Source organism: Actinomadura geliboluensis (assembly GCF_043197915.1).
In the GTDB taxonomy this organism is placed as follows: domain Bacteria; phylum Actinomycetota; class Actinomycetes; order Streptosporangiales; family Streptosporangiaceae; genus Spirillospora; species Spirillospora geliboluensis.
Genome location: NZ_JBICUA010000004.1, coordinates 637,164 through 694,268, shown reverse-complemented (window position 1 = coordinate 694,268; position 57,105 = coordinate 637,164). Strand labels below are relative to the sequence as shown.

The following is a 57,105-nucleotide window of genomic DNA, read 5'->3' as shown; positions in this document are numbered from 1 at the left end:
GCCGCTGTCGGAGCTGCTCGGCGAGTACACCCGCTACGTCGCGTCCGGCGAGATCAACAGCGAGGTCGCCGACCAGGACGCCGCCGCGGCGAAGGTCAAGGACGCCTTCGCCGGCCGCCCCGGCGTCGCGATCGACGAGCTGGACGGGCTCACCGTGGCCGACGAGTCCGCCGGCTGGTGGTTCAACCTGCGGCCGTCCAACACCGAGCCGCTGCTGCGCCTGAACGCGGAGGCCGGCGACGAGGCGACCATGGCGGCGATCCGCGACGAGGTCCTGGCGCTGGTCAGGGACGAGAAGTGACGACCGGGCCCACCGACTGCAAGGAGAAGTGACGCTGCCATGACGATGAAGCTGGACTCCTGGCTCCTGGAGATCCTCGCCTGCCCGAACTGCGGCGGCGACCTGCGCGCCGACGAGGGCGCCGACGAGCTGGTCTGCACCGGTTCGTGCGGCTACGCCTACCCGGTGCGCGACGACATCCCCGTGCTGCTGGTCGACGAGGCCAGGACCCCCGCCCCGTGAGCCTCCGGGCGGTGGCGCGGCGATGAGCGCGGCGCTCGACCCTTCCCGGCTGGAGGACGCCGAGGCGGTCGAGGCCGCCGACCCGGGCGGGATGCTGCGGCAGGTCGCCTCGTCGGCGGCGCAGGTGCGGGAGGCGCAGCGGGCGGCGGCCGAGGCGGGCGTCGCGGCGCTGGCCGAGGACGGCCGGCCGCGCGCGGTCGTGGTCGCCGGGGTCGGCGGGTCCGGCATCGCGGGCGACGTGCTCGCGGCGGTGTGCGGAGCGGGCTGCGCGGTCCCGGTGTTCACGGTCCGGGGCCACCGGCTGCCCGGCTGGGTCGGCGCGGCCGACCTCGTCATCGCGGTGTCGTGCTCCGGGACCACGGCGGAGACCCTGGACGTCGCCGCTGAGGCGGCCCGGCGGGGCTGCAGGCTGATGTTCGTCGGCGCCCCGGAGTCGCCGCTCGCCGACCTCGCCGACCGGAGTCGCGCGCTGTTCGTCCCCGTGCGGTCGGCGGGGCAGCCGCGTTCCACACTGTGGGGCTTGACCGTCCCCCTGGTCGTCGCCGCGCGCACACTGCGGCTCGTGGACGTCCCCGACGCGGTGCTGGAGTCGACGGCGACGCTGCTGGAGGACGTGGCGCACCGGTGCCGTCCGTCCAGCGAGCCGTTCGTGAACCCGGCGAAGCGGATCGCGCTCGACCTCGCGGGCGACGTGCCGCTGGTGTGGGGGACGTCCGCGATCGCGGCGACGGCGGCGTACCGCACGGCCTGCCAGCTCAACGAGAACGCCAAGTACCCGGCGGTGTTCGGCGAGATGCCGGAGGCCGGCCACAACCAGGTGGCGGCCTTCGACGGCTTCTTCGCACGTGGCGGCTCCCCGGCCGACCCCGGCGCGTCCGACGACGACCATTTCTTCCGCGACCGCGCCGAAGACCCCGAGCACGGCCTGCACCTGCTCCTTCTGCGGGACGTGGACGAGCATCCCCGGGTGCGCGCGCGGGCCGAGGCGGCCGCCGCGCTGGCCCGCGACCGGGGCGTGGTGGTCACCGAGATCCGCGCCGAGGGCGAGCATCCGCTGGAGAGAATCGCGTCACTCATCGCGTCGGCGGACTATGTCACGGTTTACTTGGCTATCGCGCTGGGCGTGGATCCGACGCCGGTGCCTGCCATTGATGAGCTCAAAGCGAGGATTACCTAGATGAGTGCTGAGGGTGGAACAAAGGCCATCGTCGCCGCGCTGGCCGCCAACCTCGGGATCGCGGCGTCCAAGGCCGTCGCGTTCGCGTTCACCGGTTCGTCGTCGATGCTGGCGGAGTCGATCCACTCGGTGGCCGACTCGGGCAACCAGGGTCTGCTGCTCCTCGGCCGCAAGCGGTCCGAGCGCGACCGGACGCCCGAGCACCCCTTCGGCTACGGCCGCGAACGCTACTTCTACGCGTTCGTCGTCGCGGTCGTCCTGTTCACGGTCGGCTCGGCGTTCTCGCTGTACGAGGGCTACCACAAGATCTCCCACCCCGAGGACGTCAAGGCCCCGGCCTGGGCGTTCGGGGTGCTGATCATCGCGATCATCCTGGAGACGTTCTCCTTCCGCACCGCGATCAAGGAGTCGAACCTGGTCCGCGGCGGCCAGTCCTGGTGGTCGTTCATCCGCCGCGCGAAGGCCCCCGAGCTCCCGGTCGTCCTGCTGGAGGACCTCGCCGCCCTCGTCGGCCTGTTCCTCGCGCTGTTCGGCGTCACGATGGCCGTGGTCACCGAGGACGGCGTGTGGGACGGCGTCGGCACCGTCGCGATCGGCGTGCTGCTCGGCGCGGTCGCCACGATCCTCGCGATCGAGACCAAGAGCCTGCTGATCGGCGAGGGCGTCGACCCCGACACCGAGCGGCAGATCGTCACGGCGCTGGAGTCGGTGGAGGAGGTCGCCCGCCTGATCCACATCCGCACCGAGTACCTCGGCCCGGACGCGCTGCTGATCGCCGCGAAGATCGCCGTGCACCACGACGACACGGCGGCGGAGGTGGCGCGGGGCATCGACGCGGCCGAGGCCAAGATCCGGGCGCAGTTCCCGGTGGCGAAGCTGATCTACCTGGAGCCCGCGCTGGACGAGGCGTCCCGTACCGGGGTGCCGGACGCGGAGGCGGCTCCGGAGGCGCCCGCGTCGTCCTGACGTCCGTGGGGCGTCCTCAGGGCGCCCCACGCGTTCGTCGCGGGCCTTCCATCACGGGGCTTCATCACGGGCCTTCATGATGGGCAAGGGACCCCTCGCCGGGCGGCCGCCGCACTGCCGGCCGTACCCCAGCCCAGGCGAGACCGGCGGACGCCTCCGCGAAAGCGGATCGCGGCCGTCCGGCGAGGTGCTTCCCTTGCCTCCCCGCCCGGACCCCTGAAACCGGGCGGTTCTGGTGTGACCGCGGCGGCCCCGCCGAACCCCCTACGTCGGCGATGCCACCGTCGCGGTCACGGTTAAGACATTACGTTCGCGGGCCGTGCCGGGACGTCCCCCTCAAGGAGGGAACCCGCGTGGTACTCCAGGTGGAGCCCTCTCCTCCCTATACATCCGCTCGGTGAGGTGGCCACCCCCCGCAGCGGTCAGTATGGAGGGGTGACCTCCGATGACAAGGCCCGGACCGGACCCGACCCCGCGGGGTTCGGCCCAGCCGTCGCGCACCACGCGTGGCGGCTGTCCGGCCGGATCGTGGCGGGCGTCGGCCAACTGCTCCTGTGGATCCTCACCGGGATCGGCACCCTGCTGCGGCCGCTCGCGGCGCGGCTCGGCGCCCGGCTGAACGGCGGCGCCGCACCCGCCCCCGGCGCGCCGGGCGCCCCGGGCGCGCCCGCCGGTGCGACGGCGCCGCTGCCCCGCTGGATCAACGCCTGGCGGGAGGTAGCGGGCTCCTGGTACTTCGCCCCGCTGACCGGGCTCGCGCTGACGATCGCGGCGCTGGCCGAGCTGGCGCCCCAGGTCGACTCGCCGCTCAGCCTCGCCGGCGGGTTCGCCGTCGCGGCGACGCTGCCGCTCGTGTGGCGCCGGGAGAACCTGCGCCCGGTCGCCGCCGTCGTGCTCAGCGCGGTCGCGGCGAGCCTCCTCACCGGCCAGATCCTGCTCATCACCACCGGCTTCGCCGCCCTCTACACGCTGTACGCGCTGGGCCGGCAGCTGCCCCGCCAGTCGACCGGCGTCCTCGCGCTCGGCAGCGTCGCCACCGTCGCCGTCGTCTACCTCGCCACCGGCACGCTCGACGACGTCCCGTGGCCCGCGACGGTCGTGGCCGTCCTCGCCGCCATCGGGCTCGGCGACGCGCGGCGGGTCGTGGAGTCCGCCGGGCGGACGGAGGCCGCCGCCGCCGAGCGCAACAACGAGACCCTCACCCGGCTCACCGCCGTCCAGCGGGAGCAGGCCGTCATGCGGGAGCGCGCCCGCATCGCCCGCGAGCTGCACGACGTCGTCGCGCACTCCGTCTCCATGATCGCCGTGCAGGCGGAGACGGCCCCGTACACGATGGACGACCTGTCGCCCGAGGCCCGCGCCGGCTACACCGAGATCGCCAAGACGGCCCGCGAGGCGCTGGTGGAGATGCGGCGGCTGCTCAGCGTGCTGCGCGCCGACGCCAAGCCCGAACCGGACGCGGCGAACTCCCCGCAGCCGCGGCTGGACCGGCTGCCCGACCTGATCGAGCAGCACCGCGGCGCCGGCGGCCGGGTCGACCTCGCCGTGCACGGCGACGCGCGGACGCTGTCCACCACGGTCGAGCTGTCGGCGTACCGGATCGTCCAGGAGGCGCTGACCAACGCGCGGCGGCACGCGCCCGGCTCGGGCGTGCACGTCGACCTTATGTTCCTCGCCGACCGGCTCGCGGTCCGCGTCCGCGACGACGGCGCGTCCGCGCCGACGCGGGTACTGAACCGGGACGCCGTCAATCCCCGTACCGCCGTATTGGACCCCGCGGGCCCGACCTCCGTGGACGGACGCACCGGACCGCCGCCGCCGGAGTCCGGTGGCGGACACGGGCTCGTCGGGATGCGGGAACGTGCGACCATGCTGGGCGGACGGTTCTCCGCCGGGCCGGCCGCCGAGGGCGGGTTCCTGGTGGAGGCCGAGCTTCCGCTGACGAGGGAGGGGAATTCCACCCGTGGACACGGCTCGCAGGCGCCGCCCGGCCACCACCCCTGACGCGCCCGCCGCACGTCCCGAGGGGCGGCGGCCGTGATCAACGTGCTGATCGTCGACGACCAGACGATCGTCCGGGCCGGGTTCGCCGCCCTGCTCGCCGCGCAGGACGACATCACCGTCATCGGCGAGGCGGGCGACGGCCGCGAGGCGGTCCGGATCGCCGAGCGCACCCGTCCCGACGTCGTCGTCATGGACATCCGGATGCCCGGCATGGACGGTATCGAGGCGACCCGCCGCATCCTCGCCCTGCCGGGCGCCGAGAGCGTCCGGGTGCTGGTCCTGACGACGTTCGACGTGGACGAGTACGTCTACGACGCGCTCGCCGTCGGCGCCAGCGGCTTCCTGCTGAAGGACGCGACCGCCGACGAGCTGGTCTCCGCCGTCCGGGTGGTGGCGCGCGGCGACTCGCTGCTGGCGCCGCAGGTGACCGGGCGCCTCATCCGCGAGTTCACCAAGCAGCGCCGCAACCGCCCGCAGGCGCCGGCGGCCCTGGAGACGCTGACCGCGCGGGAGACCGAGGTGCTGGTGCTGATCGCGGGCGGCCTGTCGAACGGGGAGATCGCGCAGCGCCTCGTCGTCAGCGAGCACACGGTGAAGACGCACGTGGCGCGCGTCTTCACCAAGCTGGGCCTGCGCGACCGCGCGCAGGCCGTGATGCTCGCCTACGAGTCCGGCGTGGTGGTGCCGGGGGAGAACGCCCCGAACTAGCCGCGGTAGGGCGGGTGGGGGACCGGTCAGCGCCGGCGCAGCAGGCGCATCGCCTTCTCCTTCTCGAAGTCGAGCGCGCGGGTCGGCGGGGCGGAGAGCCGTCCGATCCGCTCGCCCAGTTCCCGGACGTGCGCCTGCACCTGCGGCTCGGCCAGGACGCGCAGCCCGAACGCCAGCTCCGCCGGGCCGATGTCGTAGCGCTTCTCCAGCGCGAGGGCGAGCGCCACGGCGCGCAGCTCGGCCTCGCCGAACCGCCGGTGGCCGCCGCCGCGCCGGGCCGCCGACGCCTCCCGGGTGGCGGGCAGCAGCCCGAGGGCCTCCCGGTAGCGGAGCATGCGGGGCGAGGTGCCGAGCCGCCGGGCGGCCTCCGTGATGCGCATGGGCCGATTCTGACAAATCCGTGTCAGAAAGTCGCGTCCGGCCGTGCCTTCCGGCGCCGCCCGCCCGTAGACTCGCGGCGTTGACCGGGTCCCACGGGCCCGTCAAGCCCTCGCGTACCGGCCCGCACACGCGGACGGCGCCGCCACCACCAAGGGAGCAACGAAAGCATGGACTACAAGGTCGCCGACCTGTCGCTGGCCGACTTCGGGCGCCGGGAGATCCGGCTCGCCGAGCACGAGATGCCGGGCCTGATGGCGGTGCGCGAGGAGTACTCCGCCGCCAAGCCGCTGCGCGGCGCGAAGATCATGGGCTCGCTGCACATGACGATCCAGACGGCCGTGCTGATCGAGACGCTGGTGGAGCTCGGCGCCGACGTCCGCTGGGTGTCCTGCAACATCTTCTCCACCCAGGACCACGCCGCCGCCGCGATCGTCGTCGGCAAGGACGGCACCGCCGAGGACCCGAAGGGCGTCCCGGTGTTCGCCTGGAAGGGCGAAACGCTCGAAGAGTACTGGTGGTGCACCGACCAGGCCCTGCAGTGGCCGGACGGCACCGGCCCGAACATGATCCTGGACGACGGCGGCGACGCGACCCTCCTCGTCCACAAGGGCGCCGAGTACGAGAAGGCGGGCGCCGTGCCGGCCGCGACCGAGGACGACCCCGAGGAGTGGGGCATCATCCTCGACACCCTGCGCCGCACCATCGCCGAGAAGCCCGGCCGCTGGACCGAGACCGCCGCCGGCATCAAGGGCGTCACCGAGGAGACCACCACCGGCGTCCACCGCCTCTACGAGATGGCGAAGGCCGGCACGCTCGCGTTCCCGGCGATCAACGTCAACGACTCGGTCACCAAGTCGAAGTTCGACAACAAGTACGGCTGCCGCCACTCGGTCATCGACGGCCTGAACCGCGCCACCGACGTGCTGATCGGCGGCAAGGTCGCCGTGGTCTGCGGCTACGGCGACGTGGGCAAGGGCTGCGCGGAGGCGCTGAAGGGCCAGGGCGCCCGCGTCATCGTCACCGAGATCGACCCGATCTGCGCGCTGCAGGCCGCGATGGACGGCTTCCAGGTCACCACCCTGGACGACATCGTCGACCAGGCCGACATCTTCGTGACGACCACCGGCAACTTCAACATCATCACGGCCGCCCACATGGCCCGGATGAAGCACCAGGCGATCGTCTCCAACATCGGCCACTTCGACAACGAGATCGACATGGCCGGCCTCGCCAAGACCGAGGGCATCGAGAAGATCGAGATCAAGCCGCAGGTGCACGAGTGGCGCTTCCCCGACGGCCACTCGATCATCGTCCTGGCCGAGGGCCGGCTGATGAACCTCGGCTGCGCCACCGGCCACCCGTCGTTCGTGATGTCCAACTCCTTCACGAACCAGGTCATCGCGCAGATCGAGCTGTTCACCAAGACCGACGAGTACCCGATCGGCGTGTACGTCCTGCCCAAGCACCTGGACGAGAAGGTGGCCCGCCTCCACCTCGACGCCCTCGGCGTCAAGCTCACCACCCTCACCAAGGAGCAGGCCGCCTACATCGGCGTCCACGTGGAGGGCCCGTACAAGCCGGACCACTACCGGTATTGAGCCGATAGGGAAATATGACTGCCGGGCGGGGAACTTCCCCGCCCGGCGGCCGTGTCTGCGGGGAGTTCATGAGCGATATCGCGGATGGTTCGCTGGCCTATGAAGGGGTCAAGCGGATCGGGTGGGCCGAGCGGAGCATGCCCGTGCTGCGGCAGATCCGGGAGCGGTTCGCCGAGGAGCGGCCGCTGGAGGGGTTCAAGGTCGCGGCGTGCATGCACGTGACGACCGAGACCGCCGGGCTCATCCGCACGCTCCAGGCGGGCGGGGCGAGTGTTGCATTGGCGGCGTCCAATCCGCTCTCTACGCAGGACGACACGGCGGCGGCGCTCGTCCACGAGTACGGGGTGGAGGTCTTCGCGCGTGCGGGGACCGACCGTGAGGGGTACTACGCCCACATCCACCAGGCGCTGGAGACCGGGCCTGACTTCGTGCTGGACGACGGCTGCGACCTCGTCAATACGCTGCACATCGACCGCACGGACCTGCTCGGCACGGTGAAGGCGGGGTGCGAGCAGACGACGACCGGTGTCATCAGGCTGCACCAGATGGCGCGTGAGGGCGCGCTGAAGTTCCCCATGGTCGCGGTCAACGACACCGACACCAAGCACATGTTCGACAACCGCTATGGAACGGGCCAGTCCACGCTGGACGGGATCGTGCGCGCGACGAACACGCTGCTGGCCGGCAAGACCGTCGTCATCGCGGGCTTCGGGTACTGCGGGCGCGGCCTGGCCGAGCGTGCCCGGGGCCTGGGCGCGCGTGTGGTCGTCACCGAGATCGACCCCGTCAAGGCGCTGGACGCGGCGTTGCAGGGTTTCGCCGTCCAGCCCATGGCGCAGGCCGCGCCGGACGGCGACGTCTTCATCACCGTCACCGGGAACCGCGACGTCGTGAACGGCGACCACCTCGCGGTGATGAAGGACGGCGCCATCCTCGCGAACTCGGGGCACTTCGACGTCGAGATCGATGTGCGGGCGCTGAGCGAGATGGCGGTCGAGGTGCACCGCGGGATCCGGCCGCAGACGGACGAGTACGTGCTGGCGGACGGCCGGCGTCTCGTCCTGCTCGCCGAGGGCCGCCTGGTGAACCTGGCCGCCGCCGAGGGGCATCCGGCGGCCGTGATGGACATGTCGTTCGCCGACCAGGCGCTCACGTGCGCGTGGCTGGCGGAGTCCCACGCGACGCTGGCCCCGGCCGTCCACGAGGTGCCGAAGGAGATCGACACGGAGGTGGCCCGGCTCAAGCTCGCGTCGATGTCGATCTCCATCGACCTGCTGACCCCGGACCAGGAGGACTACCTGCACTCCTGGCGCATCGGCTCCTGATGCCCGCCGGGACGTACCTGCATCTCGACGGGGGGCTCGCGGAGCGCTTCCAGTGCGCGCCGGGCCCCGGCGGGTGGCGCTACACGTCCCGGCGGGACGACGGCGTCCGCGTCGACCTGGTCGTGGACGCGCGGTGGCGGCAGATCCGCGTCGAGTTCGTCACGCCCGGCTGGTGGCTGCGCGGCGGGCTGACCGGGCCCGAGCTGGCGTGGGTGCGCGCGGCCGGCGAGGAGGGCGCCGAGCACGCCGAGCGCGCGGCCGGGTTCATCTCCGACTCGCCGGGCTTCCTGGTCGCGGTCGCCCGCTCGCTGGACCTGGACGACGGCGGACGGGCCGACGTGCCGCTCGTCCGGGTGAGCGGGCCGTCCCTCGCGGCGCTGACCGGGAGGTGGCGCTGGCACCGGGCCGGGACGACCGCGCACGAGACCGACACCGGGCCGCTGCCCGTCTCGGAGTACGAGATCACCGACCTGGCCACGGGCGAGGTCGAGACCGTCCACCTGGCCGGGGACGTCGTCCTCGCCGCGCCCGGCGTGGAGCTGGTGGACCTGGAGTCCCCGCCCAACCTCCTCGCGTGACCGGGCCGGGTTGCGTCGCACCGGGTGGCCGGGTGGGCCCGCGCGTTGCGATATCTTCCTAGCCCGTCCATCAAGATCGTGTTTTTGGAGGAGTGCCGGACATGCACGGACAGGCGCCGGAAGGCCCGGGGCAGCAGCCGCCGACCCCGCCGCCCGTCCCGCCGGGCCAGCCGCCGTTCCCGCCGCCGGGGCAGCAGTTCCCGCCGCCGGGGCAGCCGTTCGCGGGGCCGCCCGCCAAGAAGCCGTCGCCGCTCGTGTGGGTGGGCGTCGCCGCCGCGGCCGTCCTCATCGTGGGCTCCCTCGGCTTCATGCTCGTCAAGGGCACCGGGGCGCCGAGCGGTCCGGTGAAGGCGGGCGACTGCGTCGACACCGGGTTCGGGGCGGACGACGGGAACCGCATCCCGGCGAGCCTGCGGGTGCGGTGCGAGGGCTCGGACGCCAAGGCGAAGGTCCTCAAGATCACCGATGAGGGCAAGGCGACCGGCCTGCGCGTCACCTCGCGGTCCGAGCCGGACTGCCCGGCCGGGACGGACGGCGTCACCAACGTCCGCGGCGAGAAGACCGACGAGAACTACTTCGAGGCGTGCGTCCGCAACGTCAAGGGCCCGCACCCCGGCGACCCCGGCGCGGGCGGCGCGTTCCTGTCGGTGGGCGACTGCGTGAGCAGCGGTTCGATCGGCTTCGGCAAGGAGCAGGCGTGCGCGAAGCCGGGCTGGTACGGCAAGATCATCGCGCGGGTCGACGCGGAGAGGTCGTGCCCGGCGCAGACGCTCGAAGTGATGAAGATGCGGTCGTTCAGCGGCTCCCTCGCCAAGCCGGTGCTGTGCCTCGGCCCCGGCGGCGGTGTGCTGTCCCCCGGCGAGTGCATCGGTGACCCCTCCTTCAAGGTCGGTGACCTGGACAAGGCCGACTGCGGGTCCAGCCAGGCCGTCGCCAAGGTCGTCGGACGCGTCGCGACGCAGCAGGAGTGCCCCGCTGAGGCGACGCACTTCATGACCAGTGAGGGCGCCTACCGTCCGGTGCTCTGCCTGAAGAAGATGCGTCCGACCCTGACCGAGAAGCTTCGCTCCCTGCCGGGCTAAGGCCGCACGGTGACGGTGTGGGACGGCGTACCAGGGTCGGCCCACACCGAGAGGACGCGGCGGGCGGGGTCCCACTGCGTCCGCCATGTTCCGTCAGGGTCGGACGAGGTGACCTTGGGGGCGGCCGGGAACCAGAACTCCGTGGGCCCGGTCACGCCGGTCTTGTTGCGCCAGGTGACGGTGAGCGCGTCCGAGGTCTGGGAGATGCCGGTCAGCGTGCCCGCGACGGCGCGCGGGTAGGGGCGGGCGAGGAGCTTGGAGAAGAGGGTCGGCGCCCCCTTGCCGTCGATGACGCCGGACGAGCCCGGGTCGTTCGACCAGTACGCCCAGCCGATGCCGAGGTCGTCCGCCATGGAGAGCCAGTCGCCGGTGAAGGCGGCCGCGCCCGGGGCGTCCTGGCCCATGCCGCCGACCTCGCCGAGCCACATCGGGGTGCCGAGGCGGCGCGCGGCGGCGGGCATGTTCCGCTTCCAGAGCGCGAACTGCGCCTGCACGAGCATCTTCGCCAGTCCGTCGTAGGAACCGCCGAGGTCGACCCCGCCGGGGTAGAAGTGCGGCGCCAGGACGATGCGCGGGCCGCCCGGCCTGGGGTCGCGGATGGCGCCGAGTGACGTTTCCGCCCCTTCGTTGGGGCCGAGGGCCTGCGGCTCCACGAACACCCAGTTGTCGCCGTCCACCTCACGGATCGCGTTGACGATGCCCTGGTAGAAGGGCGTCAGGATGGGGCCTTCGAAGAAGCCGAACTGCCTCGTGCCGCCGAACGGCTCGTTCATGAGGTCGTAGCCCAAGACGGCGGGGTCGTCCGCGAAGCGCTGTGCGACGTGCTTCCACATCGCGGTGTAGCGCTGCATCAGTTCGGGATGCTTGCCGGTGTTGTTCCAGAAGTTGTCGTAGGCGCGCAGTACGGCCGGTTGCAGGTACGTCAGCACCCAGGGGTCCTGCGGGGTGCAGGGCAGGCCGTCGGTGTAGGTGGCCCAGGCCGGGGCGCCGTTCCCCGAGCCCTTGCAGGCGGCGGGGCCGTAAATGTCCTGGTGCATGTCGAGGATGACGTGCATCCCCTGCTCGCGGTACCAGGCCACGCGTTCGGCGACGTCGTCCAGATACGCGTCGTCGTACCGGCCGGGCTCGGGTTCGACGTTCTTCCACTGGATCAGGTAGCGGACGGAGTTCGTCCCGAGGTCGCGCGCCTCGCGGGCGATGTCGTCCCGGGTCACCCAGGGCAGCCCGTTCGGGCCCTTGGCGCTGCTCGCCGTGTTGAGCCCGTGCAGGATCAGCGTCCGGCCCTGGTCGTCGGTGATGGCAGGGAGCGGTGCCGTGTCCGCGCGCGCGGGGGCCGCCGTGAAGACGGCGGGGGTCAGCGTGAGGACGGACGCCAGGGCGATCCGGCCGAGGGCAGTACGGACGCGCATCCCGCCTCCTAAAACACGAAAGTTATTCGGATATTAGAAGGCGGCCACGGCCCGGGATAGGCACACAAGTCCACAACGAACGGCTCTGGAGACGGCCGTGATTGACAAACCGCGGCCGGTCAGCGCCCGGCCGGGTACTGCCCCGTCGGGTACTGGCCGGTGGGGTACTGGCCGGTCGGGTAGGGCCCCGCGGGCGGCTGGCCGGGAGCGTTCAGGACCTGCTGGTACGGCCCAGCGCCGTAGTTGGGCGGCGGCAGGAACTGCGGCTGCCCCGGCAGCGGCGGGCGGAACGGCGGCGGCACCGGCGGCCCCGGCCGGACGGGACCCGCCACCGGCGGCCCGGCCATCGCCATCACCGGCACCGGGCCCTGCACCGGTCCCGGGCCCCACACGGGCAGGCCGAGGCGGCGCATCCGGCGGGCGCGGCGCTCGGCGAGCCGCATCTCCTCGCGGTGCCGGCGCTCGGCGAGCACCGCCGACAGCAGGATCTCCGGCCGCACCCCCGGCGGCGGGGGCGGGCTGATCACCGCGACGACCTGCCCGGCGATGCGCTCGCCCAGCGAGTCCCGCACCTCGGGCAGCAGCTCCCAGAACCGGGACAGGTACTGCCGGGCCGTCATCGCCAGCTCGTCCGACAGCATCGAGATCTCCAGCGACCGGGCCCACCAGGCGAGCTGCGGCGGCATCACCGCGACCGGGCCGAACAGGGCCGCCGCGGGGGCGCGCTCCTTGATCACGATCGTGCCCGCGAACAGGTCGCCGAGCCGCTTGCCGCGCCGGTTGCAGAACGAGGTGATCAGCGCGGGGGAGCCGTAGAACGTCCAGAACTCGATCACGCCGGCCAGCGCCCGGACCAGCGCCTGCCGGAACCGGATCGGCCCGCCGTCGTCGGCGACCACGCGGAGGCCCACGCCCATCTTGCCCAGCGTCCGCCCGCGCAGCAGCGTCTCGGACAGGCACGGGTAGCCGACCAGGACGGCGACGGTGCCGAGCAGCGTCAGCCCGACCGTCCACGCGTCGTCCGCGACGAGCGAGGTCATCGCGGTCACGTAGACGACGAGGTAGAGCATCACCGTCTGGAAGATCAGGTCGAGCAGGAAGGCGCAGCCACGGCTGGCCAGCCGCGCGACGCGGATGTCGAGCGCGACGGCCTCGCCGGTGACGAGTTCGGCCATGTCCTGCTCCTCCAATGCCGGGGATGCGTTCATTTTGCCGGTTCGGTAATGCGACACGTTAGTCTCGCCGGGTGGACGTCGACGCCTATGTGGCCGCGCACAACGCCGACTGGCTGCGCCTGGAGCACCTCATCAACCGGGGACGCAGGCTCAGCGGCGCCGAAGTGGACGAACTGGTCGAGCTCTACCAGCGCACAGCCACGCACCTGTCCGTCGTCCGCTCCAGCTCGCCCGACCCCCAGCTGGTGGGCCGGCTCTCGTCGCTCGTGGCGCGCGGCAGGGCCGCGGTGGCGGGCGCCCAGGCGCCGCTCTGGCGGGACGTCACCCGCTTCGCGACGGTGTCGTTCCCGGCCGCCGCCTACCGGATGAAGTGGTGGTGGCTCGGCGCCGCCGTCCTCGGCAACCTGCTCTCGCTCGCCCTCGCGATCTGGATCGTCCACAGCCCGGACGTGCAGGCGACCATCGGGACGCCGGACGAGATCCGCGAACTCGTCGACCACGACTTCGCGAACTACTACACGGAGCACTCGGCGGCGTCCTTCGCCTTCAAGGTCTGGGTGAACAACGCCTGGGTGTCGGCGGTCGCGCTCATCTTCGGGATCCTGCTCGGCATCCCCACCGTGTACGTGCTGCTGATGAACCAGCTCAACCTCGGGCTGACCGCCGGGCTGATGTTCGCCTACGGCAAGGGCGACATCTTCTTCGGCCTGATCCTGCCGCACGGCCTGCTGGAGCTCACCGCCGTGTACCTCGCCTGCGCGGGCGGCATGCGGCTCGGCTGGACGATCATCGACCCGGGCCCGCGCCGCCGCGGCCAGGCCCTCGCCGAGGAGGGCCGCGCCGCCGTCAGCATCGCCATCGGCCTCGTCGCGGTACTGCTGGTGTCCGGCCTCATCGAGGGCTTCGTGACCGGCTGGGTGCACGTCACCTGGCTGCGCATCGGGATCGGCGTGGTCGCGGAGGTCGCCTTCCTCAGCTACGTGCTCGTCCTCGGCCGCCGCGCCACCCGCGCGGGAGAGACCGGCGACGCCGACCTCCGCCCCGACGTGGCCCCCGTCTCCGGCTGACCCGCGCGTCAAAGGCGTCCGGCGGACTTCAGCGCCAGGTAGGCGTCGGCGAGCGCCGGGGCGATCTCGTCCGGCGGGGCGTCCACCACCTCGACGCCGTGGCCGCGCAGCTCGGCGGTGAGGCGGCGGCGCTCGGCGCGGGCGCGCTCGGCCGCCGCCGCGTCGTACACGGCGGCGAGGTCGCCGCGGGACGCGGCCATCTCACCGACCCGCGGATCGGACACCGCGGCGATCATCACCAGGTGCCGCGCGGTGAGCTGCGGCAGCAGCGGCAGCAGCCCCTCCTCGATCGCGGCCGTGTTCAGCTCGGTCAGCAGCACGACCAGGCACCGCTGCCGCACCCGCGCCATCAGCGTCGACACCATCCCGGCGGCGTCGCATTCGAGCAGCTCCGGCTCCAGCGGCGCCAGCGCGTGCACCATCGCGGGCAGCAGGTCGGTGCGGGACGCGCCCTCCACGCGGGCGCGGACGCGCCGGTCGTAGGCGAGCAGGTCGACCCGGTCCCCGGCCCGGGACGCGAGCGCGCCGAGCAGCATCGCCGCGTCCATCGAGCAGTCCAGCCGGGGGATGTCGCCGACGCGGCCCGCCGACGTCCGGCCGGTGTCGAGCACCAGGTAGATGCGCCGGTCGCGCTCGGGCCGCCACGTCCGGACGACGACGTCGCCGCGCCGCGCGGTGGCCCGCCAGTCGATGGACCGGACGTCGTCGCCGTCCACGTACTCGCGCAGCGAGTCGAACTCGGTGCCCTGCCCGCGGATCAGCGCCACGTGCGCGCCGGTCAGCTCCCGCAGCCGCGCCAGCTTGGCGGGCAGGTGGCGGCGGGACGGGAACGCCGGCAGCGCCCGCACCGTCCACGGCGCGGAGCGCGACAGCTGCCGCGCGGCCAGCCCGAGCGGCCCGGCGGAGCGGACGACGACGGTGACGGCCTTGCGGTCCCCGCGCCGGGTCGGCGTCAGCGCCATCTCGACGCGGCGGCGCTCACCGGCCGGGACGTCCACCTTGACCGTGCGGGGCGCGGCGCCCGCGCTCGGCGGCCACACGTCCCGCAGGCGGGCCTTCAGCCGCCGCCGGCCCTGGTTCTCGACGATCAGCGCCACCCGGGCGGTCTCGCCGAGCCGCACGTTGGTGTCGCCGTCCCGGTGGAAGCGCAGGGCCCGCACGTTCCCGGCGAGCGCCAGGTCGGCGAGCACGCCGAGCAGCAGGACGCCCCACACCGCGAACAGCGCCCACCAGCTCGGCACGAGCAGCGGGACGAGCGCGCCGAGCAGGGCCAGCAGCCCCAGGCGCCCGGTCAGCGCCATCAGCGCGGCGCGGGGACGTGGGCGAGGATGCCCTCCAGCACGCCGTCGGCGGTCGCGCCCTCCAGCTCCGCCTCGGGACGGAGCTGGACGCGGTGCCGGAGCGTCGGCCTGGCCAGCGCCTTCACGTCGTCCGGGGTCACGTAGTCGCGGCCCGACAGCCACGCCCAGGCGCGGGACGTCGCCAGCAGCGCCGTCGCACCGCGCGGCGAGACGCCGAGCTGCAGCGACGGGGACTGCCGCGTCGCGCGGCACAGGTCCACGACGTAGGCGGCGACCTTGGGGTCGAGGTGGACGGTCCTGACGGCGGCGCGTCCCGCGGCGAGTTCGTCCGCGCCCGCGACCGCCTTCACCTCCGACAGGTCGCGCGGGTCGAACCCGCCCGCGTGCCGCTGCAGCATGGCGATCTCTTCGTCCCGGGTGGGGACGGGCACGGTCAGCTTGACGAGGAACCGGTCGAGCTGGGCCTCGGGCAGGGGGTAGGTGCCCTCGTACTCGATCGGGTTCTGGGTCGCGCAGACCACGAACGGGTCGGGCAGAGCGCGCGCGGAGCCCTCCACCGAGACCTGGCGCTCCTCCATGGCCTCCAGGAGGGACGCCTGGGTCTTCGGCGGCGTCCGGTTGATCTCGTCCGCGAGCAGGAGGTTGGTGAAGACCGGACCCTCGCGGAACTCGAACTCCGCCGTCCGGTTGTCGTACACCAGCGAACCGGTGACGTCACCGGGCATCAGGTCGGGGGTGAACTGGACGCGCTTGAAGTCCAGGTCGAGGGCCCGCGACAGCGTCTTGATGAGCAGCGTCTTGGCGGTGCCCGGGACGCCTTCGAGCAGCACGTGGCCGCGGCACAGCAGCGCGATGACGAGCCCGGTCACCACGGAGTCCTGGCCGACGACCGTCTTGGCGACCTCGCCGCGCAGCGCCGTCAGCGCGGCGCGCGCCGTTTCGGCCTGCCGCCGGGCCTCCTCGGACAGCGCGCCCGGCCCCGTGCTGCCGCCGGGCACGTCGTCCTTCCCGAGCTCTACAGGGGTGTTCAAGACTGCCGTACCTGCCTTTCCAGGTCGTCGAGGACGTCCGTGAGCGCGATGAGCCCGGCGTCGTCCAAGGGTTCGGGACCGTACAGGGCCGCCCCGACGTACGTCTCGTCGTAGGGCGTGCGGCGGGCCACCGCCGTGATGATCTCCTGCGCGGCGGACGGGTCCTGCGCGCTGCCGCGCGGCAGCCCGAGCAGCGGGACGAGCCGCTCCCGGGCGCCGGAGCGCAGCGCGTCCGAGGCGCGGTCGCGGGCGCGCCCGGCCCGGTACAGGCGGGCGCGGCCCTCCACCGTCTCCGCCGACCGGACCACGACCGGCAGGGCCTCCGCCACCACCGGGCCGAGCCGCCGGCCCCGCCACAGCGCCACCAGCAGCACCGCGACCAGGAGTTCGAGGAAGAACAGCTTGACGCCGAACGGGAGCAGGTCGCCGAGCGACTGCTGCCCCGCGGCCTCGCCCGACTTCGGGAGGTCGGGGTAGAGCCACACCGTCGAGGAGCCCGGCGCCGCCAGGTTCATGGCGAGCGCGGCGTTGCCCTCCTCGGTGAGCCGCTGGTTCGTCAGCGGCGCGGCCGACCCCAGCACGGTCACCGTGTGCGCGTTCTCCTGCACCTGGACGACCCTGGCGCCGCCGTACTCGGCCGGGTAGCACGCCGTCCCCTGGCCGTTGATCTCGTAGGTGTCCGACTCGTGGAAGGCGACCTTCCCGGCGAGGGACGCGGCGGGCAGCGCGCAGCCCGGCGCCGCGGTCTCCTCGAAGCTCGGGCCGACCCGCCGCACCTGGGGGGCCAGGACGTCCAGCGCCGCCGCCGTCGGCCGGACGAGCAGGACGTTCACCTGCGTACCGGCCAGCATCCGCAGGTCGTCCTCGGTGAGCCGCTCGGTGCGGGTCACCACGAGCGTGTCGCGGGGCTGGGCCGCGAGCAGGGCCTCCGGCATGTTCCGCCTGATGGTCACGGCAGTGCCGTGCTGGTGCAGGATCTCCGCGAGCGCGCGCGAGCCGTCCCGCTTCGGCGACTCCGGGTCGAGCGCGCCCGCCGACGTCGACGGGCGCAGCGCCGCCAGGATCACCGCGATCACGACCAGCGCCAGCAGCACCGCGAGCACGCCGCGCGCCGACCGCCAGCGGCGGCCCGCGACCTGCCGCGCGGACGGCTCCGCGGCGCCGGAGGCCGCGGCTCCGGGCGGGGCCTGGGTCACCATCGCGGGCCCCCTTCGTCGCCGGCGCCCACCGGGGTGAGGTCGTCGGCCTCCAGCGGCTTCGGCTTCGTCGCGCGCAGCCGCTCGTCCAGCGCCTTCATGCGCGCGTACCCTTCGGCCGTGCCGGGACGGTCGCCGTACCAGACGTCGTCGAAGATCCGGACGCCGGCGGCCAGCTCGCCGGCCAGCTCCGGCACGGCCTCGCCCGCCTCCGCCGCCAGCTCGTCCGCCGTGCGGCCCGGCCGCGCCGCGAGCACGGCCCGCTCCTCCAGGTCGCGCGCGATCGCGCGGAGCCGCTCCCGGATCGCCTCGGCCCATTCCCCGGCGGCCGCGTGCCGCTCGGCGGCCTGCCGGTGGTCGAGCGCCGTGGACGGCGCGTCCTCCAGCAGGGCCTTGTCGCGGGAGCGCAGGTTGCGGCGGCCCCGCATCAGCCAGGCGATCAGCGCGATGGCGATCGCCAGCACGAGCACGATGATCAGGACGGACACCCAGCCGCCGCCGGTGCCCTGCGCCTCCGGGTTCGGCGCCCGGTCGAACAGGCTGGCCAGCCACTCGGAGAAGTCGGCCCAGACGCGCTCCAGCCAGGACGGCTTGTCGCGCTGGTACACCTGCTTCTCCAGCTCGCGGCGCGCCAGCTCGCGGGCCTCGTCGCGGCCGATCGGGTCGAGGATCACGGGTTCGCTCCCGTCCACGGCCGGGCGGGCACCGGATCGGTCCGCCAGAGATCGATGAACCCGTCCTCGCCCGTGGGCTCGTGCGCGGGCTCGGCTGCGGGCTCGTGCGGGGGCCCGCCCGCGATCACCGCCGCGGCGGAGCGGCCCCGGCTGCGCAGCTCCAGGTCGAAGCCCTCGCGGCGCATCCGCCGGTCCATGTACAGCAGCGCGATCACCCCCGCGTCGAACGGCAGCACCACCGACCAGCTCACGATCCGGCCGAGCGTGTCTACCGCGAGCGCGCCCATCGTCGCCCCGTCGCCCGAGGCGTCGCCGAAGAAGACCAGCTGCACGAACAGGAACGGGATGCGCAGTGCGAAGAAGCCCATGAACACGGTCACGAGCAGCGCCAGCAGCAGCGTCCCGCACGTGTGGAACCACCGGCCCTTGGACAGCGTGACCGCCCGGCGCAGCGCGCCCGTGACCGTCCGCCGCTCCAGGACGACCGCCGGGACCGCCTGGACGAGCAGGATGTAGAGCCACACCATCAGGCCGATCCCGAGCGGGAACCCGAGCAGCCCCGCGATCACCCCGAAGGCCGGGTGCGCGTCGGCCGCGATCAGCGCGAAGAACGGCAGCACCGCCAGCGCCAGCGCGCCCAGCGAGGCGCCCATGACGGCCGCGGCGGTGCCGGCCAGCCGGCCGAGCCGGGGCCGCGCGTCCCGCCACGCCTGCCGGGGCGCGATCGGCATCCCCACCAGCTCGCGGCCGAGGATCGGCGCCATCAGCCCCGCCATCAGCAGGATCCCGCACGCCGACAGGACCAGCCCCAGCACCGTCAGCGTGAGCTGCGCGCCGAGCGACTCCAGCAGCACGTCCGGGGTGACCTCGTCGCGGGCCTCGTTGCCGATGAAGAAGTACGCGGCGACCGAGCTCGTCACCTGGATCACCGTGCTGATCGCCACCGACAGGCCCAGCGTGGTGCGGGGGCGGCGCCGGATCCCGGCGATCGCGCCGTCCAGCAGCTCCGAGATGGACATGGGTCGGAACGGGACGCCCCGCACCACGTCGGTGGCGCCGGCGTCGTCGTCCCAGCCGTCCGGTCCCGGCATTCTCGGCTCCCTGCGGTCCCTGGTTCCCTGCGGTCTGCGTGCGGGGGTCGCGGCGCTTCCGGGCGGGCCCGCCGGGCCCCGCGGCGATCGCCGGTCAGGTCATCCTGTCACGGGCGAGATGTCAACCTTGCGCCGCTTTCGGGAGTCACCTCTACAATCCGAGCCGCCCACCCGATGCGGGGGAGCCATGTACGGCGCAAACGCGGGTAACCTTGCACGCCAAGGTATATCTCTCCCTGGCAAGGTGGCGCCGGAGCATCGCGCACCACTCCACCGAACCCCGACTTTGCGACGATGAGGGCCATGAGAGGACGTGTACTGGTCGTCGACGACGACCTCGCGCTCGCCGAAATGCTCGGCATCGTGCTGAGGGGCGAGGGTTTCGAGCCCTCGTTCGTGCACGACGGCGACAAGGCGCTCGAGGCGTTCCGGGAGACCCGGCCCGACCTCGTGCTGCTCGACCTGATGCTGCCGGGGGCCGACGGCATCGACGTGTGCCGGCAGATCCGCGCCGAGTCGGGCGTGCCGATCGTCATGCTGACCGCCAAGAGCGACACCGTGGACGTCGTGCTCGGCCTGGAGTCCGGCGCCGACGACTACATCGTCAAGCCGTTCAAGCCCAAGGAGCTGGTGGCGCGGGTGCGCGCCCGCCTGCGCCGCACCGACGAGCCCGCCCCCGAGACCCTGCAGATCGGCGACATCGCCATCGACGTCGCCGGCCACTCGGTCAAGCGCGGCGACCGGCACATCCCGCTGACGCCGCTGGAGTTCGACCTGCTCGTCGCCCTCGCCCGCAAGCCCCGCCAGGTCTTCACCCGCGAGGTGCTGCTGGAGCAGGTGTGGGGCTACCGGCACGCCGCCGACACCCGGCTCGTCAACGTGCACGTCCAGCGGCTCCGCGCCAAGATCGAGAAGGACCCCGAACGCCCCGAGATCGTCGTCACCGTGCGCGGTGTCGGCTACAAGGCCGGGCCGGCCTGAGACGGCCGCCCCGCCCGCGGGCCCGCGGCACCGGCCCTCGCACGGCTCCCCGAGGCGGCGCCCCCGCCCGTCCCATCGCAGCGCTCCGTCACAGCGCCCCGTCCCCCGTGACACGCCGATGACCGTCCAGTACCAGCGCGGCCCCGTGCCCCGCCTCGCGGACCCCTCATGAAAGCGGACATGAGGCGGGCGAAGAGGTACGTCCGTCGTGCCCTGGGCAAGGCGCGGCGGCTGCTGAGCGGCGCCATCGGCGCCGCCTACCTGCGCTGGCGCCGGTCGATCCAGGTCCGGGTCGTCACGTCCACGCTGTTCATCTCCGCGATCGTGGTGGCGATCCTGGGCGCGTTCCTGATGCAGCAGGTCTCGTCAGCGCTCATGGACGGCAAGGTGAAGGCGGCCCGGCTCCAGTTGGACGAAGGTCTGGCCCAGGTCCAGCGCGACCTGGGCAACTCCGCCGGGGACGGCAGCAGGCTCAACACGACCATCGACCGCCTGAAGTCGCGCAGCGGACCGTCCGGCCTCTACGAGGTCTACATCCGCGACACCAACGAGCAGTACTTCGACGGGTACACGACCAACGAACTGCGGCCCGAGAGCGTCCCGAAGCGGCTCCGCGAAGAGCTGAAGACCGCGCCCGCCGGATCGCGCGCCTACACCTACGGCAAGCTGTCCTACCTCGGGGGCAGGGCGGACGAACGCGGCCTCATCGTCGGCGGCCGCACCGGCCAGTTCGAGCTGTACTACCTGTTCCCGCTTACGCAGGAGCAGCAGACCCTCACCAACGTGAGCCGCTCCCTGTCCGGAGTGGGCATCGTCCTGGTGCTGCTCTTGGCCGCGATCGCCTCACTGGTCACCCGGCAGGTCGTCATACCGGTGCGCTTGGCCGCGCAAGGCGCGCAGCGGCTCGCCGCAGGGCGCCTGGAAGAGCGCATGAGGGTCCGCGGTGAGGACGACCTGGCGCGCCTCGCCCGCTCCTTCAACGAGATGGCCGCGAACCTCCAGGAGAAGATCGGCGAACTGGAGGACCTGTCGCAGGTGCAGCGCCAGTTCGTGTCCGACGTCTCCCACGAGCTCCGCACGCCCCTGACCACCATCAGGATCGCCGCGGACATGCTCTACGAGTACCGCGACACCTTCGACGACCCCGCCGTCGGACGGTCCGCCGAGCTGCTGCAGAGCCAGCTCGAACGGTTCGAGTCCCTGCTCGCCGACCTCCTGGAGATCAGCCGCCACGACGCCGGCGCCGCGACCCTCGACGCCGAGTCCCTCGACATGCGCGACCTCGTGCTGCGCGTCGTCGGCGACATCCAGGGCCTCGCCGAGCGCAAGGGCAGCAAGGTCGTCCTGCAGCTGCCCGGCGAACCCTGCATGGCGGAGGTCGACCGGCGCCGCGTCGAGCGCATCCTGCGCAACCTCGTCGTCAACGCCGTCGAGCACGGCGAGGGGGAGGACATCATCATCTCCGTCGCCGCCGACCGCGACGCCGTCGCCGTCGCCGTCCGCGACCACGGCGTCGGCCTCAAACCCGGGGAAGGGCAGATGGTCTTCGACCGCTTCTGGCGCGCCGACCCGGCCCGCGCCCGCACCACCGGCGGCACCGGGCTCGGCCTGTCGATCTCCCGCGAGGACGCGCAGCTGCACGGCGGCTGGCTGCAGGCGTGGGGCGAGCCCGGCGCGGGCTCCCAGTTCCGCCTGTCGCTGCCCCGCGTCGCCGGGGCCGAGCTGCGCGGCTCGCCGCTCCCGCTCGTCCCGCCCGGCGCCGGCGACGCCCGCCCTCTGTTCGCGGAGCTGGAGGCGGGCGAATGAGCGCGTGCACCGGGCGCATCACCAGCCTGCTGACCCTCGCCGTGCTCGTCCTCGGCGGCGCCGGCTGCGCGAACGTGCCGAGCGGCGGGCAGGTCGTCAGCGGCAGGCCCGCCGAGCGCGCCGAGCGCGTCGACGACCCCTACGTCCGGCTCATCCCGGTCAAACCGCGGCCCGACTGGGGTCCCGCCGAGATCGTCTCGGGGTTCCTCGCCGCGTCCGCCAGCTTCGACGACGGCCACAAGGTCGCCAAGATGTACCTCGGCGGCCGGACGTCCTGGAGCCCCGGGCTGCGCCCCTCGGTGACCGTCCTCGCGAGCCGCGTCACCGACCCGCACGTGGTCAAGTCGGCGGAGAACCAGGCCACCGTGCGGGTCACCGGCGAGGAGCTCGGCACCATCACCGCCGACGGCCAGTACACGGCGTCCCCGAAGGAGTTCGAGGCCGTCTTCCAGCTCACCAAGACCTCGCAGGGCGTCTGGCGCATCACCGGCCTGCCCGGCGACGAGAAGTCCGGCCTCCTGCTCACCAAGGACGACGTCGAGCGCGCCATGCGCACCGTCAACCTGTTCTTCTTCGCGCCCGACCGGCACACCCTCGTGCCCAACGGCGTCTTCCTGCCGGTCGCGAACCGGCAGGCGCTGCCGACCCAGCTCGTCCAGGCCCTGCTCGCCGGGCCCACCTCCTGGCTCGCCGGCGCCGTCGACAGCGCCTTCCCGGAGGGCACCCGGCTGCGCCGCGGCGTCCAGATCGAGAAGGAGGTCGCGACCGTCGACCTCACGAAGGAGGCCCGCGGCGGCGATGTCGAGCGCATGTCCGCCCAGCTCAGCTGGACGATGCGGCAGCTCTCGGAGATCAAGCAGTGGCGCCTGCAGATCGACGGGAGGACCGTCGCCCCCGGCGACATGGACGCCACCCAGCCCATGAACGGCTGGCAGGAGAACTCGCCCGACGGCGCCGCCTCGCAGGACGGCGCCCACCAGAACGCCTACGTCGTCGGCCCGTCCGGCTTCATCGGCACCCTGGAAGGCGACCGCGCCCAGCCCCTCGTGACCGGCGCCGCCGGGTACCTCACCCACCCCGCCGTAGCCCCCGGCTACCAGGAGTTCGCCGGTCTCAGCGCCGACGGCACGCAGCTGCTGCTCGCCGCCCCCGTCACCGGTGCGCCCAGCCCCCGCGTCCTGCTCAATGCCCACCGCGGCGCGCGCTTCACGGCGCCGTCCTGGAGCGGCGACGGCACCCTGTGGGCCGTGGAGAGCACGAAGGACGCGTCCTGGCTGTGGGTGCGCCGCCCAGGCAAACCGCCCGTCCGCGCCGCCCACTGGGGCCTCGGCGGCCGCCAGGTCCTGGCCTTCCACGTCGCCCGCGACGGCGTCCGGGCCGCCGTCATAGCCCGCATCGACGGCCGCCCCCAGGTCCAGCTGGGCCGCATCGCCCACGACCCGGACGGCTCCCTGGACGTCGGCTCGTTCCTCCCGGTGAGCTCCGAACTCCAGGACGCCGTCGACCTGTCCTGGCGCGACTACAACACCCTGGCCGTCCTCGGCCGCGCCAAGCGGGACTCCCAGACCCTGCCGTTCCTGATGCCGATCAGCGGCAGCGCCATCATCCCCCTGGGCGTCGGCTCCCTGGGCGAGCCCCGCACCATCGCCGCCGCCCCGGGCGCCCCGATCCTGATCGGCACCCGCTCGTCCGGCAAGGACCAGATCTGCCGCCAGAGCGCCCCGAGCAACTCCTACAGCCCCTGGCTCTGCCCGACCCCCGCCAAGGACCCCAGCTACCCCCGCTAGAACAACCAGCTTCTGGTCCATCCCCGGGCTGCCGCATCTGACGTAGGGACGGCCTGCTTCGCATGTCTAAGGACCGGGGTCACCGGAGTTATCCACAGTTGCGGGAGCGCGGGACGCCCGGCGGCGCGGAGCGGCACTGTCGATCGCATGAGATTTCTGCGCGACCTGATCGATCTCCTGCTGCCGGAGCAGTGCGCGGGCTGCGGGCAGGAGCCCGTCCTGCTGTGCGACACCTGCGCAAGACCCCTACGCGCCTCTGCACGGCCCGTCAGAGCCGCGACGGCCGGCATTCCGCCCCCTTGGACCGTCGCCGCCTACGAAGGCCCCCTGCGCACGATCCTGGCCGCCTACAAGGAACGCGGCCGCACCGCCCTGGCCGTCCCCTTAGGCGAGGCCCTGGCAACAGCAGTCCAAGCAGCCCTACCCCCACCACCCGCGCCGGAGCCGACCAACCCCCGACCAGCGACCACGGCCCAATCACGCCATGCCCAACCACATGACGCCTGGGCGGGCGATGCGGAGGCGGGTGCTGTGGGTGCGGGTGATGTTCGAGGGGGGCCGGTGTTGGTGTGGGTGCCTTCGGGGCGGAGGGCGGTGCGGCGGCGGGGGCATGATCCGCTGCGCGGGGTGGTCGAGGTGGCGGTGCGGCGGCTGTGGGCGGACGGCGTGCCGGTGTCCATGATGGACGCGCTGCGGCAGCGCGGCCGGGTCGCCGACCAGGCCGGGCTCACGGCGCGGCAGCGGGCCGCCAACCTGCAAGGGGCCGTAGAGGCGCGGGCATGCGTGGCCGGCCGCCGGGTCGTCCTGGTGGACGACGTGGTCACAACGGGCTCGTCCCTCGCGGAGGCGGCCCGAGCCTTACGTGCCGCAGGAGCCGAGGTGACCGGCACGGCCACCATCGCCGCCACCCCGCGCCACCGCCCCTGGTAACCCACCCGCCCTGGCGGTCCGGGAGGCGTTGCGGGAGCGGGATCGGGCGAATGGTGACTTTCTTCACTTTTCGCTCGCTGGACGGCGGTAAGCCACGTTGGGTAGTCGAGAGCGTCTGGCTTGTCCTGGAATGAGGGGGTGTAGGGGGTGCTTCGGGTCACATCTCGCCATCAGGGGAGTAGAGATTTCTCAAACTCACCGCGAGGTCAGTGGTGCCTGACCTGGGCGGCCGTCGGCGGCGGGATCGCCGAGCCTGTCGGGGTTCAGGGGAGGTGGAGGGACGCCAGGGGAACCCGCTGCGGCAGTCCTCGATGACGGTCCGTGAGTTTTTCCTCAGCCCACCCCCCTGACATTCGTCGCGTAAGGGGTTAGCGTTCCTGACATGGCACCCGCCCGGGTCCGTGGTTGCGTTGGATCGCAGTGCTCGTCAGGAGCACGGCAGACGATCCGGCTAGCCGATGCCAGGCGCAGGCGAAACGGCCCACGTAAGGCGACTTCTCGTCGACCGATCACGGTGCGCCTTAGAGGTAAGTCCTGCCCCATCGGGGGATCCGACATCCCCCGAATCGGGAGAAGGGCAGTAGTGGCGAGAGCGCCGCGAGCCCCTCAGCAGGCGGATGTGGGGACGAAGACCAGGTCGGCCGGGCGGGTGCGACCCACCGTCCTGTGGTGCCCGTTCGGGGCCGGCAGGTCCCCGGGCAGGGCGACAAGCGCAACCGGGAGAAGGGGGGTCCCGCGTGAACATCACCGTGAGGGGCCGGCACACCGACGTCAACGACAGGTTCCGTCGGCATGTCGACAGCAAGCTGGCGAAGATCGAACGGCTCGACCAGAAGGTCATCCGCGTGGATGTGGAGGTGTCCGAGGAACGAAACCCACGGCTGGCCGACCAGCGTGAACGAGTGGAGCTGACGATCCGCTCCCGCGGCCCGGTGATCCGGGCCGAGGCCGCCGCCGACGACCGCTACGGCGCCCTCGACCTCGCGCTCGACAAGCTGGAGTCACGGCTGCGCCGCGACGCCGAGCGGCGCAAGGGACACGGTCTGAAGAACCACGGCAAGAATGGCAAGGGCCGCGCCAAGCTCGCGACGATGGAACCGCTCCCCGAGGCGCTGCCGGAGCCCGTCCCCGAACCCGTGGAGACCGCGCCGCCGGTCGAGGCCGAGCCGGTGTCCCGTGACGAGAACCTCGTACCGATCCCGATGGACGGGGACGGCCCCCTCGTCGTCCGCGAGAAATTCCACAAGGCCGAGCCGATGGGCATTGAGCAGGCACTGTTCGAGATGGAGCTCGTCGGCCACGACTTCTTCCTTTACCGCGACAAGGCCACCGGGCACCCCTCGGTCGTATACCGGAGGAGAGGCTGGGACTACGGCGTCATCAGGCTCGTCGAGGAGTGACTCTTCGTATCGGTGATGCGGCGGACGCGTCACGTCACCACCGGAACCATGCCATGATCTGAAAAGGCGCATCAGCCGATCCGGCGCGTCCCGGGAACCTCCCGGGGCGCGCGGCGGTTGACCGGGAGACACCCCGGTCCGAAATCCCCCGGGTTCGTCCCCGGACCCCGTAAGTTCCCGAGGACGACCCGATGGATCACAACCCTCCGGTAGTTCCAGATCGCTGAATAGTGAAGGGGGGAAGCGGCGTCTCCTCCACGCCGCGACTCTGGTGAGCGAGAAGCCCGAGACTCGCGACGCCGCGGCGGTACCCCGTCAGACCGGCGCCCCCGCCGGTCGTGACGCCGCGCCGCCGGCCGGAGCGGCCGACCCCATCCGCGTGCTCATCGTCGACGACCATGCGCTGTTCCGCAGAGGACTGGAGATGGTCCTCCAGGGCGAGGACGACATCGAGGTCATCGGCGAGGGCGGGGACGGGCACGAGGCCGTCGAGATGGCCGGCGACCTGCTGCCCGACATCGTCCTGATGGACATCCGGATGCCGCGCCGCAGCGGCATCGAGGCGTGCACCGCCATCAAGGACGCCGCGCCCAGCGCCAAGATCGTCATGCTGACCATCAGCGACGAGGAGGAGGACCTCTTCGAGGCGATCAAGGCCGGGGCCAGCGGCTACCTGCTCAAGGAGATCTCCATCGACGAGGTCCCGCAGGCCGTCCGCGCGGTCCACGGCGGCCAGTCGCTGATAAGCCCGTCGATGGCGTCCAAGCTCATCACCGAGTTCGCCGCGCTGGCCAAGCGCAGCGAGGAGCGCACACAGCAGGTCCCCGCGCCGCGCCTCACCGAACGCGAGATGGAGGTCCTGCGCCTCGTCGCCCGCGGCCTCGGCAACCGCGAGATCGCCCGCGAGCTCTTCATCTCCGAGAACACCGTGAAGAACCACGTCCGCAACATCCTGGAGAAACTCCAGCTCCACTCCCGCATGGAGGCCGTCGTCTACGCCGTCCGCGAGAAACTCCTAGAAATCACCTGACCCCCAACACCCTGCGGGGGTGAGACCGGCTATCCGGGTTTGTCGGTGTTGTGTCGTAGCATCGCGGGCGTGGTGGAGACAGTAGGCGGGACGCAGGGCGGTGGCGGGGTCGAGCTCGGGGCCGATGAGGCTCGGCGGCTTCAGTTGCGTGCGCAGGGTTTTCTGGGGGCGCGTCCGAAAGGTGGGGTTCCGGCAATGCTGGAACGGCTCGGGGCCGTCCAGCTCGACACGATCTCGGTCTTGGCGCGGTCTCATGAGCTGGTGCCCTACGCGCGCTTGGGGGCGGTGAGCCGGGGTGCCATCGAGGCCGCGTACTGGGGCGGAGGGTCGCGTTCCGCCGGGAACGGTGCGCGCGGCGCCGGGAACGGTGCGGGCGGTGCTGGGCGGGTTTCGGGTGGTGGGTATCGGGCGTTCGAGTACTGGGCGCATGCGGCGTCCGTGATCCCGATGGCCGACTGGCCCCTGTTCGCGTTCCGGCGGCGCGCGTACCTGCGGCGCGGGTGGCGCTGGCACAAGGTGCCTGAGGGCGTATGCGACGAGATCCGCGACCGGCTGAAGGCGGACGGCCCGCTCACCACCAAGGAGCTCGGCGGCGCCAAGGCGAGCGCCGAATGGTGGGACTGGAGCGACCACAAGATCGGCATCGAGTGGCTGCTGGACATCGGCGAGGTCGTCTGCGTCGAGCGGGTCGGCTGGCGTCGCGTGTACGACCTGGCCGAGCGGGCTGTGCCGTCTGAGCTGCTCGCCCAGGATCTGGACGACGACGCCTGCTTGACCGAGTTGGTCGCCCGTGCCGGACGCGCCCTTGGGGTGGCGACGCGCGGTGATCTCGCCGACTACTACCGGATCAAGCAGGACCAGGTCGACCGCGTGATCGAGGCGACCGGGCTCGTCCCCGCCACTGTTGCCGGATGGTCCCAGCGTGCGTGGGTCGACCCCGGCGCGCTCGCGACCCCGCCCAAGGGCAGGCACGCCACCACCCTGCTCTCGCCCTTCGACTCCCTCGTCTGGGACCGCGCCCGCGCGTCGCGCGTCTTCGGGTTCGACCACCGCCTGGAGGCGTACGTCCCGAAGGACAAGCGCGTCCACGGATACTTCGCGATGCCGCTCCTCGCCGGCGGCCGCCTCATCGGGCGGGTCGACCCGGCCCGGGAGGGGCGCACCCTCATCGCTCGGCAAGCGTCCCTGGAACCCTGGGCCACCCGCACCGCCGCGCGCACCGAGACCTCGGCGGCGGCCCTCGCCACCGCGCTCTGGCGCGCCGCCGCCTGGGTCGGCTGCGACGACGTCCGCGTGGAGCGCACCGACCTCCCGCCCGCACTCCTGAAAGCCGCCCTGGACGCCGCCGCGTCGCGTTGAGACCGCCGGGGCCGGGGAATCGGCTCGGTGCGGTGGGGCGTTGAAATCGTGTGCGGGTTTGCGCCGACCGAAATGTGGCCGTCGAGGCGTGTGCCTGAAGGTTTCGGACGCGGCATGCGTGAGGCCGGCCCGGCGGGCCGGCCTCGGACACGCGGGATCAGCCGTGGGGGGTCTGCTGGGTGTCGGTCGCCACCGGGGCCTCGATGGACTCGCCCTGGTCGCCGCCGCGGCGCTTGGCCGAGCGGGAGCCGAACAGGGAGTAGTCGACGATCTCGGGGATCACGCGGGGCGCGTCCACGACGACGTCCGCGAAGAGGTGGACCAGCCAGCTGACGAGGAACCCGGCGACCACGATGCCGACGCCGACCCAGAACAAGATCCAGGACGGGCCGAGGCAGAGCGCCACGCCGCCGACGACGAAGCCGATGAAGATGACGCCGACGGCGAGCCACGAACTCGGCCGGCCGGCGTGCGAACCCTCTGAGGACATTGGGCCTCCCTCCCGTGAGGTGTGAGAGATCCTCTCCGGGACCCGGAAAGTCAAACGGAACGCACAGTGGATTGCGCTGCGGAGTGACCTAGACCATTCTGGGTCTCGCCTACGATGGCATCGTACGTGTGGTGTGCGTGCCGCCTTGAGCGGTGAACCACGATCTGCAAGGAGCCTTCGAGAGTGCCGCCAGTCATCGACAAGATCCTTCGTGCGGGCGAGGGAAAAACCCTGCGCAAGCTCAAGAAGCTCGCGGATCAGGTCAACTCGATCGAGGAGGACTTCCTCGAGATGAGCGACGCCGAGTTGCGCGAGCTGACCGACAAGTACCGGGAACGCATCGCCGACGGCGAGTCCCTGGACGACCTGCTTCCGGAGGCCTTCGCGACCGCACGCGAAGCCGCCAAGCGCGTCCTCGGCCAGCGGCACTACGACGTCCAGATCATGGGCGGCGCGGCGCTGCACCTCGGGAACATCGCCGAGATGAAGACGGGTGAGGGCAAGACCCTGACCTGCGTGCTCCCCGCGTACCTGAACGCGCTGTCCGGCGACGGCGTGCACGTGGTCACGGTGAACGACTACCTGGCCAAACGCGACGCCGAGTGGATGGGCCGCGTCCACCAGTTCCTCGGGCTGGACGTCGGCGTCATCCTCCCGCAGATGACCCCGGACGAGCGCCGCGCGGCCTACAACTGCGACATCACCTACGGGACGAACAACGAGTTCGGGTTCGACTACCTGCGCGACAACATGGCGTGGAGCCTGGACGAGTGCGTCCAGCGCGGGCACAACTTCGCGATCGTGGACGAGGTCGACTCGATCCTCATCGACGAGGCCCGCACCCCGCTGATCATCTCGGGTCCGGCCGAGCAGAACTCCAAGTGGTACTCGGAGTTCGCCAAGATCGTCCCGCGGCTGAAGCGGGCCGAGCTGGTCAGCACCGCCGGGCAGGTCGACGAGTACGGCCCCGGCGACTACGAGGTGAACGAGAAGAAGCGCACGGTCGGCGTCACCGAGGCCGGTGTCGAGAAGGTCGAGGACTGGCTCGGCATCGACAACCTGTACGACTCGGTGAACACCCCGCTGGTCAGCTTCCTGAACAACGCCCTGAAGGCCAAGGAGCTCTACAAGCGCGACAAGGACTACGTCGTCATGAACGGCGAGGTCCTGATCGTGGACGAGTTCACCGGCCGCATCCTCCACGGCCGCCGCTACAACGAGGGCATGCACCAGGCCATCGAGGCCAAGGAGGGCGTGGCGATCAAGGACGAGAACCAGACGCTCGCCACGATCACCCTGCAGAACTACTTCCGCCTCTACAACAAGCTGTCCGGCATGACCGGCACCGCCGAGACCGAGGCGGCGGAGTTCAACAAGACCTACAAGATCGGCGTCGTGCCGATCCCGACGAACAAGCCGATGATCCGCGAGGACGTGGCGGACGTCGTCTACAAGACCGAGCAGGCCAAGTTCGAGGCCGTCGTCGACGACATCGCCGAGCGGCACGAGAAGGGCCAGCCGGTGCTGGTCGGCACCACCTCGGTGGAGAAGTCCGAGAAGCTGAGCAAGATGCTCAAGCGCCGCGGCGTCCCGCACCAGGTGCTGAACGCCAAGCACCACGAGCAGGAGTCGGCGATCGTCGCGGAGGCGGGCCGCAAGGGCAGCGTCACCGTCGCGACGAACATGGCGGGCCGCGGCACCGACATCATGCTCGGCGGCAACCCCGACTTCCGCGCCGACCTGGTGCTGCACCAGCGCGGCCTGTCCCCGCTGGAGACGCCCGAGGAGTACGAGGCGGCCTGGCCGGAGGCGCTGGAGAAGGCCAAGGAGGACGTCAAGGGCGAGCACGAGGAGGTCGTCGAGGCCGGCGGCCTGTACGTGCTCGCGACGGAGCGGCACGAGTCGCGGCGCATCGACAACCAGCTGCGCGGCCGCTCCGGCCGGCAGGGCGACCCGGGCGAGTCCCGGTTCTACCTGTCGCTGGAGGACGACCTGATGCGGCTGTTCAACTCGGCCCGGGTCGAGTCGATCATGACGCGGCTGAACATCCCGGACGACACCCCGATCGAGTCCAAGATCGTCACGAACGCGATCAAGTCGGCGCAGAGCCAGGTCGAGCAGCAGAACTTCGAGATGCGCAAGAACGTCTTGAAGTACGACGAGGTGCTGAACCGGCAGCGCAAGGTCATCTACGCCGAGCGCCGCCAGGTGCTGGAGGGCGCCGACCTGCAGGAGCAGGTCCGCCGGATGATCGACGAGGTCGTGGCCGGCTATGTCGCGGGCGCCACCGGCGAGGGCTTCGCCGAGGAGTGGGACCTCGACAAGCTGTGGAAGGCGTTCAAGCAGCTGTACCCGATCTCGATCTCGGTCGAGGACCTGACCGACGACGAGGACGGCGACCTGTCCGGGCTGGACGCCGAGACGCTCGCGGAGAAGATCCGCGACGACGCGCAGGCGGCCTACGCCAAGCGCGAGGAGGAGCTCGGCTCGGAGGTCATGCGCGAGCTGGAGCGCCGCGTCGTCCTGTCGGTGCTGGACCGCAAGTGGCGCGAGCACCTCTACGAGATGGACTACCTCCAGGAGGGCATCGGCCTGCGGGCCATGGCGCAGCGCGACCCGCTGGTGGAGTACCAGCGCGAGGGCTACGACATGTTCAACGCGATGCTCGACGGCATCAAGGAGGAGTCGGTCGGCTACCTGTTCAACCTCGAGGTCGAGGTCGAGGAGCAGCCGGAGACCCCGACCGTCGGCGCCGCGCCGGTGTCGGTCGCGAAGTCGGCCCCCACGGCGGAGGGCGCCGCGGAGGAGGCCGAGGTCGAGGAGGCCGAGGAGGCCCCCGCGATCAAGGCGAAGGGGCTGGAGAAGCCGTCCCGTCCGAAGAAGCTGGAGTACTCGGCCCCGACCGTCGACGGTGAGGGCGGCGTCGAGCTGCACAGCGAGGAGACCGAGGACGAGTACGCGGGCGTGAACCGCAACGACCCGTGCCCCTGCGGCTCGGGCAAGAAGTTCAAGCGCTGCCACGGCGACCCGCGCAACAAGAACAAGTAGCACCGCACGAGCGAGTTAGCACCGCACGAGCGGGTAGTACGGCGCGAAGCGGCCTCCCGGACGTCCGGGAGGCCGCTTCCGCATGTCAGGGGGCGGTCGTCTCCAGGGCGGTGCAGCGCCACCGGCCCCGTGCCAGTTCCAGCCGCAGCGCCAGCGCGTGGACGCGCCCGGCCACGGCCACCACCGCCGCGGCTTCGGCCACGGTCGGCGACGGCCGCTGCATCCTGCTGGACAGCACCTTCGGCGGGACGACCCGTCTCCCGCGCGTCCCCGCGCCCGTGTGCGGGGCGAACGCGCGGCACACCGCCGGGACGGCCACGAGCGACAGCTGGTGCGCGGGCCGCGCGCCCGCCATGACCTCCACGACGAGCCGCACGGCGGTGTCGGCGACCGCCCGCGCCTCGGCCTCAACCCCGTCCCCCGGCCGCACGATCCGCAGCCCGGGGCCGGGCGGCGCCGTTGCCTTCCGGGGGACCGGTGCGGGCCGGTACCGAATGACCCGAACCGCCGAAGACGCCACCGGACGACCGCTCATGAGAACCTCCCGACTCGTTTGGAAACAGGAGTCAGAAGAGCCGCGAAAAATACATCCTGACCACCTTCGGCCGTTCCTGTAACGCCCGTGTCACTCGCGAACGCGACTGAGAAAGAGCGCACGCCGCGGGAGTGGGAAACCCCGGTGGGCCGTGGTCGCCGGAGGGGGCGACGTGCGAAGGCGGCGGGACGCTGAGGAGCGTCCCGCCGCCTTCTGGGAGCGGTTCCGGGCGGTGCGGGCGTCCGGAACCTCTTGGGAGCGGGGCCGGGTGGGCTGGCCGGCCCCCGGGCGGGGCGCCGCGAACGGGGCGAGGGGGTTCGCGGCGCCCCTGGGAGGGTCAGCCGCCGGCAGGGGAGTCCTGCGGTTCGGCGGTGCCCTTGCGGTCGCGCTTCTTCTTCCCGCCCTTCTCCCCGCCGGCGAGCTCCGGGCTGGCGGCCGGGTCGGCGGCGGTCGACTCCTCGCCCTCGGGCTCCCGGCCCGGGGTCGCGAAGTTGAACCGCGTGATCAGGAATCTGAAGATGAAGTAGTAGAGGAAGAAGTACAGGACGCCCATGCCGAGGATCAGCAGCAGCCCCGACGTGTTGTCCTTGCGGGCGTTCAGCAGCAGGTCGATGCCGCCGGCGGAGAAGCCGAAGCCGAGCTTGGCGCCGGCCGCCTCCAGCACGGCCATCGAGATGCCGGTGAGGACGACGTGCACGCCGTACAGGACGGGCGCGACGAACATGAACGCGAACTCGATCGGCTCGGTGACGCCGGTGACGAACGCGGTCAGCGCGGCGGAGATCATGATGCCGCCGACCGCGGGGCGCCGGTGCTTGGGCGCGGCGTGCCACATCGCGAGGGCCGCGCCGGGCAGGCCGAACATCAGCACGGGGAAGAACCCGGCGAGGAAGCCGCCCGCGTCGGGGTCGCCGGCCAGGTAGCGGTTGATCTCGCCGTGGACGACGCCGCCCGGGGTGTTGTAGTCGCCGAACACGAACCAGATGAGCGAGTTCGGGATGTGGTGCAGGCCGAAGGGCAGCAGCAGCCGGTTGATGACGCCGTAGATGCCGGCGCCGGCGGCGCCCGCCCCGGTGATCCACTCGCCGGCGTCGGTGAGCCAGCTGCCGAACAGCGGCCAGATGAAGCCGATCAGGATGCCGAGCGCGAGGCCGGCCACCGCGGTGATGATCGGCACGAACCGGCGGCCGCCGAAGAACGCCAGCCAGGTCGGCAGCTTGATCCGGTAGTACCGCTGGTAGAGCAGGGCCGCGATGACGCCCATCAGGATGCCGCCGAGCACGTCGGTCGGGTTCTTGGCGCCCCAGTCGATGACCTGCGCCTGCGCCCCGTCCGCCACCTTCGTGATGAGGACGTTGCCCTTGAGCTCGTCGGTGTGCGAGAACATGATCTTGGAGACCCGGTCGAAGACCAGGTACCCGACCACGGCCGCGAGCGCGGTGGAGCCGTCGGACTTCTTGGCGAAACCGATCGCCACGCCGACGGCGAAGAGCAGCGGGAGCGCGGCGAACAGCGCGTTGCCGGCCTCACCGACGATCTCGGCGACCCGGTCCCAGCCGAGCCCGTCGGCGCCGAGCATGTCGGCCTGGCCGAAGCGCAGCAGCAGCGCGGCGGCGGGCAGCACGGCGATCGGCAGCATGAGGCTGCGGCCGATCCGCTGCAGCACCGCGAGGGTGCTGGACCCGCGCCGCGGCGCGGAGTCCACTGTTGTCGCAGTCATCGCGAGGTTCCTCCTCAGGGGTGTTCGGAGTGCGGCGGGGGGTTTCCGAGGGCCGTGTGGATCTGGTAGCGGTCCGCCCGGTAGGTCGACACGCCCAGCTCGGCGCACACCCCTCCGGTGTACGAGCGGCGTTGCAGGAGCAGCACGGCGCTGCCCCGGGCGATCTGCAGGTGCCTGGCGTCGGTCGCGTCGGCCAGGCTGGCGTCGATGGTCTGGTCGCCCGCGTCGAAGACCAGCCCGTACACCGCTTCGAGGACGCCGTAGAGGGAGCGGTCGGCGAGCCGGCGGTCGAGCAGGTCGGGGGCGAGGGCGGCCAGGATGTGCGCGCGTTCGAGGGCCATGGGCTCCCCGTCGGCGGTGCGCAGGCGCTCGATGACGTGGATCTGGGTGCCGGGTTCGACGTCGAAGATGCGGGCGAGCCGGGCGTCGGCCGGGACCGTCCGCCGGTCGAGGTCGATCGCGCCCGGCCGCAGTCCGCGGGCCAGCATGTCCTCGGTGAAGGAGACGAGCCGCAGCGGCATCTCGATCTTGGGCCGGGCGACGAAGGTGCCCTTCCCGGGGACGCGGTAGAGCCGCCCCTCGGAGACGAGCTGGTCGACGCCCTGCCGGACGGTCATGCGGGAGAGTCCGTACCGGCCGCACAGCTCGCGCTCCGAGGGGATCGGGGCGTCGACGGGCAGCTCCGCGCTCTCGATGAGGTCGAGCAGGATCGCGCGGAGCTGGAAGTACTTCGGTACGGGACTGTGCGGATCGATGGTGGTCACGGGGGTCCTCGATGGCCGGGGGCCGGATCGACGGGGTTCGCCGGGTTTCGACGGAAGAGTGGACTGGCGGTGATTGAGACGGTATGCGATTTGATTCGTACTGGTCTAGGCCGGACTAGACCACATGACCGAAAGGCATGTCAATGCACGAATTTGTAACGACCTGGTCACGCCGCGACGACGTCAAGATCGAAGAATCCGCAGGTCAGGGCGCCCTCGCGGATGCGGCGTCCGCTTCGGCCGGCTCGTCCTGACCTCGTCGGGCCGCCGCCGCGGCGACCGGTGTCCGGCCCCCGTGCGGGGCCGCATCGCCCGCCGGACGAGTTTCGCCCCGCATCTTCATCTCCATCCGATTCGTGGAGTATGGTGCGTACTGGTCTAGTCCGGACTAGACCAGTTGACACGGAGGAACCGGCCCCCGCGACCGATCGCGTCACAGAGAGCGCGCACCATGGCATCACTACTGATCACGGCCTCCCGCATGATCATCACCCCCGCCGAGGGTCCTACCCGCGTGGTCTCCCCGGGATACGTCCGGGTGGCGGACGGGGTCATCGCCGAGGCCGGCGAGGGACGTCCCGCCGGCGCCCCCGACCTCGACCTCCCCGACGGACTGCTCGCGCCCGGCCTGGTCGACCTCCAGGTGAACGGCTTCTACGGCCACGACATGGTCGACGCGGACGAGGCGGGCTGGCGCACCGTCGTCTCCCGGCTCCCCGAGACGGGCGTCACCGCGTTCCTCCCCACCTTCATCACCGCGCCGGTCGAGACGCAGGCCGCCGCGCTCCGCCGCACCCGCGACCTCCTGCCGCACCTCCCCGACGGGACGCGCGTCCTCGGCGTCCACCTCGAAGGCCCGTTCCTGTCGGAGCAGCGCAAAGGCGCGCACAACGCCGCCCACCTCACCGACCCGACGCCCGAAGCGCTCAAGACGCTGCTGGAGACGGGCCTGGTCAAGCTGGTCACGCTCGCGCCCGAACGCGACGGCGCGCTGGAGGCGATCCGCGCCCTGACCGCCGCCGGGGTCCTGGTCAGCGTCGGGCACAGCGCCGCGACCGCCGACCAGACCGCCGCCGCGGCCGACGCCGGGGCGCGCATGGTCACCCACATCTTCAACGCGCAGACCGGCGTCCACCACCGCGACCCGGGCGTCGCCGTGCAGGCGCTCATCGACGACCGGCTCAGCCCCGGCCTCATCCTCGACCTGCACCACGTGTCGGGGAAGGTCGCGCAGCTGGTGTTCCGTGCCGCGCCGGGACGGGTGGTGCTCGTCACCGACGCCGCGTCCGCCGCCGGGATGCCGCCCGGCACCTACGACCTGGGCGGCGAGCCCATCACGATGCCCGAGCAGGGCCCGCCGCTGCGCGCCGACGGCACCATCGCCGGGTCCGGCCTCCGGCTGGACGAGGCGGTCGGCAACGCGATCGGCCTCGGCATCGGCACGGCCGCGGCGGTGGACGCCGCGACACGGATTCCGGCCGACCTCATCGGCCGTCCCGACCTCGGCCGGATCGCGCCCGGCGCCGCCGCCGACCTCGTGTGGCTGGGGCCGGACCACCGGGCGCGTACCACGTGGGTGGGCGGGCAGAAACTCTTCGAAGGGGGATCATGACCAGTCAGATGCGCGCCGAGATCGGCGAGCAGCCGGACGCGCTGCGCCGGACGATCGACGCGCTCCTCCCGCGCACCGCGGACCTCGCGGCGCTCGCGCGGGAGACCCGGCAGGTGCTGTTCATCGCGCGCGGCTCGTCCGACAACGCCGCCGTGTACGGGCGGTACCTGGTGGAGTCGCAGGCGGGCCGGCTGGCCACCCTCGCGGCGCCGTCCATCGCCACCGCCTACAAGCGCAAGCTGGACCTGGACGGCGTGCTCGCCGTCGCGATCAGCCAGTCCGGCAAGACCGAGGAGATCGTCGAGACCCTCGACTGGGCGAAGGACTGCGGCGCCCGGACGGTCGCGGTCACCAACGGCGCCGGCTCGCCGCTGGCCGAGGCCGCCGAGGTCGCGCTGGTCACCGACGCGGGTGACGAGATCGCCGTCCCGGCCACCAAGACCTACACCACCCAGCTCGCCGCGCTGTCGGTGTTCGGGCTCGGGCTCGGCGCGGACGTCGCCGCGGGCGACCTGCGCCGCGTCCCGGACGAGGTCGCGCGGATGATCGAGCTGACCGAGGCGTCGCCGGCGCTGCCGGAGATCGTCGCCGAGCTGGCGAAGGTCCCCGGCGCGGTCGTGTCCGGGCGCGGCATCGCGTTCGGCACCGCGCTGGAGCTGGCGCTGAAGATCAAGGAGGCGTGCTACCTGCACGCCATGGGCCTGTCCTACGCCGACCTGCTGCACGGCCCGATCGCCGTCGTGGACGCGCAGACCCCCGCGCTGCTGGTCGCCGCCGACAGCGGGCCGACGCTGCAGGGCACCGTCGCGCTGGCCCGCCGTGTCGAGGGCGCCGGCGCCCGCGCGTTCGGCGTCGGCGGCGGCGCGGAGCTGGCCGCCGCGTGCTCGGCCGCGCTGCCGGGCCCCGCCCTGCCCGAGTGGGTGGCCCCGCTCGGCCTCATCGTCCCCGGCCAGATCATGGTCGAGAACCTCGCCCGCCGGCTCGGCGTCGACCCCGACGTCCCCCGCGGGCTCAACAAGGTCACCCAGACCGACTGACCCCCGAGCGAGAGAAGAGAAGGACATGGACAAGGCCGAGGCCATCATCGCGGCGCTGGGCGGCGCGGACAACATCATCGAGATCGAGCCCTGCGCCACCCGGCTGCGCACCGAGGTCGAGGACGGGGACAAGGTCGACGAGGCGGGCCTGAAGAAGGCGGGCGCGTACGGCGTGATGCGCAGCGGCGGCGTCGTGCAGGTCGTCGTCGGCCCGGACGCCGACACCATCGCCAGCGACATCGAGGACATCCTCGACTGACCCCAGCCACAGGACCTAGGGAAGGCCCTCCCATGACCCGAGTACTGTCCCCGGTCACCGGCCGGGTCGTCGGCCTCGCCGGCGTCCCGGACCCGGTCTTCGCCCAGGCCATGGTGGGCCCGGGCACGGCCGTCGACCCCGAGCGCGCCCCGGGCCAGGCCATCGCGCCCGTCACCGGGAAGATCGTCAAGCTGCATCCGCACGCCTACGTCGTGGTGGACGCCGAGGGCCACGGCGTCCTCGTCCACCTCGGCATCGACACCGTCAAGCTGAAGGGCGAGGGCTTCGAGTTGCTCGCCGCCGAGGGCGACGAGGTCACCGCCGGGCAGCCGGTCGTCGGCTGGAACCCCGCGGTGATCGAGGCGGGCGGCCGCTCGCCGATCTGCGCGGTGGTCGCCCTGGACGCGGGCGCCGACGCCCTGTCGGACGTGGCCGAGTCGGGCGAGGTGACGAAAGGGGCCGAGCTCTTCACATGGAGCTGAGCACATGGAGCTGACCGGATGGCGGTGATCGGACTCGGCGCGGCGGTGTTCGACCTCGACGGCACCCTCATCGACACCGAGCCGCGCAACCGGGTGATGTGGTCGCGGCTGTTCGACGCGCACGGCGTCCCGTGGGACGACGCCCTGATCGGCTCGTTCGCGGGACGGCGCGGCCTCGAGGTGCTGCGCGACCTCGCGCACCTGTTCCCCGGCCGGAAGGTCGAGGAGCTGTTCGAGCAGGCGGTGTCCTACGAGGCGCTGCCGGGGATGCCGGCGGTCGCGCCCGTCCCCGGCGCCGTCGCCCTCGTCCGGTCGCTGGCGGACGCGGGCGTGCCGCTCGCCGTGGTGACCTCGGGGCAGCGCCCGTACGCCGAGCGGCTGCTGGCCGAACTCGGCATCCGCGACCTGCTGGACCTGGTGGTGACCGCCGGGGACGTCGTCACCGGCAAGCCGCACCCGGAGGGCTACCTGGCCGCCGCGCGCGACCTGGACGTCCCGCCGCAGGAGGCGGTCGGGTTCGAGGACGCCCCCGCGGGCGTGGCGGCCGTGAAGGCCGCGGGCATGACCTGCGTGGGCGTCATCACCACGCAGCCGGCGGGCGCGCTCGCCGAGGCCGACCACGTGGTGGCCGATTTTCAGGAAGTGGACGTCGTGCCGGGCCCCGCGCTGCGGGTGCGGGGCCTGGCACTGAACTAGCGAGGAGTGTGCCGTGACCGAGCGCAACGTCAAGATCGAGTCCAGGGTGGGGCTGCACGCGCGGCCGGCCGCGCTGTTCGTCCAGACCGCGGCCAAGGCCCCGATGGACGTGACCGTGGCCAAGCGCGGCGGCGCCCCGGTGAACGCCAAGAGCATCCTCGCGGTGCTGGGGCTGGACGCCCGGCACGGGGAGGAGATCGTCCTGTCCGCGGACGGCGAGGGCGCCGACGAGCTGCTCGACAGCCTGGAGAAACTGCTGTCGACGCCGGAGCCCGAGGAGGCCTAGGGGTGGCGGGCGTACTGCAGGGCGCGGGAGTCAGCCCGGGCGTCGGCGCCGGTCCGGTGCTGCGCGTCGCCGGGGACGTCCCGGAGCCGCCGGCCGGCGACCGGCACGGCGGGGACGCGGCGGCGGAGCGGGCCGCGGCGCTGGCCGCGCTGGAGGCCGTCGCCGCCGATCTGGAGGCGCGCGGGGAGCGCGCCGCGGCGGCCGGCAACACCGACGGCCGGGACGTGCTGAACGCGCAGGCGCTGATGGCCCGCGACCCGGGCCTCGCCGACGGCGTCGGCGCCAAGGTCGGCGAGGGCGTCGCGGCCGCGCGCGCGGTGTTCGAGGCGTTCGGCGTCTACCGGGAGATGCTCGCCGGGGCGGGCGAGTATCTCGCGGCGCGCGTCGCCGACCTGGACGACATCCGCGACCGCGCGGTCGCCCGGCTGCTCGGGCTGCCGGTGCCCGGCGTCCCGGAGTCCGACGAGCCGTTCGTGCTCGTCGCCCGGGACCTGGCCCCGGCCGACACGGCCGTGCTCGACCCGGCGCAGGTCGTCGCGTTCGTCACCGAGGAGGGCGGGCCGACCAGCCACACCGCGATCATCGCCCGCACGATGGGCGTGCCCGCGGTCGTGGCGCTGCCGGGCGCGGCGTCGCTCGCCGACGGCACCCGCGTGCTCGTCGACGGCGCCGCCGGGACCGTGCGGATCGACCCGTCGGAGGAGGAGGTGCGGTCGGCGCGCGAAGCGGCCGCCGCCCGGGGGTCCGCGCTCGCGGAGTTCACCGGGCCGGGCGCGACCGCCGACGGCCACAAGGTGCCGCTGCTCGCCAACATCGGCGGGCCGAAGGACCTGGAGCAGGCGCTGGCGAACGGCGCCGAGGGCGTCGGCCTGTACCGCACCGAGTTCCTGTTCCTGGACCGCGCGACCCCGCCGTCCGACGCGGAGCAGGAGGAGGCGTACCGCAAGGTGCTGGAGGCGTTCCCGGCGGGCCGCGTGGTCGTCCGGACGCTCGACGCCGGCGCCGACAAGCCGCTGGCGTTCCTGCCCGCGCCCGGCGAGGAGCCGAACCCGGCGCTCGGCGAGCGGGGCGTGCGGATGTCGGTGCGGCATCCGGACGTGCTGGCCGCGCAGCTCGCCGCGCTGGCCCGCGCCGCCACCGACCTGACCGTGAAGCTCCAGGTCATGGCCCCGATGGTGACGGACGCGGCGGACGCGGCCTGGTTCGCGGAGCAGTGCCGGGACGCCGGCATCGAGCACCCCGGCGTCATGATCGAGGTGCCGGCGGCCGCGCTGCGCGCCCGCGACGTCGCCGCCGAGGTGGAGTTCTTCAGCATCGGCACCAACGACCTGACGCAGTACGCGTGCGCGGCGGACCGGCAGGTCGGCGGCCTTGCCCACCTACAGGACCCGTGGCAGCCCGCCGTCCTGGACCTGGTCGCCCCGGCGGCCGCCGCGGGCGTCCCGTGCGGGGTGTGCGGGGAGGCGGCCGGCGACCCGGCGCTCGCGTGCGTGCTGGTCGGGCTCGGGGTGACGTCGCTGTCGATGAGTGCCCCGTCGCTGCCGCTGGTGCGGGCCGCGCTCGCCAAGCACACCCTGGAGCAGTGCCGGGAGGCCGCCGCCGCGGCCCGCGGCGCCCGCACGGCCGGGGAGGCCCGCGACGCCGCCCGCGTCCATCTGCCGGGTCTCGCCGACCTGGGACTGTGACGGTCAGACGGTGATCTGCCAGTAGGCGCCGGTCTTGCGGAGGGTGAAGCTCGCCGCCAGCGGCCCGCCCGCGCGGGCGGGCTCGCCCTTCCAGGCCAGGTCCTCGAAGCGGACCGTGTACTCGCCCTCGCCCGGCCCCGGCTCGCAGGCGGGGACGGACACGCCGCGCAGCGCCGCGATGTCCTGCGGGCGCAGCTTCGCGCGGGCGGCCGCGAAGCCGGTGCGGCACGCGGCGGGCCCGCCGAACGCCTCCCGCTGGTAGGCGGGCGTCAGGTAGGCGCAGACCTTCGGGTTCCCCGCCGCGACGCCGCGCAGGTACTTGAAGAGGACGAGCCGCGCCGGGAAGGTCTCCTTCGCCGACGCCGTCGCGGCCGTGGACGCCGGCACGTCGAAGAACTGGGAGTCGCCGGGCTCGGGGGTGAGCGGCGGCATCGTGACCTCGTCCTGCCCGCCGCAGGCGCCGAGGCCCAGCAGCGGGAGCACGAGCAGCGCGGCGGCGAGCAGCGGACGGGCGTACACGGCGACCTCCCTGGGGGAAGAAGGCGGCCTGATCCTCCCAGGAAGCGGCCCCCGCGTCCATCGGCCCCGGCTACGGGTAGCCGAGGCCGTGCCCCGCGGGCTGCCCGCCGGCGGGGACCGGGAGCTTCCCGGTCGGCTTCACCGCGCCGCTGAGCACTCCCGCCAGGGCGTTCACCGACACCGTGCTGGAGGAGTAGGCGGCGAGCGTCGCCTGCGCGCCGCCGGACGCGTCGAGGTCGTAGGGGCGGCCGAGCGCGGCGACGACGACGGGCTTCGAGCCGAGCGCGCGGACCCGGGACGCGGTCGCCGCCCCCGCGTTGTGCGTGGTCAGCACGATGACGTCGGCGGCGCCGGGAGCGGCGGTCGCGACGCCCCGGCTGCGCAGCGCCGCCTGGAGCCGCGCGGCGTCCGGCCCGGTCACCGCGACCTTCCTGCCCTTGAGCGGCAGCAGCCCGCCCTTGTTGCGGACGAGGGTGATCGAATGCTCGGCGACCCGCCGGGCCGCGGCCGTGTTCGCGGCCGTGCCGACCGCCGCGCTCGCCTTCGCCGGGTCGGCGGCCGTCCCGTCGAACAGGCCGCGCCGCTGCTTGAGCCGCAGGATGCGGGTGACCGACTCGTCCAGCCGCTTCTCGCTGATCTTCCCGGCGCGGACGGCCTGCAGCACCGCGTTGTAGGCGCGCGGCAGGCTCGGCGGCATCAGCAGCTGGTCGGCGCCGGCGCTGATCGCCCGCACCGGGACGCCGGCGTCGCCGTACTTCTCCCGGACGCCCGCCATCTGCAGCGAGTCGGTCGTGATGACGCCCTGGTAGCCGAGCTTGCCGCGCAGCAGCCCGGTCAGCACCGTCTTCGACAGCGTGGACGGGTCGCCCGACCGGTCCAGCTTCGGGACGACGAGGTGCGCCGTCATGATCATGTCGACGCCGGCCGCGACCGCCGCCTTGAACGGGGGCGCGTCGATCCGCTCCCACTCGCTCGGCGAGTGCTTGATGACCGGCAGCCCGGTGTGGCTGTCGACGGCGGTGTCGCCGTGCCCGGGGAAGTGCTTGGCGGCGGCGGCGACCCCGGCGTCCTGGTAGCCGCCGACCGCGCCGGTGACCAGCTGGGCCGCGAGCGCCGGGTCGGAGCCGAACGAGCGCAGCCCGATGACCGGGTTGCGCGGGTTCACGTTGACGTCGGCGTCGGGCGCGTAGTCGAGGTTGATGCCGACCGCGCGCAGCTCGGCGCCGGTGACGCGGGCGGCGGCGCGGGCGTCCTCCGGGTTCCGGGTGGCGCCGAGCGCCATGTTGCCGGGGAAGCGGGTGATGAACGGGGTGCGCGACACGATGCCCTGCTCCTCGTCCACGCCGAGCAGCAGCGGGATCGCGGACGCCTTCTGCAGCGCGTTGGACTGCGCGGCCGTCTTCGCGGGGGAGCCGAAGTTCTGCGGGAAGTAGATGAGCCCGCCGACGTGGTACTTGCGGATCTTGGCGAGGGCGTCGGCGCGGCTCGCGAAGGTCGGCACGAACAGCTGCCCGACCTTCTCCTGCACGCTCATCTTCGCGACCCGGGCGGCGATCCACGCCTCCGGGGCCGGTGACGCCGCCTGCGGCGAGCCGGACGGCGTGCCGGATCCGGCGGACGGCGTCCGCCCGCCCTTGCCGCTCCCGCCGCCGCAGCCCGCGATCCCGCCGATCAGCAGGGCCGCCGCCGCGACCGCGAGGGGACGTGAAGCACGCACCTGACCAGGCCCCCCGACGTGGTCTCGGTTCCTCGGTCGCATCGGACGCCCGCGACGCTAGCCGCTCCCCGGCGCGCTGTCGACTCGATCTCCGGGCGCGTCGCGCACGTCGCGGCGGGAGTTCGCACGGGTCGGACGGGGACGTCGCGCGCAGGAGGGACGGCTCAGCGGGTTCTCGCGGCGACTGCCGTCCCACTGGCCACAGCATGGATCACGATGGACCCCTGACTCACCGGAGTCGGGCGGATCGTGTGGGGGTCCATCGCGATGAACCGGACGGCCGCGGTGCCGTCCATCCGTGCACCGGCCGGGCTGGGTCGGGGAGCAGCCGGACCGGGGGCCGGGCTTCGGCGGGTTCCGCCGTGCGGGCGGACCGCTCAGCCGGGCAGGGGGTGGCCGAGGCGGCGCAGCGCCATCCCGGCCGCGCCGACGGCTCCGTCGCCGGCGCAGCGCGGCGCCTCGTCGAAGCGGTCGCGCAACCCGGTGCGGACCGCCTCGGCGACGGGGCCTTCGCGGAGCACCGAGCCGTGCATCACGACCGGCGCCCCTGGATCGGACAGGGCCGGGCGCACCGCGTCGACGTCGCGCAGCAGCCACTGTGCGGCCTCGTCGGTGATGCGCCTGGCCACGGGATCGCCGGCGGCCGCGGCGGCGGCGACCACCGGGCCGAGCCGGCCGAGGGCCGCGGGCGGGCGGCCGTAGACCTCCTTGATGATCGCTTGGGCGAGCCGGGGGTTCGGCGGGGTGCCGGGCAGTGCGGGGTACCCGGACGGACCGGGGGCCGCCGGGTGGCCCGGCGGCCCCAGTGAGCCGGGTGGTCCGGCTCCGGTGTGCCCGGGGCCCGGTGGCGCGCCGCCGGGCTGGGGACAGGGGACGGAGGGATGGGGGCAATCGTGGAGCAGCACGGCGGTGCCCGTGCCGCCCCCGCCGGGGGGTACCGTTCCGGAGCCGAACGACGCGGCCTGCGCCGGCACCGGACCGCCCGGTGCCGGCGAAGACGACGAAGGGGCGCCGGCCATGGCCAGCGCCCGGGGAAGGCGGGGTCTTCGCCGTTCCGCGTCGATCTCCGCGACGACGGTGGCGCCGAGCAGCGCCCGGGGGACCGAATCGGTGAGCAGGGTCGGGGAGCCGCGGCCGTCGTAGGCGGCGAGCGCCGCGCGGACGGCCTCCTTCCCGAGCCAGACCGCCGAACCCTCGTCCCCGACGAGCCAGCCGTAGCCGTCGGCGCGCTGCACGATCGTCCCGTCGCTGATGACCGCCGCGCCGGCGCCCGTGCCGGAGAACACCACGATGCCCTTGGGCTCGCTGGTTCCGGCGGCGAACGCCACCGCGATATCGGTCACCACCGCGGGCGAGCCGCGCAGCCCGACGGCCTGCCAGGCCCGCCGGGCCGCCGCGACGGCGGCGGGCCGGCCGGCCGAGCCGGCGCCGGCGATGCCGAACACGCCGGTGAGGATGTGGGTTCGGTCCAGGTCCCCGAGCGCCTCCCGCAGGGCGGTGGTCAGCGCCCCCGCGGTGTCGCCTCCGGAGTTGGGGTTGGCCCCCGGGCCGGTGCCGGAACCGGCCAGGGCACCCCCTAGCGTCAGCACGACGCAGCGGGTCTTCGTGCCACCCGCGTCGATACCGACCACGTAAGGACCGGCCAAATGGGTCAACACATGGCGACCGTAGCCTTTTCTACCGTTGACGTGACATCCTGTGCGTAAGAAAATTTCCTCCATGAGGAAACCCATCGGCCCTGAACAGGGCCCCGAGCGGGGGATCACGGGGGAGCCCGGCGCACCGCCGGAGACGGCGGCGCCGGGCAGGGACGCCACGCCGCTGAGCACGGTCGTGCGGGTCCGCTCCCTGCTGCCCTCGCTGCCCCCCGCCGAGCGAAGAGTGGCGCAACGCGTCATCGACGACCCCGAAGGGGTCGCCAACTCCACCATCACCGAACTGGCCCAGGCCTGCGGCACGTCCGAGACCACCGTCATCAGGTTCTGCCGCGCGATCGGGTTCCACGGCTACCCGGAGCTGCGGCTGACCCTCGCCACCGAGGCCGGGCGCGCGCAGAGCGCCAGCGGCGGACGGGTGATCGGCAGCGACATCAGCCCCGACGACTCCCTCGAGCAGATCGTGGAGAAGGTCACGTTCGCCGACGCCCGCGCCGTCGAGGAGACCGCCTCCCAGCTCGACATCAAGATGCTCGAACAGGTCGTGGACGCGGTCGTCGCCGCCGACCGGGTCGACGTCTACGGCGTCGGCGCCAGCGCGTTCGTCGCGGCCGACTTCCAGCAGAAGCTGCACCGCATCGGCCGCGTCTGCTCCGCCTGGGCGGACGCGCACATCATGCTGACCAGCGCCGCCGTCCTCGGCAACGGCGACGTGGCGATCGGCATCTCGCACACCGGCGCGACGGTGGAGACCATCGACGCGCTGGAGGTCGCGAAGACCCGGGGCGCCCGCACCGTGGCGCTCACCAACTTCCCGAAGTCCCCGATAGCGGAGGTGGCCGACCTCATCCTGACGACGGCCGCACGGGAGACGACCTTCCGCTCCGGCGCCACCGCCAGCCGGCTGGCGCAGCTCACGGTGGTCGACTGCGTCTTCGTCGGAGTGGCGCAGCGCACCTACGGGCCGACCCGCAAGGCCCTGGAAGCCACGTTCGAGGCGGTCCGCGGACGGACCGTGCGACCCGACCGGAGGCGTCGGTGATCGATTGCGAGCTCCCCACCGAGGGCCGGAACCCCCGCACCCTCGACGTCGACACGCTGCCGACCATGGAGGTGCTGCGCCTGATCAACTCCGAGGACGCGACCGTGCCGACGGTCGTCGCCTCCGTCCTGCCCGAGGTCGCCCGGCTGGTGGACCTCGCGGTCGAGTCGCTGCGCGCGGGGGGCCGCGTGCACTACTTCGGCGCCGGCACGTCCGGCCGGCTCGCGGTGATCGACGCCGCCGAGCTGCCCCCGACGTTCGGCATCTGGGGCCGGGTGGTCGCGCACCACGCCGGCGGGCCGGGCGCGCTGTCGCAGGCGGTCTCCGACGTCGAGGACGACGCCGACCTCGGCCGCCGGGACGCCCGCGACGTCCGGCCCGGTGACATCGCCGTCGGCATCGCGGCCAGCGGCCGCACCCCGTACGTGGTGGGGGCGCTGCGCGCCGCCGCCGCGGTCGGGGCGCGGACGGCGCTGATCAGCTGCAACCCGCACACCCCGTACGGGGACGAGGTGGAGGTGCACATCGGGCTCGCCACCGGGCCCGAGGTGATCAGCGGGTCCACCCGGATGAAGGCGGGCACGGCCACCAAGCTCGTGCTCAACTCCTTCTCCACCACGCTGATGATCAGGATGGGCCGCACCTACTCCAACCTGATGATCAGCGTGAACGCGCTGAACGCCAAGCTGCGCGCGCGGCTGGTGCGCATCCTCACCGAGGCGACCGGGATGGACGCCCGCACCTGCGAGAACGCGCTCAACGAAGCCGGGGGCAACACCCGCGTCGCGCTGGTCTCGCTGCTCGGCGAGGTCCCCGCGGCGCGGGCGACGACGGTGCTGGAGGAGGCGGACGGCGGCGTCCGCGAGGCCCTCCAGCGGCTGAGGTCCGCCTGAGCGAGCCTTACTGGTGACAGGGGACCGGTGCGGCGACGGCGGAGGGCCGCGCACCGGGAGGGACGGACCGGCGGGGGAGACGCCGGCCGATCAGGGGGGTCCGCGCCGTGCGAGCCGCGGCCGCGGTCGAGCACCCATGGCGGATCAGCTCTCGTAGCGGCGCAGTTCCTGCCGGGCGACGGTGCGCACGTGCACCTCGTCCGGACCGTCGAAGATCCGCATGGCGCGGACCCACGCGTACATCGCCGCGAGCGGCGTGTCGTCGGAGACCCCGGCGCCGCCGTGCACCTGGATCGCCCGGTCGAGTACCTCGTGGGCGATGCGGGGCACCACCACCTTGATCGCGGCGATCTCGGTGCGGGCGCCCTTGGCCCCGTGCCGGTCGATCAGCCAGGCCGTCTTCAGGGTGAGCAGCCGGGCCTGCTCGATGGCCATCCGCGATTCGGCGATCTGCTCGCGCACCACCCCCTGCTTCGCGAGCGGACCGCCGAACGCGACCCGCTCCACGGCGCGGCGGCACATCAGCTCCAGCGCCCGCTCCGCCATGCCGAGCGCCCGCATGGCGTGGTGGATGCGGCCCGGCCCGAGCCGCGCCTGCGCGATCATGAAGCCGTCGCCCTCGCCCGCGATCAGGTTCGACACCGGCACCCGGACGTCCTCGAACACGATCTCGGAGTGGCCGTGCTGGTCCTGGTAGCCGAACACCGGCAGATGCCGGACGATCGTCAGGCCGGGGGTGTCGCGGGGCACCAGCACCTGCGACTGCTGCCGGTGGACCGGCCCGTCCGGGTCGGTCTTGCCCATCACGATGAAGATCTTGCAGCGCTCGTCGGCGGCGCCGGTGATGAACCACTTGCGGCCGTTGATCACGTACTCGTCGCCGTCCCGGACGATCGAGGTCTCGATGTTGGTGGCGTCCGAGCTCGCCACCTCCGGCTCGGTCATCGCGAACGCGGACCGGATCTCGCCGTTCAGCAGCGGCTCCAGCCACCGCCGCTTCTGCTCGTCCGTGCCGAACATGTGCAGGACTTCCATGTTCCCGGTGTCGGGCGCGGCGCAGTTGACCGCCTCCGGCGCGAGGTCGGGCGACCGGCCGGTCAGCTCCGCGAGCGTCGCGTACTCCAGGTTCGTCAGCCCGGACACGTCCGGCAGGAACAGGTTCCACAGCCCGCGCCCGCGCGCCTCGGCCTTCAGCTCCTCGACGACGGGCGGCAGCGCGTGCGGGTCGTTCTCCGCGCGCCATGCCGTGTACACCGGCTCGGCCGGGTAGACGAACTCGTCCATGAACTCCTGGAGGCGGTCCTGGTACTCGCGTGCCTTCGGGCTGAGTTCGAAGTCCATGCGCGCATTCTGGCAGAACGCTATTCGGTCGGGACGTCCGGGATCGCCTACCATCGGGGCGTGCCCTCAGAACCACCCGTGAAAGCCGTCATCACCGACTGGGGCGGCGTCCTCACCTCCCCGCTCGCCGACGCCGTCGCCCGCTGGATCGACGCCGACCGCATCGACGCCGGCCACTACAAGAACGTCATGCGCGCCTGGGTGAAGCAGGCGTACGACGGCGGCGGGACCAACCCGATCCACGGGCTGGAGGACGGCTCGCTCCCGGTGGCCGAGTTCGAGCGGCGGCTCGCCGCCGAGCTGCTCACCGTGGACGGCGGCCCCGTCGAGGCGCCGGGCCTCATCGCCCGCATGTTCGCCGCGTTCAGCCCCGTCGAGCCGATGTACGACGCGCTCCGCGCGGCCCGCGCCGCCGGGACCCGCACCGCGCTGCTGTCCAACTCCTGGGGCAACGAGTACCCGCACGACCTGTTCGCCGACCTGTTCGACGCGGTCGTGATCTCCGCCGAGGTCGGCATGCGCAAGCCGGACGAGCGGATCTTCCGGCACGCCCTCGACCTGCTCGGCCTGGACGCCGCCGACTGCGTCTTCATCGACGACATCGAGCACAACATCCGCGCCGCCGAGGCGCTCGGGATCCGCGGCATCCTGCACACCGACCCCGACACCACCATCGCCGAACTGCGCGGCTTGGAGCTGCTGCCCTGACCGTCTGGCAGACTGCTGCCGTCATGCGCGTCTATCTGCCGTCCACGCTCACGCTCCTCGCCGGCGTCCACGCCGCGCGGGAGATCGGCCCCGCGCCGCTCGCCGCCCACGCCGTCACGCCCGCGCTCCGGGAGTGGTACGCGAGCGGCGACCTGGAGGAGCTGGAGTACGCGGCGATGACCGCCGCCGCCCGCGCCTCCCTGCGGCTGCTCGCCGCCGACCCGTCCGCACCGCGCCGCCGGGTCGTCCTCGCCGCCGAGGTCCCCGATGACGCCGTCGCCTGGCCGCGCGGCGACGCCGCCCCCGCCAACGGCGACCGCGCCCTGGTGGAGGTCTCCGCGGCCGTCCCGTGGAAGAAGATCGCCTCCGGCCATGTGGACGACCCCGGCGCCGCCGCCGACATCGCCGCCGCCGCCGAGGCCCTCCCGGCCGCCGACGCCGGCGACGACGACGCCCTCTTCACCGTCGACGGCGCCGAGGGCCACGAACTCCTCTGGTTCGCCACCCAGGAACTCCAGCACCTGCTGGACTGACCGGCGGCGGGCGGTACTCGGCCGTCCGGGCGGGTAGGTCCCGGCACATCGACACTGCCGTCGGAGTGCAGGGAGCCTGAGATGGACGCCGTCACCACCGTGCCCGTACCGGCGAACGAGCCGGTGAAGGGATACGCGCCGGGCAGCCCGGAGCGCACCGCGCTGGAGGCCCGGATCAAGGAGCTCGGCGGGACGCAGACCGAGCTGACGATGACGATCGCCGGTGAGCACCGCATGGGCGCGGGCACCCCGATCGACGTCGTGGAGCCGCACAACCGCGCGCACGTCCTCGGCCGGATGGGCGATGCCACCGAGGCCGACGTGACCGAGGCCGTCGTCGCGGCGCACGAGGCCGCGCCCGGCTGGCGGGCCATGGCCTTCGAGGACCGCGCCGCGATCTTCCTGCGCGCCGCCGAGCTGCTCGCCGGGCCGTGGCGCGCCACGGTGAACGCCGCGACGGTGCTCGGCCAGTCCAAGTCGGTGCAGCAGGCCGAGATCGACGCCGCCTGCGAGCTGATCGACTTCTGGCGGTTCAACGTCGGGTACGCGCAGCTGATCCACGAGCAGCAGCCGCTGTCGCCGCCCGGCGTGTGGAACCGGCTGGAGTACCGGCCGCTGGAGGGGTTCGTCCTCGCGATCACCCCGTTCAACTTCACCGCGATCGCCGGGAACCTGCCGACGTCGGCGGCGCTGATGGGCAACGTCGTGGTGTGGAAGCCGTCCCCGACCCAGCAGCTCGCCGCGCACTTCACGATGCGGCTGCTGGAGGCCGCGGGCCTCCCGCCCGGCGTCATCAACATGGTCACCGGCAACGGCCGCGCCGTCTCCAACGTCGCGCTGCGCCACCCCGACCTCGCCGGCCTGCACTTCACCGGCTCCGTCGCCACCTTCCAGAACCTCTGGCGGACGATCGGCGAGAACATCGCCGGCTACAGGGGCTACCCGCGGATCGTCGGCGAGACCGGCGGCAAGGACTTCGTCATCGCGCACCCGTCCGCCGACCCGGCCGTCCTCAAGACCGCCCTCGTCCGCGGCGCGTTCGAGTACCAGGGCCAGAAGTGCTCCGCCGCGTCGCGCGCCTACATCCCGCGGTCCGTCTGGGACCGGATGCGGGACGACTTCCTCGCCGAGACCGCGTCCCTCACCATGGGCAACGTCGCCGAGGACCTGTCGACGTTCATGGGCGCCGTCATCGACGACCGCGCCTTCGCCAAGCACCGCGCCGCCATCGGCCGCGCGCGCGGCATCGACACCATGAAGATCCTCGTCGGCGGCGAGGTGGACGACTCGCGCGGCTACTTCGTCCGCCCGACGGTCCTGGAGTCGTCCGACCCGACCGACGAGATCTTCACCCGCGAGTACTTCGGCCCGATCCTCGGCGTGCACGTCTACGACGACGGCGATTACGACACCGTCCTCACCCAGATGGAGGGCGTCTCGGAGTACGGCCTCACCGGCGCCGTCATCGCCGAGGACCGCGCCGCCGTCGCCGAGGCCACCGACAGGCTGCGCTTCGCCGCCGGGAACTTCTACATCAACGACAAGCCGACCGGCTCGATCGTCGGCCAGCAGCCGTTCGGCGGCGCCCGCGCGTCCGGCACCAACGACAAGGCCGGCTCCGTCTTCAACCTCACCCGCTGGACGAGCGTCCGCTCGATCAAGGAGACGTTCGTCCCGCCGACCGACTACCGCTACCCCCACATGGGCCCCTGACAGGGCGGTTGCGGTCGAGGGCGGGAGACCGGACGATAAGGTCGCTGACCGTGGCGGGCACCGGCTCCGGCGCCCGCCGGTGCTCCTCCGACCGCGCATGGGAACGGGATGTCGACGCTGAACCGTCTGGTGCTGTGGAACATCGATCACACGCTGGTCGACGTCGGGCGGGTCACCCGGGACGCCTACGCCGAGGCGTTCCAGCGGACCATCGGGCGGCCGCTGGTCCGGCTCGCCCCCACCCCCGGCCGCACCGAGTCCGAGATCATCTTCGAGACGCTCGCGTTCAACGACGTCGTCACCACCGACGACCACCTGCCCGCCTTCTTCGACGCGCTCGCCGAGGCGTTCGCGTCCCGCCGCACCGACCTGCGCGCCCACGGGCGGGTGCTCGCCGGGGCCGCGGAGGCCGTCGAGGCGCTCGCGCACGTCCCCGGGGTCGTCCAGTCCGTGCTGACCGGCTCGATCCAGCCGAACGCCATGCTGAAGGTCACCGAGCTGGGCCTCGCCGGCCGCCTCGACCTCGCCGCGGGCGGCTACGAGAACGGCGTGTACAGCAAGGCCGCCCTCCTCGAACTGGCCCGCACCCGCGCCGGGGAGCGGCACGGCGCCGCCTACCCCGAGGCCGCGACCGTCTACATCGCCGACTCGCCCCGCGACGTCCAGGCCGCGCACATCGCCGGCTCCCCGATCATCGCGGTCGCCAGCGGCAGCGCCACCGAGGCCGAGCTCCGCGCCGCCGGGGCCGACGCCGTCCTCGCGACCCTCGCCGACACCGACGCCGTCGTCAACGCCGTCGCCGGCCTGACCCGCCTCTGACACCATGCCGATCCGTCCCTTCCCCCGGCGTGACCCCGTACCGGCAGTGTCGCGGGCGGCGGAGACCGGCGGAACTGGAATGCGGTCCTGTGGAAAACCGGGCCCTGTGGAAACCGGGTCGTGTGGACGGTGAGGATGTCCCGGCCGCGTGCGGTGTGGGCGGCCGGGGTTGCTCGCGGACGGGGTTTCGCCTGGGATGTGGCGGGGCTTCGAGCGCGTAGCGGCGGGGTGATCGGGCAGGTTGCGCCGTGTGCGGGGGCGGGCCGATATTGGGATGGCCGCGCGGCGTGGCGCGGCGGGGAGGGAGAGAGATGGCCGGTGAGGTATCCGAGGGTTCGGCGCTGTGGGAGCCGTCGGAGGAGGTCGTCGCGAACGCGCGGGTGACCCGGTTCATCCACTGGCTGTGGGAGCGGGGCGTCCGCACCGAGTCCTACGACGAGCTCTGGCGCTGGTCGGTCACCGAGGTCGACGCCTTCTGGGACGCGATCTGGTCGTACTTCGACGTCGTCGGCGAGCGCGGCGACGGCCCCGTCCGGTCGGGCGGGCCGATGCCGGTGGACGGCCTGAAGTGGTTCCCCGGCGCGACCCTCAACTACGCGGCGAACGCGCTGCGGCGCGCGGACGAGACCCCCGACGAGACCGCGGTGATCTTCCGGTCGGAGGCGGGCGGGCACCGCGTGCTGACGTACCGGGAACTGGCGCTGCACGTCGCGGAGGTCCGCGCGGGCCTGGCCGGGCTCGGCGTCGGCAAGGGCGACCGGGTCGCCGCCTACGTCCCGAACATCCCCGAGGCGCTGGTCTGCTTCCTCGCGACGGCGTCGCTCGGCGCGATCTGGTCGTCGTGCTCGCCCGACTTCGGGTCGTCCTCGGTCATCGACCGGTTCGCGCAGATCGAGCCGAAGGTCCTGATCGCCGTGGACGGCTACGCCTACAACGGCAAGCACTTCGACCGGCGGGAGACCGTCGGCGAGATCGAGGCCGCGCTGCCGAGCCTGGCCGCCACCGTCCTGATCCCCTACCTCGACCCCGCCGCGACCCCCGAGGGCCTGCGGGTCGGCATGCACTACGGCGAGCTGCCGCGCGCCGACTGCGACACGCTGGAGTTCGAGGACGTCCCGTTCGACCACCCGCTGTGGGTCGTGTACTCGTCCGGCACGACGGGGCTGCCGAAGCCCATCGTGCACGGGCACGGCGGCGTGGTGCTCGAACACCTCAAGGCCCTGTCGTTCCACCAGGACCTCGGCCCCGACGACGTGTTCTTCTGGTTCACCACCACCGGCTGGATGATGTGGAACTACCTCATCGGCGGCCTGCTGGTGGGCTCCACCATCGTCATGTACGACGGCGCCCCGCTCGACCTGTGGTCGCTGGCCGCCGACAGCGGCGTCACCTACCTGGGCGTCGGCGCGCCGTACATCACGGCGTCCGCCAAGGAGGGCCGCCGCCCCGGCGAGGACCACGACCTGTCCGGCCTGCGCGGCATCGGCTCCACCGGCTCCCCGCTGCCGCCCGAGGGCTTCGCCTGGGTGTACGACGCGGTCGGCGCGGACCTGCTGCTCGGCTCGTTCTCCGGCGGCACCGACCTGTGCACCGGCTTCGTCGGCCCGTCGCCGCTGCTGCCGCTGCGCGCCGGCGTCATCCAGTGCCGCGGTCTCGGCGCCAAGGTCGAGGCGTTCGCCGAGGACGGCAAGCCCGTCATCGACGAGGTCGGCGAGCTGGTCATCACCGAGCCGATGCCGTCCATGCCGGTGTTCTTCTGGAACGACGAGCACGGCGACCGGTACCGCGACTCCTACTTCGACATGTACCCGGGCGTGTGGCGGCACGGCGACTGGATCAAGATCCTGCCGGACGGCGGCTGCGTCATCTACGGCCGCTCCGACTCCACCCTCAACCGCGGCGGCGTCCGCATGGGCACGTCCGACTTCTACCGCGTCGTCGAGGCGTTCGAGGAGATCACCGACAGCCTCGTCATCGACACCGGCCGCCTCGGCCAGGAGGGCCGGCTGCTCCTGTACGTCCAGCTCGCCGAGGGTGCGTCCCTCACCGACGAGCTGGTGCGGAACCTCCGGCGGGAGATCCGGTCGTCGCTGTCGCCCCGGCACGTCCCGGACGAGATCACCGCCGTGCCCGGCATCCCGCGCACGCTGTCGGGCAAGAAGCTGGAGGTCCCCGTCCGCAAGATCCTCCAGGGCACCCCGGTCGACAAGGCCGCCAACCGCGACTCCATGGCCAACCCGGAGGTGCTCACCCACTTCACCCCGTAGCCGTCACTCCGTCCAGGGCTTCCACCGCTCGGTGTCGATCTCGAAGCCGAGCGGCTCCGGAAGCTTGACGATCTCGCCGAACTTCCAGGTGTGGAGGGGCTCGTACGTTCCCGCCTGGACGTCCGGCTCGCCGTAGAGCGTGACGCCGGGCATCCGGGGGTCGCGGTCGACGAGCAGGTAGAAGGGGATGCAGGACTTGGCGTAGGCGCTCCACTTGGTGCCCGGTGCCTGCACAAGCCGCGGGGGCCGATCGTTTCCCGCGTTGGACGGCGACGTGATCTCGGCTACCGCCTCCACCTCTTGGGGCAGCACGTGTCTGCGGTCTTCATCGTCGACCTGTGCGACGATCCGCTTGTCCATGATGAGGAGATCGGGGATGCAGCCGTCCTTGACCGGCACGAGATTCAGCTCGCTCGCCTGCACCGATTCCCAGCGAAAGTCCGGATCGGCTGTCTCCGCCGCGTACATGGCACGGTCGATGGCTTTCGCGATGAGATTGTGGCGAAAGACGGGAGCGGGTGACACGACGATCTCTCCTCCGATGACCTCGACCCGAGTGCCGTCGTCCGGGAGGTGGAGTTCATCGGCGAGTTCACCCCTGGCCCATAGGGCGTACGGGGTGTCCGACAGCGTGTAATGCGCGATGGCCGCGACTGCCATGACACTGAGCTCCCTGTTGATGACGGATGGTGACATCGTATGGGCGAGATGCTTCTAGCGTACCGAGATTTCGGGAGATCAGCGGGTGCGGGAGGCGGCGTAGGCGAGGATGTCGCGGCGGCGGTAGAGGCGGCGGACGCGGCCGCCGCCCAGCGGCTCCACCTGCGCCGGTTCGGGCCAGCCGGCGGGCGGCCGCTTGGCGTAGACGGTGACGCTCGTCTGGGCGAGGCCGAGGATGCGGGCCGTGTCCGCCAGCGTCACGAGATCGTCGGGGCCCTCGTCGGCGGGACGGTCGCCGAGGGCGCGGTACCAGGACGTCCAGGCGGCCTCGTCCCAGTACATCGCCTTGCCGGAGCGGTGCGCGACGTCCGGATGGCCGTTGGACGCGCGGTCGGCCCACAGCTGCTTGAGGCGGTGTCGGCTGACGCCGTGCCGCGCGGCCAGCTCGTCGCGCGTCGCCAGGCCCGGCGGGACGTCCTTGGCGCGGTGCGCGGCGTACCAGCGGTCCCAGTCGGCGGCGTCCCAGGCGAGCTGGGAGCCGACCGTCCCGACCGGCTCCGGATGGCCGTTGGACGCGCGCTCGCGGTGCCATTTCTCCAGCGTGCTGCGCCCGAGCCCGTACTCGGCCATGAGTTCGGCGCGCGTATGGACACGGCGCCCGTCGAGCATTGCCATGCCACCAGTGTCCCCGGTGTGACATCGTGCTCGTCGGTATCGCTGTGTGAACAGACGCCATTAAGGTGGGTACCCGCCGGATCGGGTCAACTTCCCTCGGGGTTCGGGCGTCACACAGTCGGAGGGGTGATCCGGGCCGGGAGCACGGCCCGTCGATCCAGAGAGGGACGGTTCCACGCATGGAGATTGGGGCGCTGCGGTCCGGTGATCCGGATCGGCTGGGGTCGTACGCCCTGATCGGCCGGGTGGGCGAGGGCGGACAGGGCACGGTGTTCCTCGGCGCCGCCGAGGACGGCCGGCAGGTCGCGATCAAGCTGCTGCACGCCGAGCTGACGTCCGACGACAAGGCGCGCGCCCGGTTCCTGCGCGAGCTGGACGTCGCCAAGCAGGTCGCGCCGTTCTGCACCGCGCAGGTGATCGACGCGGACGCGACCGGCGACCGGCCCTACATCGTCAGCGAGTACGTGCGCGGCCCGTCGCTGAACCAGCAGGTCCTGGACGAGGGCCCGCTGCGCGGCGCCGCGCTGGACCGGCTCGCCGTCGGCACCGCGACGGCGCTCGCCGCGATCCACCAGGCGAAGATCGTGCACCGCGACTTCAAGCCGCACAACGTGCTGATCGGCCCGGACGGCCCGCGCGTCATCGACTTCGGCGTCGCCCGCGCGATCAGCGGCGCCACCACGCTGACCAGCCGGGTGATCGGCACCCCGTCCTATATGGCGCCCGAGCAGATCAGCGGCGACGACGTCGGCACGCCCGCGGACGTGTTCTGCTGGGCCGCGACGCTGGTGTTCGCCGCGACCGGGGAGCCCCCGTTCGGGCAGGACACCATCCCCGCCGTGATCAACCGGATCCTGCACGAGGAGCCCGACCTCGGCGGCCTCGACGGCCCCCTGGGCGACCTGGTCCTCGACTGCCTGGAGAAGGACCCCGAGCTGCGCCCCGGCGCCCGGCAGGTGCTGATGCGGCTGCTCGGGCACGACGAGGCCGCGAGCACGGGACGTCCCGCGCCCCGGACCGGCGGCACCGACGAGACCGCGATGCTCGCGGCCGGGTCGGTGCGGGCCGCCGAGGCCGGCGACGAGGACTTCGAGCCCCTCCCGGCCGCCGCCGCGGAGCACGAGCCCGTGGAGACGGTCGCCGCCTTCCACGACGCCGACGCCCCGGAGGGCACCGATCCGGGCGTCGAAGAGTACGGCCTCCCGCCCACCCCCGCCGGGTGGGCCGCCGACAACACGCTGCCCCCCGAACTCGTCACGGTCGGCGAGCCCGGCGGAGCCGACGGGCGTGACGGACGTGACGGACGCGGCGGGCTGCGGTACGCGCTCGCCGGTTCCGGACGCTCCGCCCTGCTGGCCGGCGCCGCGGCG

The 57,105-nt window shown here is 72.8% G+C and carries 51 protein-coding genes and 2 pseudogenes (2 of these 53 running past the window's edge); 35 read left to right on the top strand and 18 right to left on the bottom strand.

Features of this window, described 5'->3' with window-relative positions; all coding sequences use genetic code 11:
• From ACGFI1_RS17540 to ACGFI1_RS17515, 6 genes are all read left to right on the top strand, one after another.
• A protein-coding gene (locus tag ACGFI1_RS17540; RefSeq protein ID WP_392786256.1) for a phosphomannomutase/phosphoglucomutase crosses the window boundary here: on the top strand, window positions 1-301 show its end. It extends 1,058 nt beyond the left edge of the window; the window shows 301 of its 1,359 coding nt (coding positions 1,059-1,359); the start codon falls outside the window, past its left edge; it ends in the stop codon at window positions 299-301.
• Window positions 302-340: 39 nt separating this feature from the next.
• Window positions 341-523, top strand: a complete 183-nt coding sequence (locus tag ACGFI1_RS17535; protein WP_138636623.1) for a Trm112 family protein — start codon at window positions 341-343, stop codon at window positions 521-523.
• 22 nt (window positions 524-545) lie between these two features.
• Entirely contained in the window at window positions 546-1,700 is a 1,155-nt protein-coding gene (locus tag ACGFI1_RS17530; protein WP_392786254.1) for an SIS domain-containing protein, read from the top strand.
• Window positions 1,701-2,666, top strand: a complete 966-nt coding sequence (locus tag ACGFI1_RS17525; protein ID WP_386873676.1) for a cation diffusion facilitator family transporter — start codon at window positions 1,701-1,703, stop codon at window positions 2,664-2,666.
• 435 nt (window positions 2,667-3,101) lie between these two features.
• Window positions 3,102-4,670, top strand: a complete 1,569-nt coding sequence (locus ACGFI1_RS17520; RefSeq protein ID WP_392786252.1) for a sensor histidine kinase — start codon at window positions 3,102-3,104, stop codon at window positions 4,668-4,670.
• Window positions 4,671-4,703: 33 nt separating this feature from the next.
• Window positions 4,704-5,378 (top strand): response regulator, encoded by a 675-nt coding sequence (locus ACGFI1_RS17515; RefSeq protein ID WP_386873678.1) that lies wholly within the window; start codon window positions 4,704-4,706, stop codon window positions 5,376-5,378.
• Between the two features lie 26 nt (window positions 5,379-5,404).
• On the opposite strand, the gene ACGFI1_RS17510 is transcribed toward ACGFI1_RS17515, so the two are convergent.
• Window positions 5,405-5,758: a MerR family transcriptional regulator gene (locus ACGFI1_RS17510; protein ID WP_138636628.1), complete on the bottom strand. Its 354-nt coding sequence runs from the start codon at window positions 5,756-5,758 to the stop codon at window positions 5,405-5,407.
• 168 nt (window positions 5,759-5,926) lie between these two features.
• Here ACGFI1_RS17510 and ahcY (ACGFI1_RS17505) point away from each other — a divergent pair, with 168 nt between their 5' ends.
• From ahcY (ACGFI1_RS17505) to ACGFI1_RS17490, 4 genes are all read left to right on the top strand, one after another.
• Complete coding sequence (ahcY, locus tag ACGFI1_RS17505; RefSeq protein ID WP_392786249.1) at window positions 5,927-7,357, top strand: adenosylhomocysteinase; 1,431 nt, start codon at window positions 5,927-5,929, stop codon at window positions 7,355-7,357.
• Window positions 7,358-7,425: 68 nt separating this feature from the next.
• Complete coding sequence (gene ahcY / locus ACGFI1_RS17500; protein WP_386873680.1) at window positions 7,426-8,682, top strand: adenosylhomocysteinase; 1,257 nt, start codon at window positions 7,426-7,428, stop codon at window positions 8,680-8,682.
• The gene (locus ACGFI1_RS17495) at window positions 8,682-9,260 is read left to right on the top strand and encodes a hypothetical protein (protein WP_392732479.1); all 579 of its coding nucleotides are present in this window, start codon (window positions 8,682-8,684) and stop codon (window positions 9,258-9,260) included. The genes ahcY (ACGFI1_RS17500) and ACGFI1_RS17495 overlap by 1 nt, the downstream gene beginning before the upstream one ends.
• Before the next feature lie 101 nt (window positions 9,261-9,361).
• Entirely contained in the window at window positions 9,362-10,342 is a 981-nt protein-coding gene (locus tag ACGFI1_RS17490; RefSeq protein ID WP_392786247.1) for an LppU/SCO3897 family protein, read from the top strand.
• Here the strand turns inward: ACGFI1_RS17490 and ACGFI1_RS17485 are convergent.
• A complete protein-coding gene (locus ACGFI1_RS17485) occupies window positions 10,339-11,751 on the bottom strand; it encodes a cellulase family glycosylhydrolase (RefSeq protein ID WP_392786245.1) in 1,413 nt (470 codons plus the stop codon). The genes ACGFI1_RS17490 and ACGFI1_RS17485 overlap by 4 nt on opposite strands.
• 119 nt (window positions 11,752-11,870) lie before the next feature.
• Window positions 11,871-12,926: an RDD family protein gene (locus tag ACGFI1_RS17480; protein WP_392786243.1), complete on the bottom strand. Its 1,056-nt coding sequence runs from the start codon at window positions 12,924-12,926 to the stop codon at window positions 11,871-11,873.
• Between the two features lie 71 nt (window positions 12,927-12,997).
• Here ACGFI1_RS17480 and ACGFI1_RS17475 point away from each other — a divergent pair, with 71 nt between their 5' ends.
• Window positions 12,998-13,993, top strand: coding sequence for a stage II sporulation protein M (locus ACGFI1_RS17475; protein ID WP_138636635.1), 996 nt, complete (start codon window positions 12,998-13,000; stop codon window positions 13,991-13,993).
• Window positions 13,994-14,001: 8 nt separating this feature from the next.
• Here the strand turns inward: ACGFI1_RS17475 and ACGFI1_RS17470 are convergent, their stop codons facing one another.
• From ACGFI1_RS17470 to ACGFI1_RS17450, 5 genes are read right to left on the bottom strand one after another with little or no spacing between them, the layout of a single operon-like run.
• Entirely contained in the window at window positions 14,002-15,294 is a 1,293-nt protein-coding gene (locus ACGFI1_RS17470) for a DUF58 domain-containing protein (protein WP_138636636.1), read from the bottom strand.
• Window positions 15,294-16,292, bottom strand: coding sequence for an AAA family ATPase (locus ACGFI1_RS17465; RefSeq protein WP_435817976.1), 999 nt, complete (start codon window positions 16,290-16,292; stop codon window positions 15,294-15,296). The genes ACGFI1_RS17470 and ACGFI1_RS17465 overlap by 1 nt, the downstream gene beginning before the upstream one ends.
• A gap of 29 nt (window positions 16,293-16,321) precedes the next feature.
• Window positions 16,322-17,524, bottom strand: coding sequence for a DUF4350 domain-containing protein (locus ACGFI1_RS17460; RefSeq protein ID WP_392786241.1), 1,203 nt, complete (start codon window positions 17,522-17,524; stop codon window positions 16,322-16,324).
• Window positions 17,518-18,195 (bottom strand): DUF4129 domain-containing protein, encoded by a 678-nt coding sequence (locus ACGFI1_RS17455; protein ID WP_386873684.1) that lies wholly within the window; start codon window positions 18,193-18,195, stop codon window positions 17,518-17,520. The genes ACGFI1_RS17460 and ACGFI1_RS17455 overlap by 7 nt, the downstream gene beginning before the upstream one ends.
• Entirely contained in the window at window positions 18,192-19,286 is a 1,095-nt protein-coding gene (locus ACGFI1_RS17450; RefSeq protein ID WP_392786239.1) for a hypothetical protein, read from the bottom strand. The genes ACGFI1_RS17455 and ACGFI1_RS17450 overlap by 4 nt, the downstream gene beginning before the upstream one ends.
• A gap of 303 nt (window positions 19,287-19,589) precedes the next feature.
• Between ACGFI1_RS17450 and mtrA the strand changes: the two genes are divergently transcribed.
• From mtrA to ACGFI1_RS17415, 7 genes are all read left to right on the top strand, one after another.
• Window positions 19,590-20,267 carry an MtrAB system response regulator MtrA gene (mtrA, locus tag ACGFI1_RS17445; RefSeq protein ID WP_138636641.1) on the top strand — a complete coding sequence of 226 codons (678 nt, stop codon included), beginning with the start codon at window positions 19,590-19,592 and terminating at the stop codon, window positions 20,265-20,267.
• A 180-nt stretch (window positions 20,268-20,447) separates the two neighbouring features.
• On the top strand, window positions 20,448-22,073 hold the full coding sequence (mtrB, locus tag ACGFI1_RS17440; RefSeq protein ID WP_301175948.1) for an MtrAB system histidine kinase MtrB: 1,626 nt from the start codon (window positions 20,448-20,450) through the stop codon (window positions 22,071-22,073).
• Window positions 22,070-23,860 carry an LpqB family beta-propeller domain-containing protein gene (locus ACGFI1_RS17435; protein WP_392732464.1) on the top strand — a complete coding sequence of 597 codons (1,791 nt, stop codon included), beginning with the start codon at window positions 22,070-22,072 and terminating at the stop codon, window positions 23,858-23,860. Before mtrB ends, ACGFI1_RS17435 begins: the two co-directional genes overlap by 4 nt.
• A gap of 594 nt (window positions 23,861-24,454) precedes the next feature.
• Window positions 24,455-24,790 carry a phosphoribosyltransferase family protein gene (locus ACGFI1_RS17430; RefSeq protein ID WP_392732462.1) on the top strand — a complete coding sequence of 112 codons (336 nt, stop codon included), beginning with the start codon at window positions 24,455-24,457 and terminating at the stop codon, window positions 24,788-24,790.
• A 737-nt stretch (window positions 24,791-25,527) separates the two neighbouring features.
• Complete coding sequence (hpf, locus tag ACGFI1_RS17425) at window positions 25,528-26,190, top strand: ribosome hibernation-promoting factor, HPF/YfiA family (RefSeq protein ID WP_138640921.1); 663 nt, start codon at window positions 25,528-25,530, stop codon at window positions 26,188-26,190.
• Window positions 26,191-26,461: 271 nt separating this feature from the next.
• A complete protein-coding gene (locus ACGFI1_RS17420; RefSeq protein ID WP_138640922.1) occupies window positions 26,462-27,220 on the top strand; it encodes a response regulator in 759 nt (252 codons plus the stop codon).
• 195 nt (window positions 27,221-27,415) lie between these two features.
• Window positions 27,416-28,579: a winged helix-turn-helix domain-containing protein gene (locus ACGFI1_RS17415; protein WP_392786237.1), complete on the top strand. Its 1,164-nt coding sequence runs from the start codon at window positions 27,416-27,418 to the stop codon at window positions 28,577-28,579.
• A 157-nt stretch (window positions 28,580-28,736) separates the two neighbouring features.
• Here ACGFI1_RS17415 and ACGFI1_RS17410 read toward each other — a convergent pair whose 3' ends face one another.
• Entirely contained in the window at window positions 28,737-29,069 is a 333-nt protein-coding gene (locus ACGFI1_RS17410) for an HGxxPAAW family protein (protein WP_386873689.1), read from the bottom strand.
• A gap of 183 nt (window positions 29,070-29,252) precedes the next feature.
• On the opposite strand from ACGFI1_RS17410, the pseudogene secA reads away from it, so the two are divergent.
• Together secA and ACGFI1_RS44370 are read left to right on the top strand one after the other, a co-directional pair.
• Window positions 29,253-31,791, top strand: a pseudogene (gene secA, locus ACGFI1_RS17405) (preprotein translocase subunit SecA); the annotation flags it as partial.
• A gap of 38 nt (window positions 31,792-31,829) precedes the next feature.
• Window positions 31,830-32,117: an SEC-C metal-binding domain-containing protein gene (locus ACGFI1_RS44370; RefSeq protein WP_449202370.1), complete on the top strand. Its 288-nt coding sequence runs from the start codon at window positions 31,830-31,832 to the stop codon at window positions 32,115-32,117.
• 85 nt (window positions 32,118-32,202) lie between these two features.
• Here the strand turns inward: ACGFI1_RS44370 and ACGFI1_RS17400 are convergent, their stop codons facing one another.
• The 3 genes from ACGFI1_RS17400 to ACGFI1_RS17390 form a co-directional block, all read right to left on the bottom strand.
• Entirely contained in the window at window positions 32,203-32,652 is a 450-nt protein-coding gene (locus ACGFI1_RS17400; protein WP_392786233.1) for an Rv3235 family protein, read from the bottom strand.
• A gap of 337 nt (window positions 32,653-32,989) precedes the next feature.
• Window positions 32,990-34,372, bottom strand: coding sequence for a PTS transporter subunit EIIC (locus tag ACGFI1_RS17395; RefSeq protein WP_392732453.1), 1,383 nt, complete (start codon window positions 34,370-34,372; stop codon window positions 32,990-32,992).
• Between the two features lie 14 nt (window positions 34,373-34,386).
• Complete coding sequence (locus ACGFI1_RS17390; protein ID WP_138640199.1) at window positions 34,387-35,136, bottom strand: GntR family transcriptional regulator; 750 nt, start codon at window positions 35,134-35,136, stop codon at window positions 34,387-34,389.
• A gap of 451 nt (window positions 35,137-35,587) precedes the next feature.
• On the opposite strand from ACGFI1_RS17390, the gene nagA reads away from it, so the two are divergent.
• From nagA to ptsP, 7 genes and pseudogenes are all read left to right on the top strand, one after another.
• Entirely contained in the window at window positions 35,588-36,748 is a 1,161-nt protein-coding gene (gene nagA / locus ACGFI1_RS17385; RefSeq protein ID WP_392732450.1) for an N-acetylglucosamine-6-phosphate deacetylase, read from the top strand.
• Window positions 36,745-37,785: an SIS domain-containing protein gene (locus ACGFI1_RS17380; protein WP_392732448.1), complete on the top strand. Its 1,041-nt coding sequence runs from the start codon at window positions 36,745-36,747 to the stop codon at window positions 37,783-37,785. Before nagA ends, ACGFI1_RS17380 begins: the two co-directional genes overlap by 4 nt.
• Window positions 37,786-37,807: 22 nt before the next feature.
• Window positions 37,808-38,044 (top strand): annotated as a pseudogene (locus ACGFI1_RS17375) (glucose PTS transporter subunit EIIB); the annotation flags it as partial.
• A gap of 32 nt (window positions 38,045-38,076) precedes the next feature.
• A complete protein-coding gene (locus ACGFI1_RS17370; RefSeq protein ID WP_138640203.1) occupies window positions 38,077-38,526 on the top strand; it encodes a PTS sugar transporter subunit IIA in 450 nt (149 codons plus the stop codon).
• A gap of 18 nt (window positions 38,527-38,544) precedes the next feature.
• A complete protein-coding gene (locus ACGFI1_RS17365; RefSeq protein ID WP_392786231.1) occupies window positions 38,545-39,222 on the top strand; it encodes an HAD family hydrolase in 678 nt (225 codons plus the stop codon).
• 13 nt (window positions 39,223-39,235) lie between these two features.
• Window positions 39,236-39,508, top strand: coding sequence for an HPr family phosphocarrier protein (locus ACGFI1_RS17360; protein ID WP_364544748.1), 273 nt, complete (start codon window positions 39,236-39,238; stop codon window positions 39,506-39,508).
• 2 nt (window positions 39,509-39,510) lie between these two features.
• Complete coding sequence (gene ptsP, locus ACGFI1_RS17355) at window positions 39,511-41,193, top strand: phosphoenolpyruvate--protein phosphotransferase (RefSeq protein WP_392786229.1); 1,683 nt, start codon at window positions 39,511-39,513, stop codon at window positions 41,191-41,193.
• Between the two features lie 3 nt (window positions 41,194-41,196).
• On the opposite strand, the gene ACGFI1_RS17350 is transcribed toward ptsP, so the two are convergent.
• The 3 genes from ACGFI1_RS17350 to ACGFI1_RS17340 form a co-directional block, all read right to left on the bottom strand.
• Window positions 41,197-41,712, bottom strand: a complete 516-nt coding sequence (locus ACGFI1_RS17350) for a hypothetical protein (protein WP_392786228.1) — start codon at window positions 41,710-41,712, stop codon at window positions 41,197-41,199.
• A gap of 70 nt (window positions 41,713-41,782) precedes the next feature.
• Complete coding sequence (locus ACGFI1_RS17345; RefSeq protein ID WP_392786226.1) at window positions 41,783-43,429, bottom strand: glycoside hydrolase family 3 protein; 1,647 nt, start codon at window positions 43,427-43,429, stop codon at window positions 41,783-41,785.
• Between the two features lie 377 nt (window positions 43,430-43,806).
• Window positions 43,807-45,087, bottom strand: a complete 1,281-nt coding sequence (locus tag ACGFI1_RS17340; RefSeq protein WP_301176076.1) for an N-acetylglucosamine kinase — start codon at window positions 45,085-45,087, stop codon at window positions 43,807-43,809.
• Window positions 45,088-45,148: 61 nt separating this feature from the next.
• On the opposite strand from ACGFI1_RS17340, the gene ACGFI1_RS17335 reads away from it, so the two are divergent.
• Together ACGFI1_RS17335 and ACGFI1_RS17330 are read left to right on the top strand one after the other, a co-directional pair.
• Window positions 45,149-46,126, top strand: a complete 978-nt coding sequence (locus ACGFI1_RS17335; RefSeq protein WP_240808349.1) for a MurR/RpiR family transcriptional regulator — start codon at window positions 45,149-45,151, stop codon at window positions 46,124-46,126.
• Window positions 46,123-47,019 (top strand): N-acetylmuramic acid 6-phosphate etherase, encoded by an 897-nt coding sequence (locus tag ACGFI1_RS17330; RefSeq protein WP_386873698.1) that lies wholly within the window; start codon window positions 46,123-46,125, stop codon window positions 47,017-47,019. Before ACGFI1_RS17335 ends, ACGFI1_RS17330 begins: the two co-directional genes overlap by 4 nt.
• 144 nt (window positions 47,020-47,163) lie before the next feature.
• Here ACGFI1_RS17330 and ACGFI1_RS17325 read toward each other — a convergent pair whose 3' ends face one another.
• Window positions 47,164-48,360, bottom strand: coding sequence for an acyl-CoA dehydrogenase family protein (locus tag ACGFI1_RS17325; protein ID WP_386873699.1), 1,197 nt, complete (start codon window positions 48,358-48,360; stop codon window positions 47,164-47,166).
• Window positions 48,361-48,420: 60 nt separating this feature from the next.
• Here ACGFI1_RS17325 and ACGFI1_RS17320 point away from each other — a divergent pair, with 60 nt between their 5' ends.
• The 5 genes from ACGFI1_RS17320 (at window position 48,421) to ACGFI1_RS17300 (ending at window position 54,400) form a co-directional block, all read left to right on the top strand.
• Window positions 48,421-49,068, top strand: coding sequence for an HAD family hydrolase (locus tag ACGFI1_RS17320; protein WP_392786224.1), 648 nt, complete (start codon window positions 48,421-48,423; stop codon window positions 49,066-49,068).
• A gap of 23 nt (window positions 49,069-49,091) precedes the next feature.
• Complete coding sequence (locus tag ACGFI1_RS17315) at window positions 49,092-49,601, top strand: DUF6912 family protein (protein ID WP_392786222.1); 510 nt, start codon at window positions 49,092-49,094, stop codon at window positions 49,599-49,601.
• A gap of 81 nt (window positions 49,602-49,682) precedes the next feature.
• Complete coding sequence (pruA, locus tag ACGFI1_RS17310) at window positions 49,683-51,314, top strand: L-glutamate gamma-semialdehyde dehydrogenase (RefSeq protein ID WP_392786220.1); 1,632 nt, start codon at window positions 49,683-49,685, stop codon at window positions 51,312-51,314.
• A gap of 108 nt (window positions 51,315-51,422) precedes the next feature.
• Entirely contained in the window at window positions 51,423-52,133 is a 711-nt protein-coding gene (locus ACGFI1_RS17305; RefSeq protein WP_392786219.1) for an HAD family hydrolase, read from the top strand.
• A gap of 311 nt (window positions 52,134-52,444) precedes the next feature.
• Window positions 52,445-54,400: an acetoacetate--CoA ligase gene (locus tag ACGFI1_RS17300; protein WP_392786217.1), complete on the top strand. Its 1,956-nt coding sequence runs from the start codon at window positions 52,445-52,447 to the stop codon at window positions 54,398-54,400.
• Window positions 54,401-54,403: 3 nt separating this feature from the next.
• On the opposite strand, the gene ACGFI1_RS17295 is transcribed toward ACGFI1_RS17300, so the two are convergent.
• Together ACGFI1_RS17295 and ACGFI1_RS17290 are read right to left on the bottom strand one after the other, a co-directional pair.
• Entirely contained in the window at window positions 54,404-55,060 is a 657-nt protein-coding gene (locus ACGFI1_RS17295; RefSeq protein WP_386873704.1) for a Uma2 family endonuclease, read from the bottom strand.
• Between the two features lie 78 nt (window positions 55,061-55,138).
• Window positions 55,139-55,735: a hypothetical protein gene (locus ACGFI1_RS17290; RefSeq protein ID WP_392786215.1), complete on the bottom strand. Its 597-nt coding sequence runs from the start codon at window positions 55,733-55,735 to the stop codon at window positions 55,139-55,141.
• A gap of 179 nt (window positions 55,736-55,914) precedes the next feature.
• Here ACGFI1_RS17290 and ACGFI1_RS17285 point away from each other — a divergent pair, with 179 nt between their 5' ends.
• Window positions 55,915-57,105 carry the 5' portion of a serine/threonine-protein kinase gene (locus ACGFI1_RS17285; protein WP_386873706.1) on the top strand. It continues 387 nt past the right edge of the window, so only the first 1,191 of its 1,578 coding nucleotides appear in the window; the start codon lies at window positions 55,915-55,917; its stop codon lies off the right edge, out of view.

Bases quoted from the DNA above. Each gene is read 5' to 3' on its own strand.
- ACGFI1_RS17535 (WP_138636623.1), top strand. From the start codon at position 341: ATGACGATGAAGCTGGACTCCTGGCTCCTGGAGATCCTCGCCTGCCCG.
- ACGFI1_RS17530 (WP_392786254.1), top strand. From the start codon at position 546: ATGAGCGCGGCGCTCGACCCTTCCCGGCTGGAGGACGCCGAGGCGGTC.
- ACGFI1_RS17525 (WP_386873676.1), top strand. From the start codon at position 1,701: ATGAGTGCTGAGGGTGGAACAAAGGCCATCGTCGCCGCGCTGGCCGCC.
- ACGFI1_RS17510 (WP_138636628.1), bottom strand. From the start codon at position 5,758: ATGCGCATCACGGAGGCCGCCCGGCGGCTCGGCACCTCGCCCCGCATG.
- ahcY (WP_392786249.1), top strand. From the start codon at position 5,927: ATGGACTACAAGGTCGCCGACCTGTCGCTGGCCGACTTCGGGCGCCGG.
- ahcY (WP_386873680.1), top strand. From the start codon at position 7,426: ATGAGCGATATCGCGGATGGTTCGCTGGCCTATGAAGGGGTCAAGCGG.
- ACGFI1_RS17495 (WP_392732479.1), top strand. From the start codon at position 8,682: ATGCCCGCCGGGACGTACCTGCATCTCGACGGGGGGCTCGCGGAGCGC.
- ACGFI1_RS17490 (WP_392786247.1), top strand. From the start codon at position 9,362: ATGCACGGACAGGCGCCGGAAGGCCCGGGGCAGCAGCCGCCGACCCCG.
- ACGFI1_RS17485 (WP_392786245.1), bottom strand. From the start codon at position 11,751: ATGCGCGTCCGTACTGCCCTCGGCCGGATCGCCCTGGCGTCCGTCCTC.
- ACGFI1_RS17480 (WP_392786243.1), bottom strand. From the start codon at position 12,926: ATGGCCGAACTCGTCACCGGCGAGGCCGTCGCGCTCGACATCCGCGTC.
- ACGFI1_RS17470 (WP_138636636.1), bottom strand. From the start codon at position 15,294: ATGGCGCTGACCGGGCGCCTGGGGCTGCTGGCCCTGCTCGGCGCGCTC.
- ACGFI1_RS17460 (WP_392786241.1), bottom strand. From the start codon at position 17,524: ATGGTGACCCAGGCCCCGCCCGGAGCCGCGGCCTCCGGCGCCGCGGAG.
- ACGFI1_RS17450 (WP_392786239.1), bottom strand. From the start codon at position 19,286: ATGCCGGGACCGGACGGCTGGGACGACGACGCCGGCGCCACCGACGTG.
- mtrA (WP_138636641.1), top strand. From the start codon at position 19,590: ATGAGAGGACGTGTACTGGTCGTCGACGACGACCTCGCGCTCGCCGAA.
- mtrB (WP_301175948.1), top strand. From the start codon at position 20,448: ATGAGGCGGGCGAAGAGGTACGTCCGTCGTGCCCTGGGCAAGGCGCGG.
- ACGFI1_RS17435 (WP_392732464.1), top strand. From the start codon at position 22,070: ATGAGCGCGTGCACCGGGCGCATCACCAGCCTGCTGACCCTCGCCGTG.
- ACGFI1_RS17415 (WP_392786237.1), top strand. From the start codon at position 27,416: ATGCTGGAACGGCTCGGGGCCGTCCAGCTCGACACGATCTCGGTCTTG.
- ACGFI1_RS17410 (WP_386873689.1), bottom strand. From the start codon at position 29,069: ATGTCCTCAGAGGGTTCGCACGCCGGCCGGCCGAGTTCGTGGCTCGCC.
- ACGFI1_RS17400 (WP_392786233.1), bottom strand. From the start codon at position 32,652: ATGAGCGGTCGTCCGGTGGCGTCTTCGGCGGTTCGGGTCATTCGGTAC.
- ACGFI1_RS17395 (WP_392732453.1), bottom strand. From the start codon at position 34,372: ATGACTGCGACAACAGTGGACTCCGCGCCGCGGCGCGGGTCCAGCACC.
- nagA (WP_392732450.1), top strand. From the start codon at position 35,588: ATGGCATCACTACTGATCACGGCCTCCCGCATGATCATCACCCCCGCC.
- ACGFI1_RS17380 (WP_392732448.1), top strand. From the start codon at position 36,745: ATGACCAGTCAGATGCGCGCCGAGATCGGCGAGCAGCCGGACGCGCTG.
- ACGFI1_RS17370 (WP_138640203.1), top strand. From the start codon at position 38,077: ATGACCCGAGTACTGTCCCCGGTCACCGGCCGGGTCGTCGGCCTCGCC.
- ACGFI1_RS17365 (WP_392786231.1), top strand. From the start codon at position 38,545: ATGGCGGTGATCGGACTCGGCGCGGCGGTGTTCGACCTCGACGGCACC.
- ACGFI1_RS17335 (WP_240808349.1), top strand. From the start codon at position 45,149: ATGAGGAAACCCATCGGCCCTGAACAGGGCCCCGAGCGGGGGATCACG.
- ACGFI1_RS17325 (WP_386873699.1), bottom strand. From the start codon at position 48,360: ATGGACTTCGAACTCAGCCCGAAGGCACGCGAGTACCAGGACCGCCTC.
- ACGFI1_RS17315 (WP_392786222.1), top strand. From the start codon at position 49,092: ATGCGCGTCTATCTGCCGTCCACGCTCACGCTCCTCGCCGGCGTCCAC.
- pruA (WP_392786220.1), top strand. From the start codon at position 49,683: ATGGACGCCGTCACCACCGTGCCCGTACCGGCGAACGAGCCGGTGAAG.
- ACGFI1_RS17305 (WP_392786219.1), top strand. From the start codon at position 51,423: ATGTCGACGCTGAACCGTCTGGTGCTGTGGAACATCGATCACACGCTG.
- ACGFI1_RS17300 (WP_392786217.1), top strand. From the start codon at position 52,445: ATGGCCGGTGAGGTATCCGAGGGTTCGGCGCTGTGGGAGCCGTCGGAG.
- ACGFI1_RS17295 (WP_386873704.1), bottom strand. From the start codon at position 55,060: ATGGCAGTCGCGGCCATCGCGCATTACACGCTGTCGGACACCCCGTAC.
- ACGFI1_RS17290 (WP_392786215.1), bottom strand. From the start codon at position 55,735: ATGGCAATGCTCGACGGGCGCCGTGTCCATACGCGCGCCGAACTCATG.